Origin of the sequence: Caballeronia sp. INML3B, from assembly GCF_023631305.1 — a bacterium.
In the GTDB taxonomy this organism is placed as follows: Bacteria; Pseudomonadota; Gammaproteobacteria; order Burkholderiales; family Burkholderiaceae; genus Caballeronia; species Caballeronia turbans.
In genome coordinates this window covers 1-45,310 of the sequence record NZ_JALQDI010000027.1, presented here as the reverse complement: position 1 = coordinate 45,310, position 45,310 = coordinate 1, and the positions used below count along the sequence as shown (strand labels likewise).

Below are 45,310 nucleotides of genomic sequence, written 5' to 3'. Positions count from 1 at the left end.
TGTGAAAGTAGGTAATCGTCAGGCTCCTCATGCGATAAACAAAAACCCCACCCCGCAAAGGTGGGGTTTTTGCGTTTGGAAACCGCAAACTTGTCAACGCGAGGACTCAAAGCGAAAAGCGATGGCCGTTTTGCCGCCGCAGCCGTCAGCGAGCCAGAAATCGCTCGGCCAAACGAACCCAATACGACGATCCAACAGCCAACAAATCATCGTTGAAGTCATAACTTGCGTTGTGCAACATACAAGGTCCGGCGCCATGTCCGTGCTCGCGATGTCCACCATCGCCGTTACCTAAGAACGCGTAACATCCAGGCTTTTCAAGAAGCATAAAGGAGAAGTCTTCCGCGCCCATTGTTGGTTCGACGGCGTTGTCGACCTTATCCTTCCCTACGACTTCCGCCATCACTTCTGCCGCGAATCTCGTCTCTTCAGGCGCGTTGATTGTCGGCGGATAATTTCTGCTGAAGTGCATCTCTACCCCGCAATCGTACGCCGCAGCAGTTGCTTCGACGATTTTGCGCATGCGCTCTTCGATCAGATCGAGCGTTGCAACCGTGAAAGTACGCACAGTCCCGCCGAGCCAGGCCAGATCGGGTACGACATTCGCCGCTTCCCCTGCATGAAACTGAGTAATGGACAGCACTGCTGTATCGATCGGCTTCTTGCTTCGCGTAATGACGCTCTGAAGTCCATTCGCAATCTGGACCGCCGTAAAAACCGGATCGCGTCCGTTATGCGGCAAGGCGGCATGCGAACCGGTTCCCCGGACCGTGATACGAAACTCATTGCTCGAGGCCATAATCGGCCCCTCGATCACGCCGAAATGACCCGCGGGCATGCCAGGCCAATTGTGGATGCCGAACACGGCGTCGACTGGAAATCGGTCGAACAGACCGTCCTCGATCATGGCCCTGGCGCCGGCCCCACCTTCTTCGGCCGGCTGGAAAATGAAAACGACGGTCCCGTCGAACTTGCCACGCTCGGCCAGATGTTTTGCGGCGCCGAGCAGCATTGCGGTGTGACCATCGTGGCCGCAGGCATGCATGCGGCCGTCGTTCGTCGAACGATGTCCGAACGTATTGAGTTCCTGAATAGGCAACGCATCCATATCCGCGCGCAGCCCGATCGATGCGCCTCCGGTGCCGCGCTTCAGTATTCCCACGACACCAGTCTTGCCCATTCCACGATGCACCTCGATCCCCCAACGTTCGAGGTTTTCGGCCACGAGTTTCGCGGTGCCGACTTCTTCATAACGTAATTCGGGATGAGAATGGATCGTTCGTCGGAGCGTTTTGATTTCATCGTGTGATGCTTCGATTTCTGGGATCAGATTCATTTGAACTGCTCTCACGTTTGAATTCCGATCGCGCATAGTGAGCGCGCGAGTCATCCATTCTACGCGGCCACTATTTGCGGCACCGGACGGTCGATCGCATAGTAGCCGTAATAGAATTCGTTCATCTGCCGCCTTTCTTCTGATTAACGGGACTTTCCGATGAACGCTCCAGCCGAGTTCGCCCGCGCCGTATGCCCACACGATTGCCCGGACACCTGCGCAATGCGCGTAACGGTAAAAGACGGCAAAGCGGTCAAGATCAGCGGCGATCCCGATCATCCGCCGACGCAGGGCGTCCTTTGCACGAAGGTCGCTCGATACGCCGAGCGCACGCATCACAGAGATCGTCTCCTGACTCCCTTGCGAAGAGTCGGGAAAAAGGGCAAGGGCCGTTTCGAGTCGATTGGATGGGACGAGGCATTGCGACTCGCCGCTGACCGCCTGAAACCGATCGCCCGGCGTGCGCCCGAATCCATCCTGCCGTACAGCTACGCGGGAACGATGGGTCTCGTCCAAGGAGAGAGCATCGCCGCCCGATTTTTCAATGTGCTGGGCGCATCGCGGCTCGAGCGCACGATTTGCGCCGCCGCCGGTGCGGCGGGCTTGCGCTATACGTACGGCGCCAGCCTAGGCATGCATGCGGAGTTTTACGAAGAGAGCGAAATAATCCTGATCTGGGGAGCGAATCCGATCGCCTCGAGTCTGCATTTCTGGACGCGCGCGCAGGAAGCCAAGCGGCGAGGCGCCAAGCTGATCGCGATCGATCCTTATAAATCGCTCACTGCGGAAAAGTGTCATCAGCACGTCGCGCTGCGCCCGGGCACCGATGCCGCGCTGGCGCTCGGCATGATAGACGTACTGATTCGAGAAAACCTCATCGACGATGAGTATGTGAGCGCGCATACCGTAGGCTTCGAAGAACTCGCGGCGCGCGCGGCGCAGTATCCGCCTTCACGCGTTGCGCAGATTTGCGGCATCGAAGAGGACGTCGTCGTAGAACTCGCTCGCGCGTTCGGATCGACAAAAAAGGCCGCGATCCGGCTGAACTACGGCATGCAGCGCGTGCGCGGTGGCGGCAACGCGGTTCGCGCGATAGCCTGCTTGCCCTCGTTGACGGGCGCGTGGCGCGAACGCGCCGGAGGTTTGCTGCTTTCGTCCTCAGGATGGACTCCAATCAACGGCAGCGCCCTCGAGCGCCCCGATTTGCTGCCGGGGTGGCCTTCGAAATTGCCGCGCGCGGTCAACATGAACGCGATCGGTGACGCGCTGCTCCATCCCGGTGACGAAAAGTTCGGGCCCAAAATCGAAGCGCTGATCGTCTACAACTCAAATCCAGTAGCCGTCGCGCCCGATTCGGCGAAGGTCGAGGCCGGTTTCGCGCGCGAGGACTTGTTCACGATCGTGCTTGAACACTTCCAGACCGATACTGCCGATTACGCCGACCTGATCTTTCCCGCGACGACACAACTCGAGCATCTGGATGTCCACAAGTCGTACGGACACACGTATGTGATGGCGAATCTGCCGGCGATTCCACCCGTCGGCGAAGCGCGCCCGAACACCGAGATATTTCGCGGCCTCGCGCGCGCGATGGGCCTCGTCGAGCCCGCGCTTTTCGAAACCGACGAGCAGATCGCGTCGAATGCTTTTCGTTGGGACGACCGGACGCTGGAAGGTCAGAGCTGGGACAAGCTGAAGTCGTCCGGCTGGCTGAAGCTCGACATCGCAGAGGCTCCGCTGGCCGAGGGCGCGTTCCGCACGCCGTCGGGGAAATGCGAGTTCTACAGCGAACGCCTGAAACGCGAAGGCCTCGACCCGCTGCCGGATTACCTGCCTCCCTACGAATCCGCGGATGGCTCGCCGGAGTTGGCCGCGCGTTATCCGCTCGCAATGATCTCGCCGCCGGCCCGCAACTTCCTGAACAGTAGCTTCGTGAACATCGAGAGCCTGCGCGCGACGGAACGCGAACCGCATCTCGACATTCATCCCGCCGATGCTCAGGCGCGAGGCATCGCCGATGGCGCGCTGGTGCGCATCTTCAACGATCGCGGCTCGATGCAGGCCCGCGCGCGCGTGACAGATCGCGCGCGCGAAGGCGTCGTCGTTGGCTTGTCGATCTGGTGGAAGAAGTTATCGCCGGATGGCTGCAATGCGAATCAGGTGACTAGCCAGGCGCTGACGGACCTCGGAGGCTCAGCGACGTTCTACGACTGCCTCGTCGAAGTGGAGCAGATGGATCGCTGTGCATGACACGGCGGACTCAGACGATTCTGGTGTATGGCGTCTAACCCAGTTGTCGGAGGCTTGATGAAAAGCTACGATCTCGCTTCCGCACGACCATTCTAAAATCATATAAAGGAGACGCCGTATGGAGAAACCCTGGCTACAGTCTTACCCGGCCGGCGTGCCAGCGTCCATCGATGCCTCCGTGTATCGGTCGGTTTCCGAACTGCTCGAGGACAGTTTCCGCGCGAACCGCGACCGCCGCGCGTTCGTCTGTCTGGGCCAGGCGATCACTTACGCAGAGCTCGACGCAATGTCGAGAAAGCTGGCCGCGTGGTTCCAGAAGCGGGGGATGAAACCCGGCGCGCGAGTCGCGCTGATGATGCCGAATGTCTTGCAGTACCCCATCGCGATTGCAGCGGTGCTCCGCGCCGGATATATCGTCGTCAACGTCAATCCGCTTTACACGCCGCGCGAACTCGAGCACCAGCTCAAAGACAGCGGCGCGGAAGCGATCGTCATTCTGGAGAACTTCGCGGTAACGCTTCAGGCCGTCGTCAAGAACACTGCAATCAAACATGTGGTCGTCGCTGCGATGGGCGATCTCATGGGCCTGAAGGGGCTCCTGGTCAACTTCGTCGTGCGTCGCGTGAAGAAGATGGTTCCCGAGTGGAGTCTGCCCGGCAGCATTCGTTTCAACGATGCGCTCGACCAGGGCGGCCGCCTCACGCTCCAGCCCGTCACCCAGACTCCCGACGACGTCGCGTTCCTGCAGTACACCGGAGGCACGACGGGCGTTGCCAAGGGCGCGACGCTCACGCATCGCAATATCATCGCGAACACGCTCCAGTCAGAAGTCTGGCTCGATCCTGCCCGCAAGCGCCGTCCCGACATCGACCAGTTCGTTTGTGTGGTCGCCCTGCCGCTGTATCACATCTTCGCGCTCACGGTGTGCGGGATGCTGACGATCCGGACGGGCGGCCTGGGCGTGCTGATTCCGAATCCGCGCGACATCGCGGGCACCATAAAGGAATTGAAGGGCGTTCCCATCAACACGTTCCCGGCGGTCAACACGCTCTATAACGCGCTGTTGAATCATCCCGATTTCGGCAAGCTCGACTTCTCAAAGCTCATCGCGGCAAACGGTGGAGGCATGGCGGTTCAGGAAGCCGTCGCAAAGCGCTGGTTTGCGGCGACCGGTGTACCGATCATCGAGGGTTACGGCTTGTCCGAGACTTCGCCGTGCGTGACCTGCAATCCGGTGACCGCGACCGAATACACGGGCACGATCGGCTTGCCGCTTCCGTCGACGGAAGTCTCGATCCGCGACGACGACAACCGGGAAGTGCCGCTTGGCCAACCGGGCGAGATCTGCATTCGCGGGCCGCAGGTGATGGCGGGCTACTGGAACCGCCCCGACGAAACGGCGAAGGTGATGACTCACGACGGCTTCTTCCGCTCCGGCGACGTCGGCGTGCTGGACGAGCGCGGCTACGTCAAGATTGTCGATCGAAAGAAGGACATGATTCTCGTGTCGGGCTTCAACGTGTATCCGAACGAAATCGAGGATGTCGTCGCGATGTTGCCGGGCGTGTTCGAAGTCGCCGCGGTCGGGGTAAAGGATCAGGCCTCCGGCGAAGCGGTGAAGCTCTTCATCGTGCGCAAGGATCTGAGCCTGACGGAAGCCGACGTCATCGCTTTCTGCAAGGAGCGGCTCACCGGCTACAAGCGCCCGCGGATGATCGAATTCCGCAATGAATTGCCGAAGAGCAATGTCGGCAAGATTCTGCGGCGCGAGTTGCGCGACGGCCGCGCGTAGCGTTCGCATCCTACGAACCAGAAAAGCCATCGCGTCGTGAGACGCGGTGGCTTTTTTGTTGGACGCACGCGACGCGGCGTCATGCGATCTGCACGCACAGGAACGAAAAAAAGGCGCCCGAAGGCGCCTTTCAGAGGATGCTGCTTTGTTACGACCTTATTAGAACTTGTGACGGATACCGACAACAGCGGCAACCTGGTTCGACGTCGACGACGGCGACAGACCGTTGATGTTCGCAACCGCTGTTTGGTTCGTCGAGTCCGTGCCGCTCGCGTGCTGGTAGATACCGTCGATGTACACGTCCGTGCGCTTCGACAGGAAGTAGTCCGCACCGAGCATGCCCTGATGGTACTTGGCGTTGGTCAGGCCGTAACCCTTCGTGTAGTCATATGCCGCGCCGAGCAGCAGGGCCGGGGTCAGCTGATACTTGAAGTTGATTTCGGCGTTGTGGAACTTGCCCGAGCCGCCCGTGTACCCAGCCGGGTTCAGGCCAGCGCCTGCTTCGTTGTTGACGTCCTTGAACTGCGTGTTGCTATACGTCGCGCCGACGGTCGCTGCACCGAACGTGTAAGCACCGCCAGCCGTGATGACTTGCTGCGTCTTGGCCGATGCGAAGCCCGAGTACACGCGGCTCGACATGTTCGAAGACGAAGGCGTCGTGGTCGCCGTGCGGCTCGTCGCGTTGTTGCCGAAGAACGAGAAGTTCGGATCCTTGACGTTCAAGTAGCCCGCGCCCAACTGCAGGGGACCTTGCGAATAGCCGAGGCCAACCGACCAGATCTGGTTGCGGTTGAACTGGCCGGCCTGGCCGCCGAGGCTGTACAGGCCGCCGAACGTGAAGCCGGCGTAGTTTGCGCTCGTGTACTTGACCGCGTTGTTCACGCGATTCGAGTTGTTCATGTTGTCCAGGTCGCCCGGGTGCGCGCCGAAGTACGACGCCCACTGGCTACCGACTTCGAATGCGCCGGTGTAGTCAACCACGGAGTCGTACTGACGACCCAAGGTGACCGTGCCGAATTGTGCCGTCGACAGACCGACGTAAGCCTGACGGCCGAACATGTCGCCGCCTTGGCCCAGTTGGCCGTTGAACACGTTGAAGCCGTTTTCCAACACGAAGATGGCCTTCAGACCGCCACCGAGGTCTTCCGTGCCGCGCAGGCCCCAACGGCTACCCTGCAGGTTGCCGCTGTTCATTGCATACAGCTTCTGACCGTTGCTGTTGTTGTTGTAGGCGAAGCCTGCGTCGATGATGCCGTACAGCGTCACGCTGCTCTGCGCATGTGCAGCGCCTGCGAATGCGCCCAATGCGGCGAGAGCGAGAAGCGACTTTTTCATTGAATAGATCTCCAGGGAGTGTTTGCGACTTTTGGCAAGGTCACTGTTCTTAGCGCCAGTGTGTTGACGGTCCCTGCCGGGCTTCTTAATGAAGTTGAGACGTAATGTAACAAAGAGACTTTGGAGGACAAAGGAAAAGGGGAAGATCCGCCGGACTCGTGTGACGTTTACGCAACAGACGCTAAAATGTTGGTTTTGCAGGACTTTTGCGAGTCGTGTTTGCCCTAATTACCAAAACGGGGCTTGCGAAGGGGCGTCTGCGGTGCGCTCGCGCGCGTCGAAGGGGTGCGTCGCCGGCAGTCGCAGATGCGTCGATCGCGAAGCGTTCCATAGTCCTTGTCACGAAGAGCCTGGCTGCGCTTCGGGCTGCTGAAACCTAGGCCCTGACAAGCCTGCGCGGCTTCGAGGCCCCTCGATGTGCGCTAAAATCCGCGTTTTCTTCGCATGCTCGCTCAGCCGCTTGACGAAACACCCGGTCAGCGCCGAGGAGCCAGCGCATACGGTTTGCTGAAAACGCGCAAACGCCGTGACCACGAACTATGAAGAGAGGTGGCAACATGACGCTCGATGAAGTCATCAGCGAGTTCGATCGGGGCTTGCGCTCCATGACCGGCGTGAGTCGCATGTCGCGGCCGATTCCCGAATCGACGATGTCCGGTCCGGACGCGCAAGGCGATGTTCTCTCGGAGGAATCACAACTCACCGAGAAAGAGCGCGCTCATTCGGCCGGCTTGATGCGTGTGAACCACGTCGGCGAAGTCTGCGCGCAGGCGCTGTATCAGGCGCAGAAGCTCGCCACCAATTCGCCCGAACTCAAAGCGAGCTTCGAGCGAGCCGCGCGCGAGGAAGAGGATCATCTCGCGTGGACGTCGACGCGGCTCAAGGATCTCGAGTCGCGGCCGAGCTTATTGAATCCGCTCTGGTACGCGGGCGCGCTCGCGATCGGTTTCGTCGCGGGCCGCTTCGGCGATCGTGCGAGCCTCGGCTTTATGGCGGAGACCGAACGCCAGGTCGAGCAACATCTCGATGGTCACATGAAGACGTTGCCGGTGAACGATCACGCGTCGCGCGCGATCGTCGAACAGATGCGTCTCGACGAAAGCGCGCACGCCGCCGCGGCAATCGGCGCGGGTGGCAGCGAAGTGCCGTTTCCGGTTCGCGCCCTGATGCGTGCAGCGTCCAAAGTGATGACTCGCACGGCCTACTACATATAGCGTGTTAGACGCCTCGGCAATCGCCGCCGCGTGGCGCCCCATGGCGCTCGCTGTCCGAACCCACGAGTGGACCACTAGTTGGCCAGAAGAACCGTTACATTTCCCTCATTTCGCCTGCTCATTTCACGTACTACCTTCACATCCCGCACTAGCCCTCTAATTCATAACGGTTTTCTCTTTCGCCGTCACTTCAAGCTCCTGCGCTAAGTCCTTGTTCTAGCGAATAAAAACCACTCGAAAAAAAGTTACGCGTCTTGACCGAGGAAATGCGTTCCTCTAAAGTGGGAGACAGTGTGAGAAAGTGGTCTTTTGTGTGATTCGCAGGCCATTTTCAAGCAAAAGCAGGTGGGACGGGCGTCAGGGTGGGCGTCCGAAATGGGGAGAGGGTGAGTGTTCCAAGGGGCGTCGGCGCTGACGCTCGATGCGAAAGGGCGGATGTCGGTTCCGTCGCGCTATCGGGAAGCGCTGCAAGGGCAGGCAGAGGGCCGGGTGACGCTCACGAAGAGCCCGGATGGATGCCTGTTGCTCTTTCCTCGCCCGGAGTGGGAAGTCTTTCGCGCCAAGGTCGCCGCGCTTCCGATGGAAGCCATGTGGTGGCGGCGCATCTTTCTCGGTAATGCAATGGATGTCGAACTCGACAGCGCCGGGCGCGTGCTGGTCTCGCCCGAGCTGCGTGCTGCCGCGTCGCTGGAAAAAGAGGTGACCTTGCTCGGCATGGGCGCGCACTTCGAGTTGTGGGATTCGCAGACCTACGCGGCGAAGGAAGCGGCGGCGATGGCGCAGGGCATGCCCGAAGCGCTGAAGAATTTCACTTTCTGACGCGGCGCTGAAGAACATGGCGAATTCGTCGGGAAAAGAGCTGCAGCACCGCACGGTGCTGCTGAAGGAAGCGGTGGATGGGCTGATCACGCGCACGGACGGCATCTATATAGATGGCACTTTCGGGCGCGGCGGTCATAGCCGGGCGATCTTGCAACGGTTGGGGGAAGCGGGGCAGCTCATCGCCTTCGACAAGGATCCTCTTGCGATCGCCACGGCACAACAGATTCACGACTCGCGTTTTTCGATCGTGCACGACAGCTTCGCGGCTTTGCGCGATGCGGCGAACGAGCGCGGTGTCGGGCGGGTGTCGGGCGTGTTGCTGGATCTTGGCGTGTCGTCGCCGCAGGTGGACGACCCGGAGCGCGGCTTCAGCTTCCGCGCAGAAGGTCCGCTCGACATGAGGATGGATCCGACTCGCGGCGAGTCGGCGGCCGAGTGGCTCGCACGGGCTACGGTGCAGGAAATCACGGAGGTCATCAGAGATTATGGGGAAGAACGGTTTGCTTTTCAGATTGCAAAGGCGCTTGTTGCTCGCCGGGCAGAGTCCGACCGTCTTGGGCCTCTCGACAGCACGAGCGAGCTTGCCGAAATCGTGGGTCACGTCGTCAAAACCCGTGAAAAGGGCAAGGACCCGGCAACTCGCACCTTTCAGGCTATACGGATTCACGTCAATCAAGAGCTTGCGGAGCTGCAAGTAGTACTCGAGTCGGCATTGGCATTGTTGGAGCAAGGGGGGCGGCTGGTCGTGATCAGCTTTCATTCACTCGAAGACCGGATCGTCAAGCGGTTCATGCAGGCGCACGCGAGCGCGCCGGCGGTGGACCGTCGCTTGCCGATCCGCGCGGTCGATCTGCCCAGCCCGCCGCTGCGTGTGGTCGGCCGCGTGTTTCCGAGCGATGCCGAAGTCGCCGACAACCCGCGCGCGCGGTCCGCGGTGATGCGTATCGCTGAGCGGATCGCCCCATGAACCGTCTCAATATCTTCCTGCTGATCGTCGTGCTCGGGTGCGCGCTGTCGGTCGTCAGCTCCACGAACCAGCAGCGGGAGATCTTCATCGACTTGCAGCGGGCGCAGTCGCAGGAGCGCCAACTTCAGCAGGATTACGCGCAGTTGCAGTATCAGCAGAGCGCGCTCTCGAAGACGTCGCGCATCGAGCAGTTGGCCACTAACTCACTGAAAATGCAGCCCGTGACGACCGGCCGCACGCAATATCTCACCTACGACACGGCGACCGGCAAGGCCGCCGACGCACCCATGCCGCCGCCGCTGCCGGCGTCGGCGCCGCCTGCACGCGGAGCCAAGCGATGAAAAAATCCGCGAAGCAGAAAGACGTCGCTCATACGCCGAACCCGCTGCTCGCCGTGCGCCTGCCGATGTGGCGCTCGAAGTTCGTCGTATTCCTGCTTTTTATGGCGTTTGTCGCCCTCGCCGCACGCGCGTTCTGGATTCAGGGGCCTGGCAACGCGTTCTTCAAGAAGCAGGGGGAGAGCCGCTATCAGCGCACGCTCGAAATGCCGGCGACGCGCGGCCAGATTCGCGACCGTAACGGCCTTGTGCTTGCGACGAGCCTGCCGGTGAAGGCCATCTGGGCGATTCCCGAGGCCGTGCCGAACGATCTCGGCGCGGACAAATTCGCGCAACTGTCCAAACTGCTCGAAATGCCGGAAAAAGAGTTGCGCGCGAAGCTCTCGATGGACAAGACCTTCGTCTACGTGAAGCGCCAGGTGCCGCTCGAAGTCGCGCAGAAAGTCGCCGCGCTCGACATTCCCGGCATCTATTCGCGCGGCGAATACAAGCGCTTTTACCCGGAAGGCGAAATCACCGCGCACCTGATCGGCTTTACTAATATTGAAGACAAGGGACAGGAAGGCGTCGAACTCGGCGACCAGAACGTTCTCGCCGGCACGCCGGGCATGCGCCGCGTCATCAAGGACCGCATGGGCCACATCGTCGAGGACGTCGACGAGCAAGTCGTGCCGCACAATGGTACGGATGTCGAACTCTCGATCGACAGCAAGATTCAGTACATCGCGTACACGAACCTGAAAGCGGCCGTCGAGAAGTCGAAGGCGAAGGCAGGCGCGGCGATCGTGATCGACGTGAAAACGGGCGAGGTGCTCGCGCTCGTCAACTATCCCACTTACAACCCGAACGACCGCTCGCGCATGACGGGCGAGCAGTTGCGCAACCGCATTCTGACGGACACGTTCGAGCCGGGCTCGATCATGAAGCCGTTCACCGTTTCGCTCGCGCTCGATCTGCATCGCGTGACGCCGAATACGCTCGTCGAAACGGGTGGCGGCGTGTTCGTCCTCGACGGGGCGCGCATCACGGACGATTCCGGGTTCGGCACGCTCACGGTCGGCGGCGTGATTCAGAAGTCGAGCAATATCGGCGCGACCAAAATTGCGATGCAATTGCGTCCTGAGGAAATGTGGAACATGTACACGAGCATCGGGCTCGGTCAGGCGCCGAAGGTCGGTTTTCCGGGCGCCGTGACAGGACGCCTGCGGCCGTGGAAAAGCTGGCGGCGCATCGAGCAGGCGACGATGTCCTATGGTTACGGCTTGTCCGCGTCGCTGTTTCAGCTTGCGCGCGCGTACACCGCGATCGCCAACGACGGCACCATTCTGCCGGTCTCGATTTTCCGCACGCCCGGCGATCAGCCGCCGATCGGTCAGCAGGTATTCTCGCCCACGACCGCGCGCCAAGTGCGCGCGATGCTCGAAACCGTGACGGCGAAGGGCGGCACGTCGCCGGATGCGGCCGTGGCGGGCTATCGCGTCGGCGGCAAGTCGGGCACGGCGTACAAGCACGGCGGTCACGGCTACGACCATTCCAAGTACCGCGCATCGTTTGTCGGCATGGGGCCGATGCCGAATCCGCGCATCGTCGTGGCGGTGTCCGTCGACGAGCCGACGGTCGGTAGCCACTTCGGCGGTCAGGTATCGGGTCCGGTGTTCTCGGGCATCGTCGGCGACACGCTGCGCGCGCTCAACGTGCCGCCCGACATGCCGGTCAAGCAGATGGTCGTGACGGACGATTCGAACGCCGCCGCACAACCGGCAGCCCAGCAGCCGGCGAACAGGAATAACGTGAACACCGCGAAGAAAGTCGCGGTGTCCAGCAACACGAAGACGCACCCGGGAGTCGTGCGATGAGCGCGCAGGCCCGACAGAGCAAAATGCAAAAGGATGTATCACATGCCGTTCAGTGGCTGCGCGCGCACGCGCGGCCCGAGGCGCAACTGCACGCCGACACGCGCTCGCTCAAAAGCGGCGACGTGTTCCTCGCCTATGCGGTGGATGGCGCGGACAACCGCCCGTATCTCGACGCCGCGCTCGCCGCGGGCGCGGCCGCGGCGCTCTATCAGCCGGAGAGGTTCGCGGGCAAGCCCGATCAATCGAAAACGCTCGCCGTGAAGGCGCTGAACGAACTCGCGGGCCCGATCGCGTCCGCGTGGTACGGCGAGCCGACGGCATCGATGCTGACCGTCGGCGTGACAGGCACGAACGGCAAGACCTCGTGCAGCCAGTGGATCGCCACGGCGTTGACGGCGCTCGGCCGCCCGTGCGCGATCGTCGGCACGCTCGGCATCGGCATGCCGGGCAAGCTCGTACATAGCGGCTTCACCACGCCCGACGCGCCGCAATTGCAGCGCAATCTCGCGCAATTGAAGGCGCAGGGCGCGGAAGGCGTAGCAATGGAGGTGTCGTCGCATGCGCTGCACCAGGGCCGCGTGAATGGCGTCGATTTCGACGTCGCCATTTTCACGAATCTCACGCAGGATCATCTCGATTACCACGGCACCTTCGACGCCTACGAAGCAGCGAAAGCGCGTCTCTTCGCGTGGCCGTCGCTCAAGACGGCAATCGTCAATCGCGACGATGCGGCGGGTCGGCGCCTGATCGAATCGCTGCGCGGCAACGTGCGCACGATCGCCTATGGCGTCGAAATGCCCGCCGATGCCGCGCCGAGCGCCGACGCGATGCTGCTCGCGACGCAGGTCCGCGCGACCGCGACGGGTACAGCGTTTCATTTGTCGTCCGACTGGGGCGAAGCCGATGTCGAAGTGGGCACGCTCGGCACATTCAACGTGAGCAATCTGCTTTCCGTGCTCGGCGTGCTGCTCGAAGTCGGCGTGCCGTTCGATGCCGCCATCGCGCGCATCGAGAAGCTCGAATCCGTCAACGGACGCATGGAGCGCCTCGGCGGACGCATTCAGAGCGATGAGCCGCTCGTCGTGATCGACTACGCCCACACGCCCGACGCGCTCGACAAAACGCTCACCGCGCTGCGCCCGATCGCGCAGGCGCGCGGCGGCGAGCTCGTCTGCATGTTCGGCTGCGGCGGCGACCGCGATGCGACCAAGCGTCCGCTCATGGGCGCGATCGCGGAGCGTCTCGCGGATCAGGTCGTCATCACGAGCGACAACCCGCGCAGCGAAGATCCGCAAGCCATCATCGATCAGATCGCAGCCGGAATGACCGACGCCGCCAAAGCGCGCCGCATCGAGGACCGTGCGAGCGCGATCCTGCAGGCGATCCGCTCGGCGGCGCGCGAGGATGTCGTCGTGCTCGCCGGGAAAGGACACGAAGCCACGCAGGAAATCATGGGCAAGAAGCGCGCGTTCTCGGATCAGGATCACGCGCGGCTCGCACTTGCCGCGCGCGCCACGCAACAGCGCGGAGGTGGCGAATGACGATGTTCACCTTGCGCGAAGCCACCGCGATGATTCCCGGTGCCGTTCTTAAGGGCGACGAAAACGTGGCTATCGAACGCATCGTCACGGACAGCCGTGGCGTTCAGGCCGGTGACCTGTTCGTCGCGGTGCGGGGCGATCGCTTCGATGCGCATGATTTCCTCGATCAGGTGGCAAAGAGCGGCGCGGCTGCGGCGCTCGTGTCACGCGACCCGAGCAACGCTGATGCCTGGCCACTTCCTGTCATCAAGGTAAAGGACACGCGCGCCGCACTCGGTGCGCTGGCGCACGGCTGGCGTACGCGCTTCACGATGCCGCTCGTCGCCGTCACGGGCAGCAACGGCAAGACGACGGTCAAGGAGATGATCGCGTCGATTTTCGCGGCTGCGGTCGGCGAGCAATCGCGTCTCGCGACCGCTGGCAACTTCAACAACGACATCGGCCTGCCGCTCACGCTGTTCCGTCTGAACACGTCGCACAAGCTCGCGGTGGTCGAGCTCGGCATGAATCATCCGGGCGAAACGGAAGTGCTCGGCAAGATCGCCGCGCCGGACGTCGCCGTCGTCAACAACGCGCAGCGTGAGCATCAGGAGTTCATGGCGACGGTCGAAGCGGTCGCGCTAGAGCACGCGTCGGTGATTCACGCGCTCGGTGAAACGGGTACGGCCGTGTTTCCCGCCGACGATCAATACGCCGTCTTCTGGCGCACGGCCGCGACGGGCAACCCGATCATCGACTTCGCGCTCACGGACGACGCGTCGAAGGCAGCCGTCACCGGCACGCTCGAAGGCACGACGGTGCGCATGCAGACGCCGCAAGGCGCGCTCGATGTCGCGTTGAACGTGCTCGGCGAACACAATGCGCGCAACGCAATGGCCGCGACCGCAGCCGCGCTCGCCGCGGGCGTTTCGCTCGATGCGATCAAGCGCGGCCTCGAATCCTTCCAGCCGGTGAAGGGCCGTCTGCAGGTGAAGCGCGCGATCCTCGGCGCGCTCGCAGGCGCGACCGTCATCGACGACACGTACAACTCGAATCCCGATTCGATGCGCGCCGCGATCGACGTGCTCGCATCGCAGGCAGCACCTCGCGTGCTCGTGATGGGCGACATGGGCGAAGTCGGCGAGGAAGGTCCGGCGTTTCATCGCGAAGTCGGCGCGTATGCGGCCGAGCGCGGTATCGATGCGCTCTTCGCGCTCGGCGCAGCCAGTGTCGATGCGGTGAACGCATTCACCGCCAGCGCATCGAAGCAAACCGCGGCGCATTTCGGTGACGTCACCGAAATGGTCGCCGCACTCGAACGCGCAGGTTACGGCAGCAACGCAACGTATCTCGCGAAAGGCTCGCGCTTCATGAAGATGGAGCGCGTAGTGGACGCCTTGACGACTTCCCAACAATCCGCTGCGGGCAGTGCGCCCGCGGCACATTGATTCACTGAAAGAGAAGGACCAGCATGCTACTCGCACTCGCGCAATGGCTCCAGAATGACGCCAGCTTCATGCGCGTGTTTACCTACATCACGTTCCGCGCCGTGGGCGCCACGGCGACGGCGCTTTTGATCGGCCTGGTTTGCGGCCCGTGGGTCATCCGCAAGCTGAGCGCGCTCAAAGTCGGCCAGGCCGTGCGCAAGGACGGCCCGCAGACGCACCTCGTCAAGTCCGGCACGCCGACGATGGGCGGCGTGCTCATTCTCATCGGCATCGCGGTGTCGACGCTGCTGTGGGCCGACCTCACGAACCGCTTCGTGTGGATCGTGATGCTCGTCACCTTTGGCTACGGCGTGATCGGCTGGGTGGATGACTATCGCAAGGTCGTGCACAAGGATCCTCGCGGCATGTCCTCGCGTGAGAAGTATTTCTGGCAATCGGTGATCGGCATTTTCGCGGCCGTTTATCTCGCGTTCAGCGTCTCGGAGGCGAACAACGCGCGCGTGTTCGATCTCTTCATGGCGTGGGTGAAGAGCGGCCTGTCGATGGGCCTGCCCGCGCGCGCAGACTTGATGCTGCCGTTCCTCAAGTCGATCACCTATCCGCTCGGCGTGTGGGGCTTCATCGCGATGACGTATTTCGTGATCGTCGGTTCGAGCAACGCGGTGAATCTCACCGATGGTCTCGACGGTCTCGTCATCATGCCGGTCGTGCTCGTGGGCGCGTCGCTCGGCGCGTTCGCGTACGTGATGGGCAGTTCGGTTTATTCGAAATATCTGTTGTTCCCGCACATTCCCGGCGCGGGCGAACTTTTGATCTTTTGTTCCGCAATGGGGGGCGCGGGTCTCGCGTTTCTCTGGTACAACACGCACCCCGCGCAAGTCTTCATGGGCGATGTCGGCGCGCTCGCGCTCGGCGGCGCGCTAGGCACGATCGCGGTGATCGTCCGTCAGGAGATCGTGCTCTTCATCATGGGCGGCATCTTCGTCGCGGAAACGCTTTCCGTGATGCTGCAGGTCTTCTGGTTCAAGTTCACGAAGCGCCGCTACGGCGAAGGCCGGCGTTTCTTCAAGATGGCGCCGCTGCATCACCACTACGAGTTGTCCGGCTGGACCGAGACGCAAGTGGTCGTGCGCTTCTGGATCATCACGTTGATGCTGTGTCTCTTCGGCTTGTCGACGCTCAAGTTGCGTTGATTTTTTTGCGGTTTCGCGGTTTCAGGTTTTTGGGAAAGGTAAAGCGATGTTTGGCGAGAAGTTTGTCGGTCGGCAAAGTCCGATGGTGCTCGTGCTGGGACTGGGTGAATCCGGTCTGGCGATGGCGCGCTGGTGCGCCAGGCACGGTTGCCGCCTGAAGATCGCCGACACGCGCGAAACGCCGCCGAATCTTTCCGAACTCGCGGTTCACAAGATCGATGCGGACTTCATCGGCGGGGCGTTCACGCCCGCATTGCTCGATGGCGGCATCGAACTCGTTGCGATCAGCCCGGGGCTTTCGCCGCTCGCGCCGGATCTCGCGCCGTTGATCGCCGCAGCAAAGGAACGCGGTATTCCCGTGTGGGGCGAACTGGAACTCTTCGCGCAGGCGCTCGCCGGACTGGGCGCGAACGGTTATGCGCCGAAGGTCATCGCGATCACCGGCACGAACGGCAAAACCACGACCACCGCGCTTACCGGTCTTTTGTGCGAGCGTGCGGGCAAGTCGGTCGCAGTCGCGGGCAACATCAGCCCGTCGATGCTCGACAAACTGACCGAAGCGATCGATCAAACCGCCCTCCCGGATGTCTGGGTACTCGAACTGTCCAGCTTCCAGCTCGAAACCGCGCATTCCTTCGCACCGCACGCGGCCGCGGTGCTCAATATCACGCAGGATCATCTCGACTGGCACGGTGGCCTGGACGCGTATGCCGCCGCGAAGGGCCGCATTTTCGGATTGCGCACGACGCGCGTGCTGAACCGTGACGACGCCCGCACGATGGCGCTCGCGAAGAACATCGCGCAGGACCGCGTCGTGACGTTCGGGCTGAACGAGCCGTGTCATGTCGGTGACTATGGTTTGCTGCGCGACAACGGCATGACGTGGCTCGCCATCGGCGTCGATCGCGACGCCGCCGATGAACCCTCGCCGTCGCGTCGCCGCAAGCAGGAAGTCAGCGAGCCGAACGTCGTCTCGAAGCGACTGATGCCTGTCGATGCGCTGCGTATTCGCGGGCTTCACAACGCGGCGAACGCGCTTGCGGCGCTCGCGCTCGCGCGTGCGATCGATCTCCCGCTCGCCGCGCTGTTGCACGGCCTGCGCGAGTATCGCGGTGAGCCGCATCGCGTGGAAGTGATCGCGCAGATCGACGGCGTCGATTACGTCGACGACAGCAAGGGCACCAACGTCGGCGCGACGGTGGCCGCGCTCGATGGACTCGCGCAACGCATCGTGCTGATCGCTGGTGGCGACGGCAAGGGCCAGGACTTTTCGCCGCTCGAAGCGCCTGTCGCACGCTGGGCGCGCGCGGTCATGCTGATCGGACGCGACGCGCCGCGCATTCGCGAAACGCTCGCATCGACGGGCGTCGTGCTCGAAGACCACGCGACGCTCGAAGCCGCGACGAATGCCGCCGCGCGCATCGCGGAAGCCGGCGACGCCGTGTTGCTCTCGCCCGCGTGCGCGAGCCTCGACATGTTCAGGAACTACGCACACCGCGCCGACGTGTTTCGCAGCGCCGTGGAAGATATCGCCGCCGCGCGGGGAGTGATGCTATGAGCTGGTCGGACCGCTTCGGATCGAAACTCACGGGCCAGCGCAACGCGATGCCGAGCGACTCGCTCGCGGGCCGCTCGAATTCCGGCACGCGCGGTGGCATTTCGAGCGCGGTGAACGGCGTGCGCCCCGCGCGCTCGCGCATGCTCGACTACGACTATTCGCTGCTCTGGGTGATGATCGCGCTGCTCGGTCTGGGCATCGTGATGGTGTACTCGGCGTCGATCGCGATGCCCGATTCTCCGAAGTACGCGAGCTACCGCGACTATCACTTCCTCGTGCGCCACCTGATCTCGATTACGACGGCGCTCGTCGGCGCGATCATCGCGTTCAAGATCCCGATCAAGACCTGGGAAAAATACGCGCCGAAGCTGTTTCTCTTCGCGCTGGTGTTGCTGGTCATCGTGCTGATTCCGCACGTCGGCAAAGGCGTGAACGGCGCGCGCCGCTGGATTCCGCTCGGCATCACGAACATGCAGCCGTCGGAAATCATGAAGCTCGCGGTGACGATCTACGCCGCAAACTACACCGTGCGCAAGCAGGAATTCATGCACAGCTTCGGCAAGGGCTTCCTGCCGATGGCGGTGGCGGTCGGCGCGGTCGGCGCGCTTTTGCTGCTCGAACCCGATATGGGCGCGTTCATGGTGATCGCCGCCATCGCGATGGGCGTGCTGTTCCTCGGCGGCGTCAATGGCAAGCTGTTCGGCGGACTGGTGGCGACGGCGGTGGGCACGTTCACGTTGCTCGTGTGGGCATCGCCGTGGCGTCGCGAGCGAATCTTCGCTTACCTCGATCCGTGGGACGACCGTTACGCGCAAGGCAAGGCGTACCAGTTGACGCACTCGCTCATCGCGTTCGGACGCGGGGAGTGGTTCGGCGTCGGACTCGGTGGCAGCGTCGAAAAGCTCAACTATCTTCCAGAAGCGCATACCGACTTCATTCTTGCCGTGATCGGCGAGGAACTCGGTTTCGTCGGCGTGATTTGCGTGATCCTGCTGTTCTACTGGATCGTGCGCCGCGCGTTCGAGATCGGCCGTCAGGCGCTCGCGCTCGATCGCACGTTCGCCGGTCTGATGGCGAAGGGCGTCGGCATCTGGTTCGGCGCGCAGACGTTCATCAACATGGGCGTGAATCTCGGCCTCCTGCCGACCAAGGGTCTTACGCTGCCGCTCGTCAGCTACGGCGGCTCGGGCATTTTGCTGAACTGCGTCGCGCTGGCTGTCTTGCTGCGCGTGGATTACGAAAATCGGGTTCTCATGCGCGGAGGAAAAGTATGACCGCGCAACGCGGCCGCACCTTGATGGTGATGGCGGGCGGCACCGGGGGCCACGTGTTCCCGGGGCTCGCGGTCGCGCACTGGATGCAGGCCCACGGCTGGCGCGTGGTATGGCTCGGCAATGCGAACGGCATGGAAGCGACGCTCGTGCCGAAGCACGGCATTCCGATGGAATACGTGCGCTTTGGCGGCGTGCGCGGAAAAGGCATCAAGACGAAGCTGATGCTGCCGGTGAATCTGCTGCGCGCATGCTCGCAGAGCCTCGCCGCGCTGCGTCGCGTGAAGCCGGATGTCGTACTCGGCATGGGCGGCTACATCACGTTTCCGGCGGGCATCATGACGAAGCTCGCGGGCTGCCCGCTCGTGCTGCACGAACAGAATTCGATCGCGGGACTCGCGAACAAGGTGCTCGCGCATCTTGCGAAACGCGTGCTCGTCGCGTTTCCAAATGCTCTGCCGAATGCCGAATGGACCGGTAATCCGATCCGTGCGGAACTAACGAGCGCGTTGCCACCCAAAGTACGCTACGCCGCGCGTTCGGGGCGTCTGAATGTGCTCGTCGTCGGCGGCAGTCTCGGCGCGGCCGCATTGAACGAAACCGTGCCGAAGGCGCTCGCGATGCTGGCGCCGGACGAGCGTCCGCGCATCGTTCATCAGGCGGGCGCGAAGCATATCGAAGCACTGGAAGCGAACTACGCGGCGGCGGGTCTCACGCGCGGAGAAGATTTGCAACTCGTGCCGTTCATCGAAGACATGGCGGGCGCTTACGCATCGGCGGATCTCGTCATCTGTCGCTCAGGCGCGATGACGGTCTCGGAGATTGCGGCGGTGGGCGTAGCAGCGCTCTTCGTGCCGTTCCCGTTCGCCGTCGACGATCACCAGACGACCAACGGCGCCTTTCTCGCGAAGAACGGCGCGGCTGAACTGATACAACAACGCGATTTGTCGGCGCAAAAGCTCGCCGACTTGCTACGCGTACAGACGCGCGCATCGCTCGAGCAAATGGCCGAGCGCTCGCGCGCACTCGCGAAACCGGACGCGACCGAAAAGGTCGCGAGCATATGCGCCGACGTGGCCGGCGCGCGTGTGAACGCGCAAGCTCGGGAGGCACATTAATGAAACATATCGTCAAGCATATTCACTTCGTCGGGATCGGTGGCGCCGGCATGAGCGGCATCGCGGAGGTGCTGCTCAATCTCGGCTATCACGTGAGCGGTTCGGATCTCGCGAACAACGCCGTGACCGAGCGGTTGCGTGCGCTCGGCGCGCGCGTCGACATCGGCCATCAGGAACAGAACATCGAAGGCGCGAATGCGGTCGTCGTGTCGACGGCCGTGCGTCCCGACAATCCCGAGGTGCTCGCGGCGCGCCATCGCCGCGTGCCGATCGTGCCGCGCGCCGTGATGCTCGCGGAACTCATGCGGCTCAAGCAGGGCATCGCGATCGCCGGTACGCATGGCAAGACCACGACGACTTCGCTCGTCGCAAGCGTGCTCGCCGCGGGCGGACTCGATCCGACGTTCGTCATCGGCGGCCGCCTGATTAGCGCGGGCGCGAACGCGCGGCTCGGCACGGGCGATTTCATCGTCGCGGAAGCCGACGAATCCGACGCATCGTTCCTGAATCTCTTCCCGGTGATCGAAGTCATCACGAACATCGACGCCGATCACATGGACACCTACGGCCACGACTTCGCGCGGCTGAAGCAGGCGTTCATCGAGTTCACGCATCGTCTGCCGTTCTATGGCATCGCGGTGTTGTGCGTCGACGATCCGAACGTGCGCGAAATCCTGCCGTTCGTCTCGAAGCCGATCATCCGCTACGGCCTGGGCGCCGAAGCGGAAGTGCGCGCAGTAAATGTCGAGGCGCGCGACGGCCGCATGCATTTCACCACGTTGCGCGCGGATGCGCCGTCGCTCGACATCGTGTTGAACCTTCCGGGTACGCACAACGTGCAGAACGCGCTCGCGGCGATTGCGATTGCGACTGAACTTGAAGTCGCGGATGCCGATATCCAGCGTGCGCTCGCCGAATTCAACGGCGTGGGCCGGCGCTTCCAGCGTTACGGCGAAGTGAACGCGAGCACCGGCGAAGGCGCGTACACGCTGATCGACGACTACGGTCATCACCCGGTTGAAATGGCCGCGACGATCGCGGCGGCGCGCGGTGCGTTTCCCGACCGGCGTCTCGTTCTCGCGTTCCAGCCGCATCGCTATACGCGCACGCGCGACTGCTTCGAGGATTTCGTACGAGTGCTGTCGACGGTCGATGCGCTCGTGCTCACCGACGTTTACGCAGCAGGCGAAGCACCCATCGTCGCAGCGGACGGCCGCGCATTGGCGCGCGCGATTCGCGTCGCGGGCAAGGTGGAGCCGGTATTCGTCGAGACGATCGACGAAGTGCCCGACGCGGTAACGACGATCGCGCGTAACGGCGACGTGGTGATCACGATGGGCGCGGGTTCCATCGGCGGCGTGTGCGGAAAGCTGGCGAACGTGGCAAATGGCCAGTCTCAGTAAGAGCGGTATCAAGAACATGAGCAATCAGGTGAATCAAATCGATCCCAAAGCCTTCGGCAAAGTCGCGGTATTGCTCGGTGGAAATTCCGCCGAGCGCGAGGTGTCGCTCAATTCCGGGCGCCTCGTGCTCGAAGGTCTGCGCGACGCGGGCATCGATGCGCATCCGTTCGATCCGGCCCGGCGTCCGCTTTCGGAACTGAAGGCCGACGGTTTCGTGCGCGCGTTCATCGCGCTGCACGGCGGCTATGGCGAGAACGGCCAATTGCAAGGCGCGCTGGATTTCTACGGCATCCGTTACACGGGCAGCGGCGTGCTCGGCTCGGCGCTCGGTATGGACAAGCTGCGCACGAAGCTCGTGTGGCAGCAGACCGGCATTCCGACGCCGCCGTTCGAAACCGTCTTTCGCGGTGAAGATTACGCGGCGCGCGCGCAGGACATCGTCGCGAAGCTCGGGCTGCCGCTCTTCGTGAAGCCGGCCAGCGAAGGCTCGAGTGTCGCGGTTATCAAGGTGAAGAGCGCGGAAGCGCTCGTGCCGGCGCTCGCTGAAGCTGCGAACTTCGACAAGATCGTGATCGTCGAGAAGAGCATCGAGGGCGGCGGCGAGTTCACGTGCTGCATCGCGGGCGATCTTGATTTGCCGGTCATCAAGATCGTGCCGGCGGGCGAGTTCTACGACTATCACGCGAAGTACGTCGCCGACGACACGCAGTATCTGATTCCTTGCGGCCTGACCGAAGCCGAAGAAGCACGCATGAAGCAGCTGACCAAGCGCGCGTTCGAGATTCTCGGCTGCACCGACTGGGGCCGCGCCGACTTCATGCTCGACTCGGACGGCAACCCGTATTTCCTCGAAGTGAACACGGCGCCCGGCATGACCGATCACTCGCTGCCGCCGAAGGCCGCGCGCGCGGTCGGCATCAGCTACAAGGATCTCGTCGTGAAGGTGCTGTCGCTCACGCTGAAGAATTAGGTCGATCACTCACAGGATACGAACAAGCGAAACCATGTGGAACAACGTTCGCCAACTCAACCTCGCCGCCAACGCGCTGCACGTCGTGCTCGTGCTGCTGCTTCTGGGCGCCGCGGGTTACTGGGCGATCCAGCGTCCCGAGTTTCGCCTGCGCGAGATTCAGATCGACGGAGACACGACCCACGTCAGTTCGCCGGTCGTGCGCGCGAGCGTGGTCGGTCATCTCAAGGGCAACTTCTTCACCGTCGATCTGGATGCGGCGCGCGCCGCCTTCGAGCAGGTGCCGTGGGTGCGCCACGCGAGCGTGCGGCGCGTGTGGCCGAACGCGCTCGCAGTGACGCTGGAGGAATACAAGCCGCTCGGCACATGGGGCAACGATCAACTCGTGAGCGTCGACGGCGATCTCTTCACGGCGAACCAGGGCGAACTCGACGACGACCTGCCGTCGTTCGACGGTCCCGAAGGCACGGCGAAGGAAGTGGTTGCGCGGTATCGCGATTTTCAGAAGTGGTTCGCGCCGCTGGATGCGAAGCCCGAGGAAGTGACGCTGTCGCCGCGCTTTGCGTGGACGGTCAAGCTCTCGAACGGCACGCAGATCGAACTCGGCCGCGAGCGCAACCAGGACACGCTGAACGACCGTTGCAAGCGATTCGTCGCGTCGTGGACGTCCGTCACGGGACGATGGGGGAAAGACATCGAATATGCGGATTTGCGGTACCCGAACGGCTTCGCCATACGAGCCGCGAACATGCGCTTCATCAACGACACCGATAAGGCCAAGAAGTAAGCAGACATCACAGGCATGAGCACGCTATGAGCAAAGACTACAAAGACCTGCTGGTTTCCCTCGACATCGGAACGTCGAAGGTGGTCGCGATCGTCGCCGAACTGAAGGGCGAAGGCCACTACGAGGTGATCGGACTCGGTCAGAGCGACTCGAAGGGGCTGAAGAAGGGCGTCGTGGTCAATATCGAGGCCACGGTGCAATCCATCCAGCGCGCGCTGGAAGAGGCCGAACTAATGGCCGATTGCAAGATCACGAACGTATTCACCGGGATCGCGGGCAGCCACATTCGCAGCTTCAATTCGAGCGGCATGGTTGCGATCAAGGACAAGGAAGTCACGCAGGCGGACGTCGCGCGCGTGATCGAGACGGCCAAGGCAATCAACATCCCGACCGATCAGCAGGTGCTGCATATCCTGACCCAGGAATTCATCATCGACGGCCAGGAAGACGTGCGCGAACCGATCGGCATGAGCGGCATCCGCCTCGAAGTGAAGGTGCACATCGTGACGGGCGCGGTGAGCGCCGCGCAGAACATCGTGAAGTGCGTGCGCCGCTGCGGACTCGAAGTGAACGACCTGATTCTGCAACCGCTGGCGTCGTCGCTTGCCGTGCTGACCGAGGACGAGAAGGAACTCGGCGTCGTGCTGGTCGATATCGGCGGAGGCACGACCGACATCGCCATCTTCAGCGAAGGCGCGATCCGTCATACGGCGGTGATTCCGATCGCAGGCGACCAGATCACGAGCGACGTGGCCATGGCGCTGCGCACGCCGACGCCCGACGCCGAAGATATCAAGGTGAGCTACGGCATCGCGAAACAGGCGCTTGCCGATCCGGACGAAATGATCGAAGTGCCGGGCCTCGGCGAGCGCGGTCCGCGCACGCTGTCGCGTCAGGCGCTGGCGGCGGTCGTGGAGCCGCGTGTCGAGGAGCTCTTCTCGCTGGTGCAGCAGGTCGTGCGCGAGTCGGGCTACGAAGAGCTGCTGTCGAGCGGCGTCGTGCTGACCGGCGGCGCGGCGATGATGCCCGGGATGGTCGAGCTCGGCGAAGACATCTTTTTGAAGCCGGTGCGCATCGGCGTGCCGGAATACGCGGGCGGTCTCGCCGACGTGGTGCGCAATCCGCGCTACTCGACCGCGATGGGCCTGCTCGCCGAAGGACGCTCGCAACGTATGCGCGGACGCAAGGTCGCGGTGCAAAACGGTTCGATGGGACAAGTGTTCTCGCGGATGAAGGACTGGTTCCTCGGGAACTTTTAAGCAAAACGCAGTTAAGAACTACGCGCTGGTACCGGCGGCTGGCGCGCGACGAAAGGTTGCCCGATCTCTCGTCGAATAACGCCGATCTTCATTCTTGACGGAGGCAACATGGATTTCGAAATGCTGGAAACGGAAACCAACGGAACGATCATCAAGGTCGTGGGCGTTGGTGGTGCTGGCGGCAACGCGGTACAGCACATGATCAACCGGGGTGTGCAGGGCGTCGACTTCATCGTGATGAACACCGACGCACAAGCGCTCGCGCGTTCCCGCGCGCCGGCGGTTCTGCAACTGGGCATGACCGGTCTCGGCGCGGGCGCGAAACCGGAGAAGGGCAAGGAAGCGGCGGAAGACGCGCGTGAGCGCATCGCCGACGCACTGCGCGGCGCGCACATGGTGTTCATCACCGCCGGCATGGGCGGCGGCACGGGCACGGGCGCGGCGCCGGTCGTCGCGCAGATCGCGAAGGAAATGGGCATTCTGACTGTCGGCGTGGTGAGCAAGCCGTTCGAGTTCGAAGGCGGCCGCCGCATGCGCGTGGCGGAAGCCGGCTCGCAGCAACTGGAGGATCACGTCGACTCGCTGATCGTCGTGCTCAACGACAAGCTGTTCGAGGTGATGGGCGATGACGCCGAGATGGACAAGTGCTTCCAGTGCGCGGACGACGTGCTGAACAACGCAGTGGCCGGTATCGCGGAAATCATCAACGTCGATGGTCTCGTGAACGTCGACTTCGAAGATGTGAAGACGGTGATGGGCGAGCAGGGCAAAGCGATGATGGGCACGGCGACGGTTGCCGGCGTCGATCGCGCGCGTCTCGCCGCCGAGCAGGCTGTCGCAAGCCCGCTGCTGGAAGGTGTGGATCTGTCGGGTGCGCGTGGCGTGCTGGTGAACATCACGTCGAGCCGCTCGCTGCGTCTGTCGGAAACGCGCGAAGTGATGAACACCATCAAGAGCTACGCAGCCGATGACGCCACGGTGATCTTCGGCGCCGTGTACGACGACGCGATGGGCGATGCACTGCGTGTGACGGTGGTGGCAACCGGTTTGGGCCGCGCGGCGAAGAAGCAGCAGCAAGCGCCGATGACCCTCCTGCGCACGGGCACCGATAACCAGCCGGTCGCGCACGGTCATCAACCTTCGCACAACACGTACGGCGCGCAGCACGGCCAGTCGACGACGGATTACGGTCAACTCGACACCCCCGCCGTGTGGCGTTCGACGCGCGAAACCGCGGCATCGCACGTGCAGGCTCTGCAGGAAAAGGGCGTCGATACGTATGACATTCCGGCGTTCCTGCGCAAGCAGGCGGACTGAGCGGCGCACGTTATTTGCTGCTGAGTCAGCTATGGCCATGCAGCGCACCGCGTGCACGCGCTGAACATATCGTGCGGATGATGCAGGCTTCGCGTGGGGCGACTGTCCAAGGCCGCGTCCTGGATGCAAAATGGACGCCGGGCCGTGGCCAGCCGACCCCCACGAATTTGCCCCTGACGTCGAGGAAGCAAATCGAAGCCGAAGTTGCCGCAATGACGTTCGGCAAGGTCGCGGGATGATGCAATCGCGAGGATGTTCGCGAGTCCTGATGAGGGAAGGACCGAGCATGATCAAAGTGGGTGATACGTTGCCCGATGTGGGTCTCTTCGAGTTCATCGAGGAGGCGACCGAGGGCTGTGCCGTGGGACCGAATGCGTTCCCGGTGCGCGAGCGGTGCGCCGGCAAGCGCGTGGTGATCTTCGGATTGCCGGGCGCGTTTACGCCGACATGCTCCGCGAGACACGTGCCCGGCTACGTCGAAGCAGCAGCGGATCTGTCCGCTGCGGGAATCGACGAAATCTGGTGCGTTTCCGTCAACGACGCGTTCGTCATGAGCGCGTGGGGACGCGATCTTCAAGCCTCGGGCAAGGTGAAGATGATCGCGGACGGCAGTGCGCGTTTCACTCAGGCACTCGGACTGGATCAGGATTTGTCCGAGCGTGGCATGGGAATTCGTTCCCAGCGCTACGCGATGGTGGTCGACGATGGCGTGGTCAAGACGCTGTCAGTCGAAGCGCCCGGCAAGTTCGAAGTCAGCGACGCTCGAAGCATCCTGGCGACGTTGCGCTGAGTGCAGCGGCGCCGCGTTGCCAGCGCGCAACGCTAAACGCGCCCTCGCACTGAGCTGCAGCTTGGGGCCGATGACCGGAAATGCCTCCATTCCGGGCATCGGCCCGTTCTACTTCATAATTGGCCGCCGCGACGTAACACTGGGAAACAGTTGATACCTCCTGGATCAGGACGGCGCGAGACGAATGGAGTATAATTCGACCTATTAGAATTTAACGCACGATTGATTCTCTTTATAGGGAACTTAAATCGGAAAGAACATCATGTTGAAGCAGCGAACAATCAAGACCGTCGTCAAAACCGTGGGGATCGGGCTCCATTCCGGTCGCAAGGTCAATCTGACTCTGCGCCCCGCACCGATTGGCACGGGCATCGTTTTTTCGCGCATCGACCTGCCCGAGCCGGTCGACATCCCCGCGTCCGCAATGGCAATCGGCGATACCCGTCTCGCATCCGTTTTGCAGAAGGATGGCGCGCGCGTGTCGACCATCGAGCACTTGATGTCGGCGTGTGCGGGTCTCGGCATCGACAACCTGTATGTCGATGTGACCGCTGAGGAAATCCCGATCATGGACGGCAGCGCGGCTTCGTTCGTATTTCTCATCCAGTCGGCGGGTATCGAAGAGCAGAACGCGCCGAAGCAGTTCATCAAGGTGACGAAGCCCGTCGAAGTGCGCGACGGCGACAAGTTCGCCCGTCTCGAACCGTATTTCGGCTTCAAGTTGAGCTTCACCATCGACTTCCGCCATCCGGCCGTCGATAAAACCGGACAAGCGCTCGAAGTGGACTTCGCGACGACTTCCTACGTGCGCGAAATCGCCCGCGCACGCACGTTCGGCTTCGCGCACGAAGTCGAGATGATGCGTGAACTGGGACTCGCACGCGGCGGCAGCATGGACAACGCAATCGTGCTGGACGAATACCGCATCCTGAACAATGACGGCCTGCGCTACGACGACGAATTCGTGAAGCACAAGATGCTCGACGCGATCGGCGACCTGTACGTAGTCGGCCATCCGTTGCTGGCGTCGTACAAGGCGTACAAGGGCGGCCACGCGATGAACAACATGCTGCTGCGCGAGTTGCTCGCGAACGAAGACGCTTATGAAGTCGTTACGTTCGAGGATACGCAGAAGGCGCCGCGCGGTTTCGGATTCGATACGCAGACGGCATTTGCCTGATTTAAAGCATTGATTCAGTGGTCAGAGATGAGCGGCAGCGAAAGCACCGCTCATTTTTTTTGCGTGCGCCCCTGATGACGTGAAGCCATCCGCGCGAGCGCTTCCTGCAGCGGCGACGGCTCCAGCGTCTCGGCCAGTTCCTGCAACGCCGAAGCGCCTGCCGGCGACATCCGGGCCTGCTTCGGCGGCGCGGGTTCTTTCATCGATTGAGGACGCACTCGAATCTTCAGCGCGTTGACGGCCCAGCCGCGCTGCTGAAGATCCGAGAGCAGACGCGGTTCCAGATGCCGCAGACGCGCGGCGAGCGCGTTATGCGCAGCGAAGAGCGCGAGCACGCCGTCTTTGATGAATCCCGGCTCCACGTTCGACGCCAGATAATCCGGCAAGAGCGCGCTCAAATCGCGCTGCAGCGCCGCCACTTGCTCGACACCCGCACGCAGCGCGCGAAACGCATCGGTGCGATCGAGCACGTCTGCGACGGCTTGCGGCCTGCGTGGATCGAAACGCGACCTTGAATTTGTAGAAAAGCGGCTCATTTTTTTAGGTGGACGCCCGACGGGACGGTTCGATTGTACGCGACGCAAGTTATTGTTCCCGGTCGACAGCCTTTTCCGGCGTTGCTTGCCGGAAAGCTTTCAACCCGTTGACTGTCGCGCCCCGCCGACGCGCGCGCGGGTACGCAGACGCAAGGTCTGCCAAACTCGCGTGCTAAAATTCCCGATTCGAATTTCACCCTATGGACTTAAGTCGCCGAGGTTCTCCGAGCCCGGACGCAGCTTGCACATGCGCCCGTCCGAAGCCGCGACGCAGACACTGATCCGATGACGACCGGTTTCCTTCAGAAGATTTTTGGCAGCCGCAATCAGCGGCTGGTCAAGCAGTATCAAAAGACCGTTGCGGCGATCAATGCCCTTGAGCCGACCGTCGAGAAGTACTCGGACGACCAGCTGCGCGCCAAGACCGACGAGTTCCGCCAGCGTGTCGCGGGCGGCGAATCGCTGGACGTGATCCTGCCCGAGGCGTTCGCCGTCTGCCGCGAAGCGAGCAAGCGCGTGCTGAAGATGCGCCACTTCGACGTACAGCTCATCGGCGGCATGGTCCTGCACTACGGCAAGATCGCAGAAATGCGCACCGGCGAGGGCAAGACGCTCGTCGCGACGCTCGCCGCGTATCTGAACGCGCTGTCGGGCCGCGGCGTGCACGTCGTCACGGTGAACGATTACCTCGCACAGCGCGACGCCGAATGGATGGCGCGTCTCTACAACTTCCTCGGGCTCTCGTGCGGCGTGAACCTGTCGCAGATGGAGCATTCGCAGAAGCAGGAAGCGTACGCGGCGGACATCACCTACGGCACGAACAACGAGTTCGGCTTCGACTATCTGCGCGACAACATGGTCTACGAGACCGCCGCGCGCGTGCAGCGGCCGCTCAATTTCGCGATCGTCGACGAAGTGGACTCGATCCTCATCGACGAAGCGCGTACGCCGCTCATCATCTCCGGCCAGGCGGAAGACCACACCGATCTCTACGTGCGCATGAACGCGCTGCCGCCGCTGCTCGAACAACAGATCGGCGAGGAAAAGGCAGACGGCACGGGCGTCGAGAAGCCGGGCGACTACACGCTCGATGAAAAGGCGCGCCAGGTGTTCCTGACGGAATCGGGCCACGAAAAGGCCGAGCGTCTGCTCGCCGAGTGGGGCCTGATCGGCGAAGGCGAAAGCCTTTACGCGCCGCAGAACATCACGCTAATGCACCACATCTATGCCGCGTTGCGCGCGCATACGCTCTTCCTGCGCGATCAGCACTACGTCGTGCAGAACGGCGAAGTCGTGATTGTCGACGAATTCACGGGCCGCATGATGACCGGCCGCCGCTGGTCGGACGGTCTGCACCAGGCCGTCGAAGCGAAGGAACACGTCCAGATTCAGGCCGAGAACCAGACACTCGCGTCCATCACGCTGCAGAACTACTTCCGCATGTACGCGAAGCTGTCCGGCATGACCGGCACCGCGGACACGGAAGCGTACGAATTCAACGAGATCTACGGCCTCGAAACGGTCGTGATTCCGACCAACCGTCCGCCGAAGCGCGTCGACAAGCAGGATCAGATCTACAAGACGTCGAAGGAACGCTATGACGCGGTCATTCGCGACATCCGCGATTGCGTCGAACGCGGTCAGCCGACGCTCGTCGGCACGACGTCGATTGAAGCGTCCGAACTGCTGTCCGGCCTGCTCACTCAGGCGGGCGTGAAGCACGAGGTGCTCAACGCGAAGCAGCACGCGCGCGAAGCCGCGATCGTCGCGGAAGCGGGCCGTCCGGGCGTCGTCACGATTGCGACGAACATGGCCGGTCGCGGGACGGACATCGTGCTCGGCGGCAACGTCGAGAAGCAGGCGTCGTTCATCGAAGCGGATCTGTCGATCCCCGAGAACGAGAAAGCCGCGCGCATCCAGAAGCTGCACGACGAATGGCAGACGCTGCACGATCACGTGAAGGCCGCGGGCGGCCTGCATATCATCGGCACGGAGCGTCACGAGTCGCGCCGTATCGACAACCAGTTGCGCGGCCGCGCGGGCCGTCAGGGCGATCCGGGTTCGTCGCGCTTCTATTTGTCGCTGGATGATCCGCTCCTGCGCATCTTCGCGGGCGACCGCGTGCGCGCGATCATGGATCGCCTGAAGATGCCGGAAGGCGAGCCGATCGAAGCGGGAATGGTCACGCGCTCGATCGAAGGCGCGCAGCGCAAGGTCGAAGCGCGTAACTTCGATATCCGCAAGCAACTGCTCGAATATGACGACGTCGCCAACGATCAGCGCAAGGTGATCTACCAGCAGCGCAACGAACTGCTCGAAGCGAACGACGTGCAGGAAACCATCGCCGCGATGCGTCAGAGCGTGATCGGCGACGTCGTGCGCACCTTCGTGCCGGCCGGCAGCATCGAGGAGCAGTGGGAAGCGCCGGAACTGGAAGAAGTGCTGCGCAACGACTGGTCCCTCGACCTCGCCGTGCAGGAGATGATCAACGAGTCGAACTCGATCGACGCGGAAGAGATCTGCGAAGCCGTGCTCGCCGCCGCCGACGAAGCGTACGAAGCGAAGGTCGCGCTCGTGGGTCGCGAGTCGTTCAGCGCGTTCGAACGCTCGATCATGCTGCAGACGCTCGACAGCCGCTGGCGCGAGCACCTCGCCGCACTCGATCACCTGCGTCAGGGCATCCATCTGCGCGGCTATGCGCAGAAGAACCCGAAGCAGGAATACAAGCGCGAGGCGTTCGAGCTCTTCGCCGCGATGCTCGATGCGGTCAAGCAGGAAGTCACGCGCGTCGTCATGAACGTGCAGATCCAGTCGCCGGAACAACTCGAGGAAGCCGCCGAACAGTACGAAGAGAAGGGCAGCCATCTCGAGAACGTGTCGTTCACGCACGCGGACTTCAACGCGCCGGCCGCGGAACCGACGCCCGCCACAGCCGCGGCGAGCGCGACCGCGCAGATGGTTAGCCAGGCAATGGCCGCCGGCGACGACATCAGCGTCGTGACGCGCCCGTCGGACGACGTGCCGAAGGTCGGCCGCAACGATCCGTGCCCATGCGGAAGCGGCAAGAAGTACAAAAACTGTCACGGCAAGCTGGCTTGATCGGCTGCTGACCAGACTCAAGCGACGCAGCGATGCGTCGTTTGTCTTTGCAGGTCCAATATTTCACGGCGCCGGTCCCGCTCAGCGGAGCGGCGTCAGTCTTTCAAAGCGTGCCGGTCAGCCAACCGGCACTCGCCACCTTCAGCGAGACGCGAACATGGCCGTCAACTTCCCCTCGATCGATCCCGCAGCGCTTCATCCCGTCGCCGGCGTCACGCTCGGCTGGGCCGAGGCGAATATCCGCAAGCCCAATCGCAAGGATGTGCTCGTCATTCGCGTCGATGAAGGCGCGAGCGTCGCGGGCGTGTTCACGCAGAATCGATTCTGCGCCGCGCCCGTCACCGTGTGCCGCGAGCATCTGGCAGCCGTGGCGAAGGGCGGCAAGGGCATTCGCGCGCTCATCGTGAACACCGGCAACGCGAACGCCGGCACGGGCGAGCCGGGCATGGCGCACGCACGCGAGACATGTGCGGAACTCGCGCGGCTTGCGGGCCTCGATGCGCAACAGATCCTGCCGTTCTCGACGGGCGTGATTCTCGAGCCGCTGCCGATCGATCGTCTGAAAGCCGGCCTGCCCGCCGCGCTCGCGAATCAGAAGGCCTCGCAGTGGTTCGACGCCGCGCAAGCCATCATGACGACGGACACGCTGCCGAAGGCATCGTCGCGTCAGGTGACGATCGACGGTCACGTCGTCACGCTGTCGGGTATCAGCAAGGGCGCGGGCATGATCAAGCCGAACATGGCGACAATGCTCGGCTTCCTCGCGTTCGATGCCAACGTGGCGCAGCCCGTGCTGGATCAACTGGTCAAGCACGTTGCGGATCGCTCGTTCAACTGCATCACCATCGACGGCGATACATCGACCAACGATTCGTTCATCCTGATCGCATCGGGCAAGTCGAGCCTGCCCGCGATCACGTCGACGGACTCGCCCGCCTACGCCGCACTGCGCGACGCGGTGACGGAAGTGGCGCAGGAACTCGCGCAACTCATCGTGCGCGACGGCGAAGGCGCGACGAAGTTCATGACGATCACGGTGGAAGGCGGTAAGGACGCGGCCGAATGCCGTCAGATCGCGTACGCGATCGGCCATTCGCCGCTCGTGAAGACCGCGTTTTACGCCTCCGATCCGAACCTCGGCCGCATTCTCGCGGCGATCGGGTATGCGGGCGTGACGGATCTCGACGTCGGCAAGATCGATCTTTATCTCGATGACGTTCTCGTCGCGAAGTCGGGCGGGCGCAATCCCGAGTACAAGGAAGAAGACGGCCAGCGTGTGATGAAGAAGAGCGAAATCGCGATTCGTGTGCTGCTCGGACGCGGCACTGCGAACGCGACACTCTGGACCTGCGACCTCTCGCACGACTACGTCAGCATCAACGCCGACTATCGCTCGTAAAAGCGACGCGCATCGATACGAACATGGACAAGCTCGAACAATTTCTCACGCGCGCCGAGGCGGTGCTGGCGCGCATCGAAGGCATGTTGCCGCCGGCGGCGCCCGATATCGATTGGGAATCCGCGGTGGCGTTTCGCTGGCGCAAGCGTCAGGGGCGTGGTTTCCTGCAACCCGTGCCGGCGATCTCGCAAATCTCGCTCGACGACCTGCAGAACATCGATCGTCAAAAAGGCCTGATCCAACAGAACACGCAGCAGTTCGTGAACAAGTTGCCCGCGAACAATGTTTTGCTGACGGGCGCGCGCGGCACGGGCAAGTCGTCGCTGATCAAGGCGTGTCTGAACGCTTATTCGAAGGACGGTCTGCGTCTCATCGAAGTCGACAAGGACGATCTGCACGATCTCGGCGATATCGTCGATCTGATCTCGACGCGGCCCGAGCGCTTCCTCGTGTTCTGCGACGACCTTTCCTTCGAGGAAGGCGAGTCGGGCTACAAGGCGCTGAAGGTCGCGCTCGACGGTTCGGTCGCGGCGCAATCGGACAACGTGCTGATCTACGCGACGTCGAATCGCCGTCATTTGTTGCCGGAATACATGAGCGACAACGAGACGTACAAGCACACGTCCGATGGCGAGATTCACCCCGGCGAAGTGGTCGAGGAAAAGATCTCGCTGTCCGAACGCTTCGGGCTGTGGGTCAGCTTCTATCCTTTCAAGCAGGACGACTATCTGTCGATCGTCGCGCATTGGCTTAAGCACTTCGGCTGCCATGAAGCTGAAGTCGAAAGCGCTCGCGGCGACGCTCTCGTGTGGGCGCTGGAACGCGGGTCGCGGTCGGGGCGCGTCGCGTGGCAATTCGCGCGCGACTGGTCGGGACGCAAGCAATGACCGATCCGAAGAGCGACATCGCGCCCGATGGCCGCAAGGTAACGGAAGTGGCCGTCGGCGTGATGGTGCAGCACGACGGGCGTTATCTGCTCGCGCAGCGGCCCGCTGGCAAGCCGTACGAAGGCTACTGGGAGTTTCCCGGCGGCAAGCTCGAGCCGGGCGAGAGCATCGAGACGGCACTTGGGCGCGAATTGCACGAGGAACTCGGCATCGACGTCACCGCATGTCAGCTTTGGCGCACGCTCGAGCACGATTACCCGCACGCGTACGTGCGTCTTTTTTTCTGCAAGGTCACGGACTGGAAGGGCACGCCGCTTGGACGTGAAGGCCAGGCGATTGCCTGGCAAACGCTTCCTGTCGATGTCGCTCCGCTTCTGCCTGCGGCTATTCCGATCCTCGAATGGCTCGAAGAGGAAGAGCGCGAATAAGCGCGAGTGAAGGTCAGTTCAGGCCGCCGCGCGTATCGTCGTCCGGCGGCGTTTCCTGTGAATTACCCGATATTTTGTACTTCTCGGCTGCCCACGCGCCGAGATCGATCTGCTTGCAGCGCTCGGAGCAGAATGGGCGAAAGCGGTTTTCCGGAACCCAGCGGACATCCTTGCCGCAGGTCGGGCATTTGACGACAGTGGTCATGACGGTAAGACGTGGCGAATCGCGCCGGCTTTGTTCGACATCTGATCCATATAGGGCCGGCTGATTCTATTCAAAGGCTGCAAAGCGTCAGATGGAAGGGGACGTCCACGTCCACGGCGCGCGGCTTCAGATCGCCGTCCTGCACCGTGAAGCGGACCCACAGCATGTACTTGTTCGCGCTCGCTTCGGGAATCACGCGAGTGTCCGGCGAAACGCGCACTTGCATCAGTTGATAGGTGCGGCCGGACAACATCTGCTGATAGCTGCCCTGCATCGCCATGACTTTCGACGCCTGACCCGATTCACGCGCGAGCCGCAACACGATGGCCGCCGCGTCGCGTAACGCGAGCATCGGCATGACCCACTTCGCGATGTCCTGACGCCGTTCTTCGACGGGCAACTGCTGCCACGCGTAATACGACGGCAGATCGAACTTGCACGTTCCGCCCGGAATGATCGTGCGGCTGCGGATGCTCGCGAGCCATTCGTTGTCGGCGAGATGCTGACCGGTCTTGCCATGCATGTCGGTGAGGCCGCCGAGCGTTTGCTCGATTTCGCCGAGCACCGCTTCGAGCGCTTCCTGTTCGATTCCAGGATTGCCACGGAACGGCGCGAGCGTCTGACGCTGCCGCTCCAGTTCCTTCATGAGGTCGGCCTTGAGATCCGTGCGGCCAGCGACTTCGGCGATCTCAAAGAGTGTCGTGAGCGCGACGTGATGTTCTCGCGCGTCTTCCTGAGTCAGAAAGAACGTGAAGCGCTCGAACAGGTCTTCGAGGCGCAGCAGCGTCCGGATTCGCTCGTTGAAGGGATACTCGTAAAGGATCAAGCGCGCTCGCCTCGGCGTGGGTCGGTTGCTTCCATGAGCGGAAGTGAGCACATTCTAATGCCGCATCCTCACCCTAGCAAATCGGGGCATATTCGCTCGCGAAAGTGCTTGTTTTGGCGCAAATTCGGGAACTTTTCGACGATTTGGCTAACTCAGGCGATCGGCTCACCATATCCGGATGACAGCGACAAATAACGCGCGTGCAGCGCGTCGACTTGCTGCGCCAGTGCGTCGTGCGTGGCCGTTTCGTCGTTGATGACGATATCGTCCGCTGCGGCGAGTCGCGCTTCGCGAGACGCCTGCTTCGCGATGATCGCGAGTACCTGTTCTCGCGTGAAGCCATTGCGCCGCATGACGCGGGCGATCTGCGTCTCGACCGGACAATCCACGACGAGCACACGTGACACGCGTGCAGCCCATTCGCCCGACTCGACCAGCAGCGGCACGACCACGATGTGATACGCACCTTGCGCCGCAAGTCTCTGTCGCTCGGTTTCAGCGCGAATCAACGGATGCACGATATGTTCGAGCCGCGCTTTCGCAGTGTCGTCGGCGAAAACGAGCCCGCGCATCTTCGCGCGATCGAGCGAGCCGTCTTCAGCGATGAAATTGTCGCCGAATTCGCTCGCGATGAGCGGCATCGCGACGCCGCCCGGCGCGGTGATCTGGTGCGCGATCAGATCCGTATCGATAAGCGGTACGCCGCGCGCCGCGAAGAGATCGGCGACGGTGCTCTTGCCGCTGCCGATGCCGCCGGTAAGACCAATGCTGAACATCCGTTGCTCCCTTCGATCATCCCAGCAATGAATAGAGCGGTGTGCCGACGAAGAGCGTGATGACTCCGCCCGCCGCGAGAAACGGCCCGAACGGCAAGGGCTCCTCGAAACGCATGCGCTTGCGCCACGTCGCAACGATGCCGACCGCCGCGCCCGCTACGGCAGCGATCAGGACCACTTGCGCGAGTGCGGACCAGCCGAGCCACGCGCCGATCGCGGCGAGCAGTTTGAAGTCGCCGTAGCCCATGCCTTCCACGCCGCGCACGAGCTTGAAGAGCCAGTACACGCACCACAGAAAAAGATAACCGACGATCGCGCCCGTTACGGCGTCGTGAAGCGTCGCGAATCCGCCTTCGCCGAAATTGACGATGAGTCCCGCCCACAGCAGGGGAAGCGTCAGCACATCGGGAAGATAGCGCGTGTCGTAATCGATGAGGCCGGCCGTCAGCAAGGTCGCACACAGTCCGAACGCGGCCAGAGCCGGCCACGCGGGGCCGTAGGCGTAGAGCGAGAGCGCCGCGAGCGCGCCGCTCGCGAGTTCGATCAGCGGATAACGCGGGCTCACGCGCGCGCCGCACGCCGAGCAGCGCCCGCGCAATGCGAGATAGCTGATGACGGGAATGTTTTCCCACGCGCGCAGCACATGCTTGCAATGCGGGCATGCACTGCGCGGCACCGCGAGATTGAAGCGTTCGGGGTGCGAATCGGCGGCGGCGCGTTTGCCGGATTCGGGAGCTTCAGGAATCGTCGCGTCGACTTCGGCGCGCCATGCGCGCTCGAGCATGACAGGCAGGCGATGCACGACGACGGTGAGAAAACTGCCGATCACGAGACCGAACACGACAGCGAACCCGTACTGCATGGCGACGGGGAGCGCGGCGAACGCCGCCAGATAGCGGCTTGCGAAATGCGCGGCGGACGGATCGAACGAAGGCTGCATGATGGACGAACGGTTGCTTTGGCCCGCGATGCTACACCACGTTGCCGAGCTGAATGATAGGAAGATACATCGCGATGACGAGTCCACCCACGAGCGCGCCCAGCACCGCGATGACGATCGGCTCGCACAGGCTCGCGAACGCGCCGATGCGCTCGTCCACCTGACGGTCCGCCAGCGTGGCGAGATCGAGGAGCATCGCGTCGAGCGAGCCCGATTCTTCGGCGACCGCGATCGGCTGCACGACATCTTGCGGAAAGCAGCCGGCGGCGCCCATGGCGACCGCGAGGCGCTCGCCATTGCGCAGGCGCGCGGCGATGTTGAGCGTGGCGGCGTCGAATACGCGATTGCCCGTGGCGTGCGTGAGCGAGTCGAAAGCATCCGACAGCGGCGTGCCCGCCGAGAGCAGCGTCCCGAGCGCGCGGCTCCATCGGGCGACAGCAAGGGAGCGCAGCAACCTGCCTGCGAGCGGCAGGCGCAGCGCCGCGCGATCGACGGTTTCGCGCGCATCCGGCGAACGCTTCATCCAGCGCGACACCACAACCGCCGCACATACGCACGCGAGGACGAACGGCACGCCAGCATGCGCGACGCCGTCCGACAGTGCGAGCACGAAACGCGTCGGCGCGGGCAGCGCGGCGCCGAAGCCGTCGAAGATCGTCTTGAATGTCGGCACGACGCCGACCAGCAAACCCGCGGTGATCGCGAGCGAAAGCAGCAGCACCATGACCGGATAGGTGAGGGCGGCGCGCAGTCTGGCGCGTTGCGATGCGGCGCGCTCGCGATCGTCGGCAAGCCGGGCGAGCACGGACGGCAGCGCGCCTGCCACTTCGCCAACCGACACCAACTGGCAGTACAGCGGGCCGAACGCCGCGGGATGCGCGGCGAGTGCAGCTGAGAACGGCACGCCACGCGTGATGTCGCGAGCCAATGCGCGCACGATGCGCGGCAGTCCGCCGCCCGTCGCACTGCCGGCCAGCAATTCGAGCGCCCCAGCGAGCGGCAGGCCTGCGCGCAGCAGGCCGGCGAGCTGCCGTGTGAAAACGGTCACCTCCGTCGTCTTCGCTTTGGGCGGCGGCGCGGCACCGAGCATGTCGAGTCCGGTGACGATCACGCCTTCCCGACGCAGCGAGCTGCGGGCCGAGAGTGCGTCGGCGGCAATGATCTTTCCCTGCTTTGGCCGGCCTTCGCTATCCATGCCACGCCAGGCGAAACGCAATTCGGGCGCGTGACTCATTATTCGGTCTCCGTCGCTTCGGCTGCTTCGGCGACGCTCGTCGCGCCTTCGCGGACGCGGGCGAAGGCTGCGTCGCGTAGCGAGGGCATGCCTTGCGCCTGCGCCGCGCGCGCGATTGCATGTGTTGCCGCGCGTGAGACGATCAGTTCCCGTAGTTCATCCGATACTGGCATCACCTGATGCACGCCCACCCGCCCGCGATAACCGATGCCATGACACGCCGGACAGCCGCGCGCTTCGAACGGATGAAATCCGTCCGTGAGGGGCAGCGCCGATGGCGTGCGGCAGGATTCGCACAGCTTGCGCACGAGCCGTTGCGCGGTGACGAGCCTGAGCGCGGACGCGAGGTTGTAGGGCGCCACGCCGATATCGATGAGCCGCGCGATCGCGGCCGGTGCATCGTTGGTATGCAAGGTCGAGAGCACGAGGTGTCCCGTCTGCGCGGCCTTCACCGCGACATCCGCGGTTTCTGCGTCGCGAATTTCGCCGACCATGATCACGTCCGGATCCTGACGCATGAACGCGCGCAGCGCCACGGCGAAGGTCAGCCCCGCCTTTTCGCGCACGCTCACCTGATTGATGCCCGCGAGCTGGATCTCGACGGGATCTTCGACGGAGCACACGTTGCGCGCTTCGGCGTTGAGCATTTGAAGGAAGCAGTAGAGGGAGAGGGTCTTGCCGCTGCCGGTCGGGCCGGTCACGAGGATGAGACCGTGCGGAGCGCGAATCGCCGATTCGACCGTGCCGCTTTGCGCATCATCGAGGCCGAGCGCGGCGAGCGACAGATCGGGCGGCAGCGCGTCGAGCCGCCGCAGCACGAGCTTCTCGCCGAAGAGCGTCGGCAGCGAGTTGACGCGATAGTCGCCGATCCGCGCGCCCGGAAGAGTCAGACGCAGCCGACCGTCCTGCGGCACGCGCCGCTCGGCGATGTCCATGCGCGCCAGCACCTTGATGCGCGTGACGAACGCGTCGCGCAGGTGCGGCGGCGGACGCTTCAACACATGCAGCGCACCATCGACGCGCAGCCTGATGCGCCAGTCGTGCTCCGATGGCTCGACATGGATGTCGGATGCGCCGCGCTCGGCGGCCTCGCGCAGGGTCTCGGTGAGCAGCGAGACGGCGGGCGTTTCGTGATCGGATGCGCTATCGCGGGCCGCCTCGGACGTGCGGGCCGGGCGCGCGAACGTGTCGAAAGCGTCGCGGGAAGGGGAAGTCATGGGCGTCGGGACGTCGGAGTCGAGATGGTCCGATCATCCCGCCCGGCATCGCCCCCGCCCAGTCGTCCGAATGGCTAACGCAGCGCGCGTTTCTCGGGCCCGAGCGGACGGAAAATCTTGACGGTGCGGATCGCCTGATCGTCGCTGCGCATGACTTCGAAGGTCACACCCGCGATGCGCACCGACACGTCGCCGTCCGGGATGTCTTCGAGCGTTTCGAGGATCAGGCCGTTGAGCGTCTTCGGGCCGTCCGTCGGCAGCGTCAGATGCAGCCAGCGGTTCAGTTCGCGCAGCGGCATGCTGCCCGCGACGATGCATTCGCCATTCTCGTCCCAGCCGCCGCGCGAGCCGGTGCCGCGCGGGATCGTCGTCGTGAACTCGCCGATCAGCTCCTCGATGATGTCCTCGGGCGTTACGAGCCCCTGCAATTCACCGTATTCGTCGACCACGATCGCGATACGGTGACCGCTTTCCTGGAAGAACTGCAGTTGCTGGAACACCGGAGTGCCCGCCGGCACGAAGTAAGGCTCGGTGAGCAGCTCGCGCAGCGTTTCGCGTTCGAGCTCCTGGTTATGCAGCGCGGAGAGCGTCTTGCGTACATGCAGGATGCCGAGCACCCGGTCGATATCGCCCTGGAAGACGACCAGCTTGTTGTGATAGCACGTCTCGAGCTGATGCAGGATCTGTTCGAAGGGCGCGTCGAAGTCGAGCGCTTCGATGCGCCGGCGCGGGATCATCACGTCGTCGACGGTGATGTTCTCCAGATCGAACAGATTGAGCAGGATGCTGCGGTGCTTGGTCGGCATGAAGCTGCCGGTTTCGAGCACGATGGTGCGCAGTTCTTCCGGCGAAATCCGCTGATCGCGCTTGTTTTTCGTGTTGATGTGGAGCGCGGCGAGAATCGCATTGGCGAACAGGTTGACGAACCAGATCAGCGGCCGCGCGATGCGCATGAGCGGCGCGAGCACGAGGCTCGCGGGAAGCGCCACTTTCTCGGGATACGTCGCGCCGACGATCTTCGGCGCGATTTCCGCGAACACGATGATCAGGAACGCGATGACGCCCGTCGTGATCGACAGCACGAGGTTGTTATGACCGAAGGTGCGCAGCGCGATCGATGTCGTGAGCACGGGGATGATCGTGTTGATCAGGTTGTTCCCGATCAGGATCACGGAGAGAAGCTGGTCAGTCTTGGCGAGCAGCCCTTGCGTCGTGCGGGCGCGTAGCGACCCCTGGCTCGCCAGATATTTCAGGCGATGGCGATTGAGCGCCATCATCGACGTTTCGGAAATCGAGAAGAAGCCGGAAAGGAAGAGAAGCAGAAAGATGGCGCAAATTTGCGCCCATAAGGGAAGGTTGTCCACGCGGTGATCGAGTAGGGGCGGAGATGGGAGGCAATATAGCAGACGGGCCAGGAAAGCCAGTCCTGGCCGTTTGGCAAGCGTACGCGGTTTTCTTTGCCGGAAATAAAAAACCCGCATGGCGAACCATGCGGGTTTTGCAATTCTGGTCGGGGTGAGAGGATTCGAACCTCCGGCCTCTACGTCCCGAACGTAGCGCTCTACCAGGCTAAGCTACACCCCGAATTCGACCAACTTGGACTCTTACGCCGTCTCAGTCTCGTTTAAGACTGTCTCGACGTCGAGTAAGAACATAATTCTAGCAGGCTCTCTTTGTAGATGGAAGAGGGAAATGAAGAAATCGCTTTCGCCGCTGCTTCTGCTTCCTTGCGCGCGCATTCGAGCGTGTGATCGAGTGCGCCGGACGTGGTGATCGCGTCGAAGATCGTCTCGAAACGATCCGTGCCGCCTTGCTCGATCGCTTCGCGCGCGAGCGCCGCCTGCTCCGGCGTGCCGTGTTCCATGAGATAGATGAGCGGCAACGTAGGTTTGCCTTCGCGCAGGTCGTCGCCGGCGTTCTTGCCCATCGATTCCGGCGTGCCCGTGTAATCGAGCCAGTCGTCCATGATCTGGAACGCGGTGCCGATGCGCCGGCCGTACTCCGCCGCCGCCGCTTCGGTGCGCGCATCCGCGCCCGAGAGCACCGCGCCGAGTTGCGCGGCCGCTTCGAACAGCTTCGCCGTCTTGTAGCGAATCACTTGCATGTAGCGCGCTTCGTCCACGTCCGGGTCGTGCATGTTGAGCAGCTGCAGGACTTCTCCCTCGGAAATGATGTTGGTCGCGACGGAGAGAATTTCCATCACGCGCATCTTGCCGACGCTCACCATCATTTCGAACGAGCGCGAGTACAGGAAGTCACCGACCAGCACGCTCGCCGCGTTGCCGAACAGCGCATTGGCGGTCTTGCGGCCGCGCCGCAGATCGGATTCGTCGACGACGTCGTCGTGCAGCAGCGTTGCCGTATGGATGAACTCCACCACGGCGGCCAGTTCGTGGCGATGCCCGGTCGTGTCGCCCAGCGCGCCGGAGACGAGGAGCAACAGCGCCGGACGCAGCCGCTTGCCGCCCGCCCCGATGATGTACTCCGAGATCTGGTTGATCAGCATCACTTCTGATGCCAGGCGCTGCCGGATGACGCGATTGACGTGCTGCATGTCCTCGGCGATCGGGGCGAGCAGCGCGGCGGCGTTGGGGGAGGAAGTGGCGGTGGACGACATGATCGGCAGTAAAGGTAATCCGGCGGATTATAAGGCGAATCCGACAGACGACGGGACTTGGCTGCGTCGATTCGCGCGACGTCGGCGAAATTCAGACATGATTCGCTCCATTTTCGCCGAGGTTGGGGGCCGGATCGCGTGCCGTGCCGCGCGCGCGGGAGACGTCACGACACTTTGACGCCGAGCGTAACCCTATGTATAATCGCGTGTTTTCCCCGCGTGGTGCGTGGAAAAAGAATTTTGAGTGAGGTTCTCAATGTACGCGGTCATAAAAACCGGCGGCAAGCAGTACAAGGTTGCCGTTGGCGAAAAATTGAAAGTAGAACAGATACCGGCAGACATTGACGCTGAAATCACGCTCGACCAGGTTCTCGCAGTAGGCGAAGGCGAATCGATTAAGTTCGGTACGCCGCTGGTGGGTGGGGCTTCCGTCAAGGCTACCGTCGTGTCGCAAGGTCGTCACAAGAAAGTGACCATCTTCAAGATGCGTCGCCGGAAGCACTATCAAAAGCACGCTGGCCACCGCCAGAACTACACCGAACTGCGCATCGACGCGATCAACGCCTAAGGCGCGATCGTTCCGCACAGATATCGGTTAAGGAGCTAATGAAATGGCACACAAAAAAGCAGGCGGGTCTTCCCGCAACGGCCGCGACTCAGAGTCGAAACGCCTCGGCGTGAAGGTGTACGGCGGCCAGGCAATCAACGCGGGCGGCATCATCGTTCGCCAGCGCGGCACGCGCATGCATCCGGGTGAGAATGTCGGCATCGGCAAGGATCACACCCTGTTCGCGCTGGCCGACGGTCACGTCAAGTTCGTGACCAAGGGCGCCGCGAAGAAGCACACGGTCGTCGTTGTCCCGGCAGCGTAAATTTTACGCACGGGCTTCAGGACCGAAAAAAGGCCCCGCGAAGTTCGCGGGGCCTTTTTCATTTGATGCGTACAAACGGCGCATTGGATGAATTCAAGGATATCGGTGACCGGCAACGTCAGGTCACGGCAAAATAGCTGCAAGTACACGGGACGGAGCAACGCATGAAGTTCATTGACGAAGCGAGGATCGAAGTCATCGCCGGCGACGGAGGAGATGGCAGCGCGTCGATGCGCCGCGAAAAGTTCGTCCCGTTCGGCGGGCCGGACGGCGGCGACGGCGGCCGCGGCGGCAGCGTCTACGCAGTCGCCGATCGCAATATCAATACGCTGATCGACTATCGGTTTTCCAAGAAGCATCAGGCGCGCAACGGCGAAAACGGCCGCGGCTCGGATTGCTACGGCAAGGGCGGCGACGACATCACGCTGCGCATGCCGGTCGGCACCATCATTTCGGATCAGGAAACAGGCGAGATCATCGCCGATCTGACCGAGCATAACCAGCAAGTGTTGATCGCGCAGGGCGGTGCGGGCGGACTCGGCAACCTGCATTTCAAGTCGAGCACCAACCGCGCGCCGCGTCAGAAGACCGACGGCAAGCCGGGCGAGCGCCGCATGCTCAAGCTCGAGCTGAAGGTGCTGGCTGACGTGGGTCTGCTCGGCATGCCGAACGCGGGGAAATCGACGTTCATTTCGTCGGTGTCGAACGCGCGGCCGAAGATCGCGGATTATCCGTTCACGACGCTCGCGCCGAATCTCGGCGTGGTGCGCGTCGGGCCGAGCAAGAGCTTCGTGATCGCCGACATTCCCGGCCTGATCGAAGGCGCGGCGGAAGGCGCGGGGCTCGGGCATCGCTTCCTGCGTCACCTGCAGCGCACCGGCGTGCTGCTGCATCTCGTCGACATGGCCCCGTTCGATGAAAACGTGGATCCCGTCGCCGAAGCGAAGGCCATCGTCAACGAACTGCGCAAGTACGACGAGTCGCTCTACGAGAAACCGCGCTGGCTCGTGCTGAACAAGCTCGACATGGTGCCCGAGGACGAGCGCGAAGCGCGCATTGCCGATTTCGTCGGCCGCTTCGAGTGGGACGGCCCGGTTTTCGAAATTTCGGCGCTGACGGGCCAGGGCTGCGAGGCGCTCACCTACGCCATCTACGACTACATTTCGCAGCATTCGGACGCGTCGCGCGCGGCGGAAGCGGAAGATCTCGCCGCCGACGTGCGCTTTCGCGACGACGCAGCGAAGGAATAAACGCTACCACGAGGAGAAAGCGCACGATGCGTTCGGTCATCGCCGCTGCGAAGCGAATCGTAGTGAAAGTAGGGTCCAGCCTCGTCACCAACGACGGCCGCGGGCTCGACCACGCGGCAATCTCGCGCTGGGCGTCGCAGATCGCGGCGCTGCGGGAGCAGGGCAAGGAAGTCGTGCTCGTGAGTTCGGGCGCGATTGCGGAAGGCATTCACCGGCTCGGCTGGACCAAGCGGCCGCGTGAAATCGACGAACTGCAGGCGGCCGCCGCCGTTGGACAGATGGGCCTCGCGCAGGTCTACGAAAGTAGTTTCGGCGCGCACGGCATCCGCACCGCGCAGATTCTGCTCACGCATGCCGATCTCGCCGACCGCGAACGCTATCTGAACGCGCGCTCGACGCTGCTCACGTTGCTGCGCCTCGGCGCGGTGCCGATCATCAACGAGAACGACACGGTCATCACCGACGAAATCAAGTTCGGCGACAACGACACGCTCGGCGCACTCGTCGCGAACCTGATCGAAGGCGATGCGCTCGTCATTCTCACCGATCAACGCGGTCTCTTCACCGCCGATCCGCGCAAGGACCCGAACGCGACGCTCGTCGAGCAAGCCGATGCCGGCACGCCCGAGCTCGAGCAGATGGCCGGCGGCGCGGGCTCGAGTCTCGGACGCGGCGGCATGCTGACCAAGATCCTCGCGGCGAAGCGCGCGGCGCACAGCGGCGCGAACACGGTGATCGCGAGCGGCCGCGAAGCCGATGTGCTGACGCGCCTCGCGTCGGGCGAGTTGATCGGCACGCAGCTCATCGCGCGCACGGCCCGCATCGCGGCGCGCAAGCAGTGGATGGCGGATCACTTGCAGGTGCGCGGCCACGTCGTGATCGACGGCGGCGCGGTGCAAAAGCTCACCGCTGACGGCAAGAGCCTTTTGCCGATCGGCGTGATCGACGTGAAAGGCGCGTTCGATCGCGGCGAGGTGATCGCCTGCGTCAACGATCAAGGGCAGGAGGTCGCACGCGGCATCACGAATTACAGCAGTTCGGAGGCGCGGCTGATTCATCGGCGGCCGAGCGGCGAAATCGAAACGGTGCTCGGTTACATGCTGGAGCCCGAGTTGATCCATCGCGACAACCTGGTGCTCGTGTGATACGAAAAAGCCCGCTGATCCTGAACTGCACCCCAAAAGTTGGACAACCGTCCAACGACTTGGGGTGTTTTTTATGAGCAAGCACAGCGCGCAATTTAAGCGAGCCGTCGTCGAAGACTATCTGTCAGGCAAATATGGTGGTAGTGGAGCAGTGG

Annotated in this window: 39 protein-coding genes and 1 tRNA gene; 28 read left to right on the top strand and 12 right to left on the bottom strand. The window is 62.9% G+C overall.

Translation table 11 applies throughout. The features are described from left to right. Positions 1–145 precede the first annotated feature (145 nt). Positions 146–1,336: a M20 aminoacylase family protein gene (locus NCS58_RS12750; protein ID WP_250477114.1), complete on the bottom strand. Its 1,191-nt coding sequence runs from the start codon at positions 1,334–1,336 to the stop codon at positions 146–148. Between the two features lie 159 nt (positions 1,337–1,495). Between NCS58_RS12750 and NCS58_RS12745 the strand changes: the two genes are divergently transcribed. Next, positions 1,496–3,586: a molybdopterin-dependent oxidoreductase gene (locus NCS58_RS12745; protein ID WP_250538545.1), complete on the top strand. Its 2,091-nt coding sequence runs from the start codon at positions 1,496–1,498 to the stop codon at positions 3,584–3,586. A gap of 118 nt (positions 3,587–3,704) precedes the next feature. Further along, a complete protein-coding gene (locus NCS58_RS12740; protein WP_250538544.1) occupies positions 3,705–5,378 on the top strand; it encodes a long-chain fatty acid--CoA ligase in 1,674 nt (557 codons plus the stop codon). A 159-nt stretch (positions 5,379–5,537) separates the two neighbouring features. On the opposite strand, the gene NCS58_RS12735 is transcribed toward NCS58_RS12740, so the two are convergent. Beyond that, positions 5,538–6,713: a porin gene (locus NCS58_RS12735; protein WP_061121472.1), complete on the bottom strand. Its 1,176-nt coding sequence runs from the start codon at positions 6,711–6,713 to the stop codon at positions 5,538–5,540. A 557-nt stretch (positions 6,714–7,270) separates the two neighbouring features. On the opposite strand from NCS58_RS12735, the gene coq7 reads away from it, so the two are divergent. The 18 genes from coq7 to lpxC all read left to right on the top strand — a co-directional run bounded on the left by coq7 (position 7,271) and on the right by lpxC (position 27,724). Beyond that, positions 7,271–7,927 (top strand): 2-polyprenyl-3-methyl-6-methoxy-1,4-benzoquinone monooxygenase, encoded by a 657-nt coding sequence (gene coq7 / locus NCS58_RS12730; RefSeq protein WP_250477111.1) that lies wholly within the window; start codon positions 7,271–7,273, stop codon positions 7,925–7,927. A gap of 390 nt (positions 7,928–8,317) precedes the next feature. Beyond that, complete coding sequence (gene mraZ / locus NCS58_RS12725; protein ID WP_061121473.1) at positions 8,318–8,746, top strand: division/cell wall cluster transcriptional repressor MraZ; 429 nt, start codon at positions 8,318–8,320, stop codon at positions 8,744–8,746. A gap of 16 nt (positions 8,747–8,762) precedes the next feature. After that, positions 8,763–9,716 carry a 16S rRNA (cytosine(1402)-N(4))-methyltransferase RsmH gene (gene rsmH / locus NCS58_RS12720; protein WP_061121474.1) on the top strand — a complete coding sequence of 318 codons (954 nt, stop codon included), beginning with the start codon at positions 8,763–8,765 and terminating at the stop codon, positions 9,714–9,716. Further along, on the top strand, positions 9,713–10,057 hold the full coding sequence (gene ftsL, locus NCS58_RS12715) for a cell division protein FtsL (protein WP_061121475.1): 345 nt from the start codon (positions 9,713–9,715) through the stop codon (positions 10,055–10,057). Before rsmH ends, ftsL begins: the two co-directional genes overlap by 4 nt. Then, complete coding sequence (locus tag NCS58_RS12710) at positions 10,054–11,910, top strand: penicillin-binding protein 2 (protein ID WP_061121476.1); 1,857 nt, start codon at positions 10,054–10,056, stop codon at positions 11,908–11,910. Before ftsL ends, NCS58_RS12710 begins: the two co-directional genes overlap by 4 nt. Continuing rightward, positions 11,907–13,451 carry a UDP-N-acetylmuramoyl-L-alanyl-D-glutamate--2,6-diaminopimelate ligase gene (locus NCS58_RS12705; RefSeq protein WP_250477110.1) on the top strand — a complete coding sequence of 515 codons (1,545 nt, stop codon included), beginning with the start codon at positions 11,907–11,909 and terminating at the stop codon, positions 13,449–13,451. Before NCS58_RS12710 ends, NCS58_RS12705 begins: the two co-directional genes overlap by 4 nt. Beyond that, positions 13,448–14,878 (top strand): UDP-N-acetylmuramoyl-tripeptide--D-alanyl-D-alanine ligase, encoded by a 1,431-nt coding sequence (gene murF / locus NCS58_RS12700; RefSeq protein WP_250477109.1) that lies wholly within the window; start codon positions 13,448–13,450, stop codon positions 14,876–14,878. The genes NCS58_RS12705 and murF overlap by 4 nt, the downstream gene beginning before the upstream one ends. Positions 14,879–14,901: 23 nt before the next feature. Next, entirely contained in the window at positions 14,902–16,071 is a 1,170-nt protein-coding gene (mraY, locus tag NCS58_RS12695) for a phospho-N-acetylmuramoyl-pentapeptide-transferase (RefSeq protein ID WP_061121479.1), read from the top strand. Positions 16,072–16,117: 46 nt separating this feature from the next. Beyond that, on the top strand, positions 16,118–17,629 hold the full coding sequence (murD, locus tag NCS58_RS12690; protein ID WP_250477108.1) for a UDP-N-acetylmuramoyl-L-alanine--D-glutamate ligase: 1,512 nt from the start codon (positions 16,118–16,120) through the stop codon (positions 17,627–17,629). Then, positions 17,626–18,903 carry a putative lipid II flippase FtsW gene (gene ftsW, locus NCS58_RS12685; protein ID WP_250477107.1) on the top strand — a complete coding sequence of 426 codons (1,278 nt, stop codon included), beginning with the start codon at positions 17,626–17,628 and terminating at the stop codon, positions 18,901–18,903. Before murD ends, ftsW begins: the two co-directional genes overlap by 4 nt. Then, entirely contained in the window at positions 18,900–20,018 is a 1,119-nt protein-coding gene (gene murG, locus NCS58_RS12680) for an undecaprenyldiphospho-muramoylpentapeptide beta-N-acetylglucosaminyltransferase (protein ID WP_250477106.1), read from the top strand. The genes ftsW and murG overlap by 4 nt, the downstream gene beginning before the upstream one ends. Next, complete coding sequence (murC, locus tag NCS58_RS12675) at positions 20,018–21,421, top strand: UDP-N-acetylmuramate--L-alanine ligase (RefSeq protein ID WP_061121483.1); 1,404 nt, start codon at positions 20,018–20,020, stop codon at positions 21,419–21,421. The genes murG and murC overlap by 1 nt, the downstream gene beginning before the upstream one ends. Before the next feature lie 28 nt (positions 21,422–21,449). After that, on the top strand, positions 21,450–22,391 hold the full coding sequence (locus tag NCS58_RS12670; protein ID WP_061121503.1) for a D-alanine--D-alanine ligase: 942 nt from the start codon (positions 21,450–21,452) through the stop codon (positions 22,389–22,391). Positions 22,392–22,425: 34 nt separating this feature from the next. Then, positions 22,426–23,178, top strand: a complete 753-nt coding sequence (locus NCS58_RS12665; protein ID WP_061121484.1) for a cell division protein FtsQ/DivIB — start codon at positions 22,426–22,428, stop codon at positions 23,176–23,178. Between the two features lie 26 nt (positions 23,179–23,204). Further along, positions 23,205–24,437 (top strand): cell division protein FtsA, encoded by a 1,233-nt coding sequence (gene ftsA / locus NCS58_RS12660; RefSeq protein ID WP_008342980.1) that lies wholly within the window; start codon positions 23,205–23,207, stop codon positions 24,435–24,437. 108 nt (positions 24,438–24,545) lie between these two features. Next, positions 24,546–25,754, top strand: coding sequence for a cell division protein FtsZ (gene ftsZ / locus NCS58_RS12655; protein ID WP_061121485.1), 1,209 nt, complete (start codon positions 24,546–24,548; stop codon positions 25,752–25,754). A 286-nt stretch (positions 25,755–26,040) separates the two neighbouring features. Then, a complete protein-coding gene (locus NCS58_RS12650; protein WP_250477105.1) occupies positions 26,041–26,544 on the top strand; it encodes a peroxiredoxin in 504 nt (167 codons plus the stop codon). A 262-nt stretch (positions 26,545–26,806) separates the two neighbouring features. Then, positions 26,807–27,724: a UDP-3-O-acyl-N-acetylglucosamine deacetylase gene (gene lpxC / locus NCS58_RS12645; protein WP_250477104.1), complete on the top strand. Its 918-nt coding sequence runs from the start codon at positions 26,807–26,809 to the stop codon at positions 27,722–27,724. Between the two features lie 50 nt (positions 27,725–27,774). On the opposite strand, the gene NCS58_RS12640 is transcribed toward lpxC, so the two are convergent. After that, positions 27,775–28,260, bottom strand: a complete 486-nt coding sequence (locus NCS58_RS12640) for a DUF721 domain-containing protein (RefSeq protein WP_061121488.1) — start codon at positions 28,258–28,260, stop codon at positions 27,775–27,777. Between the two features lie 285 nt (positions 28,261–28,545). Here NCS58_RS12640 and secA point away from each other — a divergent pair, with 285 nt between their 5' ends. The 4 genes from secA to NCS58_RS12615 all read left to right on the top strand — a co-directional run bounded on the left by secA (position 28,546) and on the right by NCS58_RS12615 (position 34,073). Next, positions 28,546–31,359 (top strand): preprotein translocase subunit SecA, encoded by a 2,814-nt coding sequence (secA, locus tag NCS58_RS12635; RefSeq protein ID WP_284502235.1) that lies wholly within the window; start codon positions 28,546–28,548, stop codon positions 31,357–31,359. A 157-nt stretch (positions 31,360–31,516) separates the two neighbouring features. After that, positions 31,517–32,758: a bifunctional glutamate N-acetyltransferase/amino-acid acetyltransferase ArgJ gene (argJ, locus tag NCS58_RS12625; protein ID WP_250538543.1), complete on the top strand. Its 1,242-nt coding sequence runs from the start codon at positions 31,517–31,519 to the stop codon at positions 32,756–32,758. 23 nt (positions 32,759–32,781) lie between these two features. Further along, positions 32,782–33,645: an ATP-binding protein gene (locus tag NCS58_RS12620; RefSeq protein WP_061121491.1), complete on the top strand. Its 864-nt coding sequence runs from the start codon at positions 32,782–32,784 to the stop codon at positions 33,643–33,645. Further along, a complete protein-coding gene (locus tag NCS58_RS12615; protein ID WP_061121492.1) occupies positions 33,642–34,073 on the top strand; it encodes an NUDIX domain-containing protein in 432 nt (143 codons plus the stop codon). Before NCS58_RS12620 ends, NCS58_RS12615 begins: the two co-directional genes overlap by 4 nt. 13 nt (positions 34,074–34,086) lie before the next feature. On the opposite strand, the gene yacG is transcribed toward NCS58_RS12615, so the two are convergent. The 9 genes from yacG to NCS58_RS12570 form a co-directional block, all read right to left on the bottom strand. Beyond that, positions 34,087–34,278 carry a DNA gyrase inhibitor YacG gene (yacG, locus tag NCS58_RS12610; protein ID WP_061121493.1) on the bottom strand — a complete coding sequence of 64 codons (192 nt, stop codon included), beginning with the start codon at positions 34,276–34,278 and terminating at the stop codon, positions 34,087–34,089. A gap of 70 nt (positions 34,279–34,348) precedes the next feature. Then, a complete protein-coding gene (gene zapD, locus NCS58_RS12605; RefSeq protein WP_035510226.1) occupies positions 34,349–35,104 on the bottom strand; it encodes a cell division protein ZapD in 756 nt (251 codons plus the stop codon). 152 nt (positions 35,105–35,256) lie between these two features. After that, on the bottom strand, positions 35,257–35,880 hold the full coding sequence (coaE, locus tag NCS58_RS12600) for a dephospho-CoA kinase (protein ID WP_250538542.1): 624 nt from the start codon (positions 35,878–35,880) through the stop codon (positions 35,257–35,259). A gap of 16 nt (positions 35,881–35,896) precedes the next feature. Continuing rightward, positions 35,897–36,820, bottom strand: coding sequence for an A24 family peptidase (locus tag NCS58_RS12595; protein WP_250477100.1), 924 nt, complete (start codon positions 36,818–36,820; stop codon positions 35,897–35,899). A 31-nt stretch (positions 36,821–36,851) separates the two neighbouring features. Next, positions 36,852–38,054, bottom strand: a complete 1,203-nt coding sequence (locus NCS58_RS12590; protein WP_250538541.1) for a type II secretion system F family protein — start codon at positions 38,052–38,054, stop codon at positions 36,852–36,854. Continuing rightward, a complete protein-coding gene (locus NCS58_RS12585; RefSeq protein ID WP_250538540.1) occupies positions 38,054–39,271 on the bottom strand; it encodes a GspE/PulE family protein in 1,218 nt (405 codons plus the stop codon). Before NCS58_RS12585 ends, NCS58_RS12590 begins: the two co-directional genes overlap by 1 nt. 74 nt (positions 39,272–39,345) lie before the next feature. Continuing rightward, positions 39,346–40,635, bottom strand: coding sequence for an HlyC/CorC family transporter (locus NCS58_RS12580; protein ID WP_061121497.1), 1,290 nt, complete (start codon positions 40,633–40,635; stop codon positions 39,346–39,348). A 143-nt stretch (positions 40,636–40,778) separates the two neighbouring features. Continuing rightward, a tRNA-Pro gene (locus tag NCS58_RS12575) sits at positions 40,779–40,855 on the bottom strand. Between the two features lie 40 nt (positions 40,856–40,895). After that, positions 40,896–41,888, bottom strand: coding sequence for a polyprenyl synthetase family protein (locus tag NCS58_RS12570; protein ID WP_061121498.1), 993 nt, complete (start codon positions 41,886–41,888; stop codon positions 40,896–40,898). A 256-nt stretch (positions 41,889–42,144) separates the two neighbouring features. On the opposite strand from NCS58_RS12570, the gene rplU reads away from it, so the two are divergent. The 4 genes from rplU to proB all read left to right on the top strand — a co-directional run bounded on the left by rplU (position 42,145) and on the right by proB (position 45,155). Next, a complete protein-coding gene (gene rplU / locus NCS58_RS12565) occupies positions 42,145–42,456 on the top strand; it encodes a 50S ribosomal protein L21 (RefSeq protein ID WP_035511298.1) in 312 nt (103 codons plus the stop codon). Between the two features lie 43 nt (positions 42,457–42,499). Further along, on the top strand, positions 42,500–42,760 hold the full coding sequence (gene rpmA / locus NCS58_RS12560) for a 50S ribosomal protein L27 (protein ID WP_008342952.1): 261 nt from the start codon (positions 42,500–42,502) through the stop codon (positions 42,758–42,760). A 164-nt stretch (positions 42,761–42,924) separates the two neighbouring features. Further along, entirely contained in the window at positions 42,925–44,010 is a 1,086-nt protein-coding gene (gene cgtA, locus NCS58_RS12555) for an Obg family GTPase CgtA (protein ID WP_250538539.1), read from the top strand. A 26-nt stretch (positions 44,011–44,036) separates the two neighbouring features. Then, positions 44,037–45,155 carry a glutamate 5-kinase gene (gene proB, locus NCS58_RS12550; protein WP_061121501.1) on the top strand — a complete coding sequence of 373 codons (1,119 nt, stop codon included), beginning with the start codon at positions 44,037–44,039 and terminating at the stop codon, positions 45,153–45,155. The last annotated feature ends 155 nt before the right edge of the window (positions 45,156–45,310 follow it).

Bases quoted from the DNA above. Each gene is read 5' to 3' on its own strand.
- NCS58_RS12650 (WP_250477105.1), top strand. From the start codon at position 26,041: ATGATCAAAGTGGGTGATACGTTGCCCGATGTGGGTCTCTTCGAGTTC.
- NCS58_RS12615 (WP_061121492.1), top strand. From the start codon at position 33,642: ATGACCGATCCGAAGAGCGACATCGCGCCCGATGGCCGCAAGGTAACG.
- coaE (WP_250538542.1), bottom strand. From the start codon at position 35,880: ATGTTCAGCATTGGTCTTACCGGCGGCATCGGCAGCGGCAAGAGCACC.
- NCS58_RS12735 (WP_061121472.1), bottom strand. From the start codon at position 6,713: ATGAAAAAGTCGCTTCTCGCTCTCGCCGCATTGGGCGCATTCGCAGGC.
- NCS58_RS12590 (WP_250538541.1), bottom strand. From the start codon at position 38,054: ATGAGTCACGCGCCCGAATTGCGTTTCGCCTGGCGTGGCATGGATAGC.
- ftsZ (WP_061121485.1), top strand. From the start codon at position 24,546: ATGGATTTCGAAATGCTGGAAACGGAAACCAACGGAACGATCATCAAG.
- proB (WP_061121501.1), top strand. From the start codon at position 44,037: ATGCGTTCGGTCATCGCCGCTGCGAAGCGAATCGTAGTGAAAGTAGGG.
- murD (WP_250477108.1), top strand. From the start codon at position 16,118: ATGTTTGGCGAGAAGTTTGTCGGTCGGCAAAGTCCGATGGTGCTCGTG.
- murF (WP_250477109.1), top strand. From the start codon at position 13,448: ATGACGATGTTCACCTTGCGCGAAGCCACCGCGATGATTCCCGGTGCC.
- ftsL (WP_061121475.1), top strand. From the start codon at position 9,713: ATGAACCGTCTCAATATCTTCCTGCTGATCGTCGTGCTCGGGTGCGCG.
- rpmA (WP_008342952.1), top strand. From the start codon at position 42,500: ATGGCACACAAAAAAGCAGGCGGGTCTTCCCGCAACGGCCGCGACTCA.
- NCS58_RS12740 (WP_250538544.1), top strand. From the start codon at position 3,705: ATGGAGAAACCCTGGCTACAGTCTTACCCGGCCGGCGTGCCAGCGTCC.
- rsmH (WP_061121474.1), top strand. From the start codon at position 8,763: ATGGCGAATTCGTCGGGAAAAGAGCTGCAGCACCGCACGGTGCTGCTG.
- NCS58_RS12620 (WP_061121491.1), top strand. From the start codon at position 32,782: ATGGACAAGCTCGAACAATTTCTCACGCGCGCCGAGGCGGTGCTGGCG.
- ftsW (WP_250477107.1), top strand. From the start codon at position 17,626: ATGAGCTGGTCGGACCGCTTCGGATCGAAACTCACGGGCCAGCGCAAC.
- rplU (WP_035511298.1), top strand. From the start codon at position 42,145: ATGTACGCGGTCATAAAAACCGGCGGCAAGCAGTACAAGGTTGCCGTT.
- NCS58_RS12640 (WP_061121488.1), bottom strand. From the start codon at position 28,260: ATGAGCCGCTTTTCTACAAATTCAAGGTCGCGTTTCGATCCACGCAGG.
- secA (WP_284502235.1), top strand. From the start codon at position 28,546: ATGACGACCGGTTTCCTTCAGAAGATTTTTGGCAGCCGCAATCAGCGG.
- ftsA (WP_008342980.1), top strand. From the start codon at position 23,205: ATGAGCAAAGACTACAAAGACCTGCTGGTTTCCCTCGACATCGGAACG.
- NCS58_RS12595 (WP_250477100.1), bottom strand. From the start codon at position 36,820: ATGCAGCCTTCGTTCGATCCGTCCGCCGCGCATTTCGCAAGCCGCTAT.
- argJ (WP_250538543.1), top strand. From the start codon at position 31,517: ATGGCCGTCAACTTCCCCTCGATCGATCCCGCAGCGCTTCATCCCGTC.
- murG (WP_250477106.1), top strand. From the start codon at position 18,900: ATGACCGCGCAACGCGGCCGCACCTTGATGGTGATGGCGGGCGGCACC.
- murC (WP_061121483.1), top strand. From the start codon at position 20,018: ATGAAACATATCGTCAAGCATATTCACTTCGTCGGGATCGGTGGCGCC.
- lpxC (WP_250477104.1), top strand. From the start codon at position 26,807: ATGTTGAAGCAGCGAACAATCAAGACCGTCGTCAAAACCGTGGGGATC.
- NCS58_RS12585 (WP_250538540.1), bottom strand. From the start codon at position 39,271: ATGACTTCCCCTTCCCGCGACGCTTTCGACACGTTCGCGCGCCCGGCC.
- NCS58_RS12710 (WP_061121476.1), top strand. From the start codon at position 10,054: ATGAAAAAATCCGCGAAGCAGAAAGACGTCGCTCATACGCCGAACCCG.
- NCS58_RS12745 (WP_250538545.1), top strand. From the start codon at position 1,496: ATGAACGCTCCAGCCGAGTTCGCCCGCGCCGTATGCCCACACGATTGC.
- cgtA (WP_250538539.1), top strand. From the start codon at position 42,925: ATGAAGTTCATTGACGAAGCGAGGATCGAAGTCATCGCCGGCGACGGA.
- NCS58_RS12705 (WP_250477110.1), top strand. From the start codon at position 11,907: ATGAGCGCGCAGGCCCGACAGAGCAAAATGCAAAAGGATGTATCACAT.
- NCS58_RS12750 (WP_250477114.1), bottom strand. From the start codon at position 1,336: ATGAATCTGATCCCAGAAATCGAAGCATCACACGATGAAATCAAAACG.
- mraY (WP_061121479.1), top strand. From the start codon at position 14,902: ATGCTACTCGCACTCGCGCAATGGCTCCAGAATGACGCCAGCTTCATG.
- NCS58_RS12570 (WP_061121498.1), bottom strand. From the start codon at position 41,888: ATGTCGTCCACCGCCACTTCCTCCCCCAACGCCGCCGCGCTGCTCGCC.
- yacG (WP_061121493.1), bottom strand. From the start codon at position 34,278: ATGACCACTGTCGTCAAATGCCCGACCTGCGGCAAGGATGTCCGCTGG.
- coq7 (WP_250477111.1), top strand. From the start codon at position 7,271: ATGACGCTCGATGAAGTCATCAGCGAGTTCGATCGGGGCTTGCGCTCC.
- NCS58_RS12665 (WP_061121484.1), top strand. From the start codon at position 22,426: ATGTGGAACAACGTTCGCCAACTCAACCTCGCCGCCAACGCGCTGCAC.